Here is a 50,622-nt window from a genome sequence, read left to right as displayed (position 1 = left end):
TCCTTGGCCAGTGATTCGCGGAGCTTCTCGAGGTTCGGCGCTTCGGCATAGCTCACCTCCATCAGGGTGCCGCCGGTGAACTCGACGCTGAAATGGAGTCCCTTGGTGACCAGGAAAAACACGGCGAACAGAAAGGTGACCAACGAAATGACGTTGAACACCAGCGCGTGCTTCATGAAAGGGATGTCTTTGCGGATGCGGAAAAATTCCATGATGGCGGTTCCGTTTCTATGTGGTTGCGCGTCTTAGTTGCCCGGCTTCCACACCTGGCCGATGGCCAGCTTGTCGAGCTTGCGCTTCTTGCCGTAGATCAGGTTCACCAGGCCGCGGGATACGAGGATGGCACTGAACATGGAGGTCAGGATGCCAAGGCAGTGGACCACGGCGAAACCCCGCACCGGCCCCGAGCCGAACACCAGCAGGGCAACGCCGGCGATCAGCGTGGTGACGTTGGAGTCGAGAATGGTGTCGAATGCCCGGTCATAGCCTGCCGAGATGGCGGCCTGGGGTGTTGATCCGTTGCGCAGTTCCTCTCGAATGCGCTCGTTGATCAGCACGTTGGCGTCGATGGCCATGCCAAGGGTCAGCGCGATGGCCGCAATACCGGGCAGGGTGAGGGTGGCCTGCAGCAAGGAAAGGAGGGCGATCAGCAAAAGCAGGTTGGAGGCCAGGGCCAGCACCGAGACGAGACCGAAGAGCATGTAGTAGGCGCACATGAAGATACCGATCGCCACGAAGCCCCACAGGGTCGAATGAAAGCCCTTGCTGATGTTCTCGGCCCCAAGGCTCGGGCCGATGGTACGTTCTTCAATGATCTCCATCGGTGCTGCCAGGGAACCTGCCCGCAGCAGCAGCGCGGTGTCCGTGGCTTCCTCGGAGCTCATGCGACCGGAAATCTGGACACGACCACCACCGATCTCCCCGCGGATGACCGGGGCGGTGACCACCTCTCCCTTGCCCTTCTCGATCAGCAGGATGGCCATGCGCTTGTTGACGTTCTCGCGGGTGACGTCCTTGAAAATGCGGGCACCGGCCGAATCCAGGGTGAGGTGTACGGCAGCCTCGTGGGTCTGGCCGTCAAATCCTGGCTGGGCGTCGGTGAGGCGCTCACCGGTGAGGACCACTTGCTTCTTGACGAGCAGGGGGCGCCCTTCGCGGTCGTTGTATATCTCCGTGCCTGGCGGAATGGCGCCGTTCATGGCCGCCTCGAGGGCGCCGGGTGCATCCTCCACCATGCGGATCTCAAGGGTGGCCGTGCGGCCCAGGATGTCCTTGGCCTTGGCCACGTCCTGCACGCCGGGGAGCTGCACGACAATCCGGTCAATGCCCTGTTGCTGGATGACGGGCTCGGCGACGCCAAGCTCGTTGATCCGGTTGTGCAGGGTGGTGATGTTCTGTTTGAGTGCGAATTCCTGGATGGACTTCTGGGCCAGCGGATTGAGCGTGGCGGTGATCTTGAAGTCTGCGCCGTCCTGGCCTTCCGTCAGTTGCAGATCGTTGGTGCTGGCCATGATCACGGCACGAGCCCGTGATTGGGCTTCAGCATCGCGGAACTTGATGACGACAGTCTGGCCTTCCCGGGTGATGCCCGCGTGGCGCACGTTCTTGTCGCGCAGCAGGGTGCGCAGATCGCCGGTGGTGGAATCAAGCCGCTTGGTGACCGCGCCCTTCATGTCTACTTGCAGAAGGAAGTGCACGCCACCCCGCAGATCGAGGCCCAGGTACATGGGCAGCGCACCGATGCTGGTGAGCCATTGGGGGCTGGCGGAAAGGAGGTTGAGGGCCACCACATAGGACGGATCGGCGGCGTCCGGATTGAAGCCCTTCTCTATGGCATCCTTGGCCTTCAGCTGTGTGTCCGTGTCGCGAAAGCGCGCACGCACACTGTTGAAGTCGGAAAACAACCCATCGTGCTGGATGCCGGCGGCGGCGAGGATTTCGTCGACGCGTTTCTGGGTGGTGCCTGCGTCCAGTTTGAGCGTGGCCTTGCCGCTCGAGACCTGTACGGCGGGAACCTCACCGTAGAAGTTCGGCAGGGTGTAGATCAGGCCCCACAGCAGGACGAGCCCGATGAGGAGATTCTTCCAGAGAGGATAGCGGTTCATGGTCTGGCGGGAAGGATGGGGTACAGGCCCGGCGGCCAAAGTAAACCGGTGCGTGTGCACCGGCTGGGCGCCGCTCAGATTGACTTGAGCGTGCCCTTGGGCAGAACGGCGCCAATAGCCTGCTTCTGAACGACGATCTGGGTGTTGGTCGCGACTTCCACGGTCACATAGGCATCACTGATGGCGACAACCTTGCCGACGATGCCGCCACCGGTCAGGACTTCGTCATTCTTCTGCAGGCCTTCGAGGAGGGCCTTGTGTTCCTTGGCGCGCTTCATCTGCGGGCGGATCATCAGGAACCACAGTACCGCGAACATGAAGATCATCGGCAGAATGCCGGTCAGACCGCCCAGGGGGTCCTGTGCGGCGGCCGGTGCGGCCTGGGCAAAGGCGTTGGAAATCAGCACATTGAACTCCGGAGTGAAGATGCAAGGGGCTGGATTATAGCAGTACCCGGCGGCCTGCCTTCGAGTGCCTGTCGTTGGGGGGGGCGGTACGCAAAAAAGCGGCGTCTGTCTTGCGACAGACGCCGTCAAGTCTCCACAAGGGAGAGGAGGGAGAAAAACACGGTTGCGCCACCGCCCTGGGGCGGCGGCAGGCGCCCTTAGGCTGCCTTGTTCATCTGGTTGCAGAAGCGCTGCCAGTTGGCAGAGATCACGGAAAACATCTGTTCCGCCGCGAGCAGGGGCATCAGGCCCATGCGATGCTGGGTGCGCATGAAGGATTCGACATGGGGGGCGCAAAGCGTACTTTGCTCTTCGGCCAGCAGTTCGAGGAAGCGGGCTTCAGCCGCACCCCAGAATTCCGAGGTGCCTACCCAGCCGGTATCTGCAGTAGCTTCGCGAAGGGCCTTGCGCCACAAGGCTTCGGCGCGTTCGACGGGAACACCCGCTTTGCGGGCGTGCCAGTGAAGTAGTTTTGGTGCTTTCATTTGCTGTTACTCCTATGTTGGGGCATCAAACAAGCCGAGCTGATTTCTATGTCGGAGCCGTGTATTTTGGTGCGATGCAAAATTGCCTTTTTTGGCATATTTGCTGCTGTCCAAGGGTTCCTTCAGCTTCTGGTAAGTCTTGTTTGTTGCATTGCACAATTTCAGTTTAGGTGCTTGCGGTGCGCACTGCAAGCGCCTTTTCAATTTGTTTCAAGTAATCCGTCACGTTGGCGCGGCGTTTTCGCAACACCCGCCGGTATCCGCCAATGCAGGGCACTGGCAGTAGAATGTGGCGCTTCGCCGCATTCCGTGTCACCCCATGTCCCAGCTTCTCGAACACCTCAACGCTGAACAGCTCGCTGCGGTGACCTTGCCGCCGCGGCACGCCCTGATTCTGGCAGGTGCAGGTTCCGGCAAGACCCGCGTGCTCATCACGCGCATTGCCTGGTTGTTGCAGAACGGCTATTGCAGCCCCCAGGGCATCCTTGCCGTAACCTTCACCAACAAGGCTGCCAAGGAGATGCTGACGCGGCTCTCGGCCATGTTCCCGATCAACACCCGGGGCATGTGGATCGGGACCTTCCATGGCTTGTGCAACCGTTTCCTGCGTGCCCACCATCGGGATGCCGGCTTACCTCAGCTATTTCAGATCCTCGATACCGCAGATCAGCTCGCATCGATCAAACGCTTGCTGAAAACCCTCAATGTGGACGATGAAAAGTATCCACCACGCGACCTGCAGCACTTCATCAACGGCCAAAAGGAGGCGGGCTTGAGGCCGGCTGCGGTCGAGGCATGGGATGACTACAGCCGCCGTCGTGTGGAGCTTTACATGGAGTATGAGGCACAGTGCCAGCGCGAGGCAGTTGTGGATTTCCCCGAGTTGTTGCTGCGCAGCTACGAGTTGCTGGTGCGGAATGAGCCGATACGCCGCCATTACCAGGCGCGTTTCCGCCATATCCTGGTGGATGAGTTTCAGGACACCAATGTGCTCCAGTACCGCTGGCTGAGCTTGCTGGCCGGTAAGGGCGAGGAGGGGGGGGCCAGTTTGTTCTGTGTGGGTGACGACGATCAGTCCATCTATCGTTTCCGCGGTGCTGAAGTCGGCAACATGCGGGATTTCGAGCGGGATTTTCGCGTTGAAAACGTGATCCGCCTGGAGCAGAACTATCGCTCCCACGGCAACATCCTTGATGCGGCCAACGCGCTGATTGCCAACAACACCAGGCGTCTGGGCAAGAACCTATGGACGGATCGCGGGGCGGGGGAGCCGATCCGCGTCTATGAAGCGTTTGCCGATTCCGATGAGGCTCGCTGGATCGTCGACGAAATCCAGTCTCTGGTTCGTGACGGTGCCAGTCGTGCCGACATCGCGCTTCTTTATCGCTCGAATGCCCAGTCGCGGGTGCTGGAGCATCAGCTTTTTTCCAGCGGCATTGCCTACCGGGTATATGGGGGGCTGCGCTTCTTTGAGCGTCAGGAGGTGAAGCACGCTCTGGCCTATCTGCGCCTGATCGCCAATTCTGATGACGATACCGCGTTCACCCGGGTCGTCAATTTCCCGACCCGCGGCATTGGCGCCCGATCCCTTGAGGCCCTGCAGGATGCGGCCCGGACTTGGAATACGCCGCTCTACCAGACAGTGCCTCACCTCTCCGGCAAGCCGGGCTCATCCCTCGCGCAGTTTGTGGTGTTGATCGAGCGCCTGCGCAGTGAGACGCGGGATCTGCCGCTGCATGAGATGGTCGAGCACGTGATCGAGGTGTCTGGTCTGCGTGCTCACTACAAAGCGGAAAAGGAAGGGCAGGAGCGGCTCGAGAACCTGGATGAACTGGTCAATGCGGCTGCGAACTTCAGCGCCGAGGTGGGCGCCGGCCAGGCACCCGGGGATTCGCCGTCCGCTGCCGATTCGGTGCTTGCCGAGTTTCTTGCGCATGCGTCCCTGGAGGCGGGCGACCATCAGGCGGATGCGGGTACGGAGGCAGTGCAGTTGATGACGGTTCATGCCGCCAAGGGGCTTGAGTTCGACGTGGTCTTTCTGAGCGGCCTTGAGGAGGGGCTTTTCCCCCATGAGAACAGTGCCCAGGAGGCGGACGGTCTGGAAGAGGAGCGGCGCCTGATGTATGTGGCCGTCACCCGGGCGCGCCAGCGTCTCTATCTGAGCTTCACCCAGAGCCGGATGCTCCATGGCCAGGTGCGCTATAACCTGCGCTCCCGCTTCCTGGAAGAAATCCCGGAAGGCCTGACCAAGTGGCTGACGCCGCCCAATCCGCGCCGCAGTTTCGCGCCCGAGCCCTCCGCGCGCTATTACAACCCCGGAGCCGCCAAGCCGGCCATGGCTGCCATGCCGGCGCCTCCGCCGATGAAGTCCCGCGACCTGGGGGGGCTGCGGATCGGCCAGAGCGTGCGGCATGCGCGTTTCGGCGATGGGGTGATCGTTTCTGCCGAGGGCAGCGGCAATGACGCGAGGGTTCAGGTGAAATTCGCCGAGGCGGGCAGCAAGTGGCTGATGCTGGCGGTGGCGAAGCTCACCGCGGTTTAGGCCTGGATGACTTGTCGGCCTTGGCCGGATCCGTATGCCTGCTGCTTCATCATCAAGTGGGTCAGCAGCCAGCCGCAGGTCATGGCAACAAAGGGCATGACCGGGTAGTGAAAGCGGGATTGTCCCGAAAAAACCATTGCGATCAGCGTGGGGTAAAGGGCCAGCGTGTAGGGCAGCAGCCACCAGTCAAATCGGGGGGGCGTCAGCTTCGCCTTCCTGGAAAGCAGGAGAAACCCGGCCCATAAAAAGCCTGACATGAGACAGATATAGTAGGCCTGATTGGCATAGCGTACGGCGCGGAACCATAGTGCGTGGGCCGCGTATCTTTCTTGGTCGGCCTGGAAAGACCACTCGGACTCACCGTCTGGTCCCCAGAGGCGGAAGGCCTTGAGCGGAATGAGTTCCATAAAGCGCCCCGGGTTTTCCTGAATCCACTCTTTTGCAAGCCTGCGTGCCTCCTTGTCCACCTCCAGCTGTGCCGACACGCTTCGATTGATCCCGGTCACTAATGGATCCTTCTCGGAGTAGCCTCCTCGGGCGCTTGGGTTGTTTCCGGTCAGCAGCGTAAGCCCACCATTCGTTGATACGAACACCCATTCCCCGAACACTTGGTAGTTGCGATAGCTCCAGGGGGCTACGACCAGTAAGGCCACAAGGACGACTGTGAGAGCACGGGCAACGGAGCTTGCGACATGCTTGATCGTCATGGGTGAGCGCAGCACCGCCACGCCAAAGATCATTGGAATCACGAGCAGCGATTGCGCCTTTGTCAGTGTTGCAACTCCGAAGATGACGCCTGCGAGTACTCTGCTTGCAGGGCTCTGGCGAGCGATCAGAAGCCAGCAGCCCGCGAGAAGAAGAGTGGTGTAGAAGACCTCGGTCAGCATCAAGGGTACATATCCGATGCTGTTGGGATAGATCGCCAGGAGCAGGAGTCCAAGGCGAGCAGCGGCTTCCGAGCGGAAAAGATGACGGCCGAGATCAAGAGTGAGCCATCCCGCAAGCACCGAACAGGCCAAGTTGAAAAGCTGGGCAGCCAGGATCGAAACGCCGAAGGTCTTGAATATCAGCGCGAGCACAATTGGCCAGCCTGGGGGCCAATAGGCCGTAGCTATGCCGCCTTCCGAATAGCCCTCACCCTGCGACAGACGGGCGGCCGCACCAACATACCAGAGGGCATCCGAGATGGGGGTGATGGGAACAAGAAGCACTGCCGCCCGTGTCAGTGCGAAGATGAGGAAAATCAGGGGAAGCGTGCCTGGCTTTAAAAGCCAGGCGAACATGTTTTGCGGTTTCATCATCGTCTCGCTTGAAATCCGGCTTCTTGATGTTCCAGTCCCATGTGTATCGGCTGCGGGAGAAAGCTACAGGCTCGGAATCGGATCTGAGACCGTCAGTTCGTTGTTCGTTGTAGAAAGGCGTCCGACGCAAGTGCTCACATCATCAATGCGCGTCTTCGGTGTGCTTGAACGTCCAGTAGGAGTTCAGAAAGTAATTGACCAATGTGGCAGGGATGATGCCGGCGAACTGATGGAGCTGGGGTGGGTAATCCGGCAGAAGCATCGAGAGCCCAACGAAGGTCGAGTAGCTTACGCCCAGCGACAGCAGCGAGACGGCATTGAACTTGATTCCGCGAGTTCTCATCCGATCCTTGGTCTTCCTCCATCGGAAAGTCCATCCGTTATTCAGGAAGAAATTCGTTACGATGGATAGCTCAATGGCAATCGGTGATGCTCCGTATTTGTTGAATCCCTGGGCGAGCAAGATCGTGAAGACTCCGAGATTGACGACAACCCCCGAGGCTCCGACGATAATGAACTTCAGGAAGGTTTTTGAGCTGTCGAAGCGAATCCACCAAGCGTTGAGTATGAACTCGATGATGTCACGGATGCCCAGCTTGGACTCTCCATGCGTTCGGTCAATGAAATTCACCGGGATCTCGACAATCTTGGCTTTGCAGGTCTTTGCTGCGTGGAGAAGGGCCACCTGAAACGCGTACCCCTGGACTCGCAACTTGTCGAAGTCAATGCGCCGCAGGATGGACGTTCGAATGGCCCGAAATCCGGCTGTGCAGTCTCTGACTGAATAGATTCCGGCGAGATAGCGAGCAACGATATTCCCAAATCGCGAATTCAGACGGCGATAAAGGCCCCACTCGTCGGGGATCGTTCCCCCGCGGACATACCGACTACCAATGACGAAGTCTGCACCCGCATCAATCGCAGCAAGGAGGCGAGGCACGTCCTCGGGCTTGTGGGAGAAATCGGCATCCATCTCGAAGACGATGTCTGCAGACAGTTCCTCCATGGCGTGGCGCATCCCGCGAATATATGCAACGCCCAGACCTTGCTTCTGGCCGTTCAGGAGGTGCAGGTTGGGGTGGGATGCCTGGAGGCCTTGCACGACGTCGGCGGTTCGGTCGGGAGAGTTGTCGTCCACAACCAGTATGTGCATATCGTGGCGAATGCACTTGAACTCCTCCTGCAGGGCTTGGACCAGTGCAGCAATGTTGTCCCTTTCATTGTAGGTCGGGACAATGATGACGGTTTTCAGAGGTGTTGCATTCATGTTGCAATTTTGTAACTGGCGGAGAGACGGTGAGGTCAATATAGCCAAACACCTGAATTACACGCCTGTGCTCGGGGATTGGCTCCGGTTCCAGTGAATGGTATCGAAATTACTGCAATGCACAAGCATGGTGTGTTGTTGCCCGAGTGCACCCTGACGACTATCGCACGGACCAAGACAGAAATCGCCTGGAATGAAAACGGGGGTGCTGCAGTTGCGGTGCAGACTCATTGCCGTCGACCGTCTTTAGCACTTCGACGCAACCCGGCGTCTTGCACGTTGGTAGCCTGAGTCTGGTTGGGGAAGGTGGCTTGAAGTGTTCTTTGGGGGCAGTTCGAGGTGTCGAACGCCCGGGAGCGGGTGTTATGGGACGGGATGGGGTCGGAAGACCTCCTGATTCCGGTCTCCGTGCGCGTTGCCTGTAAGGCGATTTTTTTGACGGCGTTCCTGTTGCACGGTACCGCGACGGTTGCCCGCCGAGGCAAGGCCGTAGGTCATGGGAGTCGATGCAGGCTCTTCCCTGCCCGGCGCCCACGAGATGGGCGTCGAGGGTGTCCTTTGCGCGACGGATGTGCCGGTGGATGTGGGTTGTTCAGGCGCTGCGAAGCTCTCCATGCAGGGCAACGAACTCCTGCGCCAGCTTGTGCTTCGGGTCGAGATGGATCATGGGCTTGGCCTGTTCGTGGCTTTCACGGATCTTGATGGAGCTGGACAGATAGGTCTTGAAGATCGGAAGTCCTTCGGCAATCAGTTCCTGAACCAGCTTCTGAGGCAGGCTGGCACGGGGCTGGAACTGGTTCACCACGATACCTTCGACTTCCAGATCGCGGTTGTGATCGGCACGGATCTCCTGGACGTTTTCCATCAGTGCATAGAGGGCGCGGCGTGAAAAATCGTCGCAGTCGAAGGGGATCAGACACAAACGGGTGGCGATCAGGGCCGAGCGGGTATAGAAGTTGAGCGCCGGTGGCGTGTCTATGAACACGGCATCGTAGTCGTCGGCGAGCTCATCCAGTGCATCGCGCAGCTTGAAGATCTTGTAGCGGGATTCCAGCTTCCCCTGCAGCTCCTCCAGGCTTGGGTGGGAGGGCATGATCGACAGGTTGGGAAACGGCGTCGGGTGCACAAACTCTGCCGTCTTCTTGGGGCTGAACTTGAAGGACAGGGTCTGCTCGAAGAGCCCGGCCAGCGTGTCGTCAACGTTCTCCGCCGCATCACCCAGCAGGTAGTGGGTGGAGTTTCCCTGGGGGTCCAGGTCGACAACCAGCGTGCGTAGGCCCGTGTGGGCACTGATGGCTGCAAGATTGCAGGTGATCGTGGATTTGCCCACCCCACCCTTCTGGTTGAATACAACGCGTCGCATCGGTTCTCCCCGTTTTCTTGTGCTGTTTGGATGCGCGCGATTGTGCCATGCCTTGGACGGGGGGCTGAATTTACCGAGGGTGCCAAAATGGCGTGGGTCGGGTAAACTCGTACTCAAACAATAAGGCAAGCAGAACGTGAAGTCTTCGCGCCCTCCTCCCGGGCGCGAAACTCCGGTCGGGTGGTGGGGTAAGCACCGCTTGGCTGTCATACGAGGCACACGCTCGCCTCAGGGTACCCAGGACACATCCAGTTCCAGCCAGACCATCGGTGATTTCCCCCGCCAGTGGCACATTGTTGCCCTGACCAATGGGGGGCGGACCAATTTTTGAGAGAAGAGAGAACATGGACAAGGATTTCATTGCCGCAGCCCTCGACTACCACCGTAGCCCGACCCGCGGCAAGATTGCAGTGGTGCCGACCAAGGGCCTGACCAATCAGCGCGATCTGGCGCTGGCCTATTCGCCCGGCGTGGCCGCCGCCTGTGACGCCATCGTGGCCGATCCGGCCGATGCGCAGGAGTACACCTCCCGGGGCAATCTGGTGGCCGTGATCACCAACGGCACCGCCGTGCTCGGTCTCGGCAACATCGGCCCCCTGGCCGCCAAGCCGGTGATGGAGGGCAAAGGCTGTCTGTTCAAAAAGTTTGCCAACATCGACGTCTTCGACATCGAGCTTGCCGAGAACGACCCGGACAAGCTGATCGACATGATCGCGGCCCTTGAGCCCACCCTGGGTGGGGTCAACCTCGAAGACATCAAGGCGCCCGAGTGCTTCTACATTGAGCAGAAGCTGCGGGAGCGGATGAACATTCCGGTCTTCCATGACGACCAGCACGGCACCGCCATCATTTCGGCGGCGGCCATGCTCAATGGCCTGAAGGTGGTCGAAAAGAAGATCGACGAAGTCAAGGTGGTGGTGTCCGGCGCCGGCGCTGCGGCGATTGCCTGTCTCGAGCTTTGGTGTGGTCTCGGCATCACCCGCGAAAACATCATCGTTTGCGATTCCAAGGGCGTGATCTACGTCGGGCGCGACGAGAACATGGAGCCCACCAAGGCGCGCTTTGCCCAGCAGACCGCTTTCCGTACCCTGGCCGATGCCGTGGTTGGCGCGGACATCTTCCTCGGATTGTCCACCGCGGGCGTGCTCAAGCCCGAGATGGTCAAGACCATGGCTGACAAGCCCCTGATCTTCGCCCTTGCCAACCCGACCCCGGAGATCCTGCCCGAACTGGCCAAGGAAGTTCGCCCGGATGCCATCATTGCCACCGGTCGTTCCGACTACCCGAACCAGGTCAATAACGTCCTGTGCTTCCCCTTCATCTTCCGCGGTGCCCTGGATGCGGGCGCCACCAAGATCAACGAGGAGATGAAGCTGGCGTGTGTGAAGGCCATTGCCGAACTGGCCGAGGCCGAGCAGTCCGACGTGGTGGCGCAGGCGTACGGCGGTGCGGACCTCACCTTCGGCCCGAACTATCTGATTCCCAAGCCCTTCGATCCCCGGCTGATTGTCAAGATCGCCCCCGCCGTTGCCCGGGCCGCCATTGATTCGGGTGTGGCCACGCGCAAGATCGACATGGACGCCTATGTCCAGAGTCTCAACGAATTCGTATACCAGTCCGGCATCATCATGAAGCCGGTGTTCACCAAGGCCAAGGCCGTTGCCGCCGACAAGAAGCGCGTGCTCTATGCCGAAGGGGAGAGTGAGCGGGTTCTGCGTGCCGTGCGTGCCGTGGTGGATGAAAATCTGGCGCGTCCGATCCTGATCGGCCGGCCTGCGGTCATCGACATGCGTATCGAGAAGTTCGGCCTCAATCTCGTGGCGGGCCGGGATTTCGACGTGGTCAACGTGGAGTCGGACAGCCGCTATCGCGAGCTGTGGCAGGAATACTACCGGCTGATGGGGCGCGATGGCGTGACCCCCGACTCGGCGCGTGAGGCCATGCGTTCGGACACCACGCTGATTGGCTGCATGCTGCTGCGTCGTGGTGATGGCGACGCCCTCGTCTGCGGCACGACGGGGGGCTACGATCACCACTTCAACCATGTCCAGAACCTGATTGGCCTCAAACACGGTGCCAGCCTCTATGCAGCGATGAACATCCTGCTGCTGCCCCAGCGCATCCTTGCCATCACCGACACGTATGTGAATGAAGTGCCCAGCGCCGAGGAGGCGGCCGAGATCGCAATGATGGCGGCAGATGAACTCAAGCGCTTTGGGATCGAGCCGAAGGTGGCACTGCTGTCCCATTCCAACTTTGGCAGTGCCCGCAGCGCATCGTCCCGTCGCATGCGGGACGCCCGTGACATCCTTCGGATCAAGGCGCCTGATCTCCAGTGCGATGGTGAAATGCACGGTGACTCGGCACTTTCACCGGAGATCCGTGACCGCCTGCATCCCGACTCCACGCTGCATGGTGAAGCCAATCTGCTCGTGATGCCCAACCTGGATGCGGCCAACATCGCCTTCAACCTGCTCAAGATTGCCAACGGAGATGGGGTTTCCGTCGGCCCCATCCTGTTGGGCAGTGCCCGTGCTGTGCACATTCTGACGCCCTCCGCATCGGTGCGTCGGCTCGTCAATATCACCGCCCTGGCAGTGGTGGATGCCGCCGAGCAGCGTGAAGAATTGCCCGTCTGAGCTGTGATTGCCCCGGCCCGCTGAGCGGGTCGGGGTGCTTCAACCCGCTATTTGAAATTTCCCTCCGGTACAATCGACCCAATTGTTCCGCGAGGTGAGGCATGTCCCGTTTGATCCGCTTTGAGCGTACTGGCGGCCCCGAGGTCTTGCAGTGGGTCGAGTCCGATCTGGCGCCGCCTGCACCTGGCGAGGCACAGGTCCGGCATCATGCTGTCGGTCTGAACTATATCGACGTCTACCACCGTTCCGGCCTCTATCCAGTCCCCTTGCCTTCGGGTCTGGGTCTTGAGGCCGCTGGCGTGGTCGAGGCGGTGGGGGCAGGCGTGAGTGATTTGCGTCCTGGTGACAGGGTTGCCTATGCCGGCGGTCCCTTGGGCGCATATGCGGAGCGCCGCAACATTCCGGCCGACCGTCTGGTGCGTTTGCCGGATGCCCTCAGTTTCGAGCAGGGCGCGGCCATGATGCTGCAAGGCCTGACGGCCCAGTATCTGCTGCGCCGAACCTACCGGGTGCAGCCGGGTGACACCATTCTGATCCATGCTGCCGCGGGCGGTGTCGGCCTGATTGTCTGTCAATGGGCAAAAGCCCTGGGGGCGACGGTGATTGGCACCGTCGGTTCCGACGAGAAAGCGGACTTGGCCCGGCTGCATGGCTGTGATCATCCCATCGTCCATACCCGCGAGTGCATTTCAAGCCGGGTTCGGGAATTGACCGGTGGCGAGGGGGTACCGGTAGTCTATGACTCCATCGGCAGGGACACCTTCATGGATTCCCTGGCCTGCCTGCGGCCCATGGGTATGATGGTGAGCTTCGGCAATGCATCCGGCCCGGTGGAGACCTTCGATCCGGGCCTGCTCGGCAAGATGGGCTCCCTGTTCCTGACCCGACCGAGCCTCTTTACGTATTCAGCCCGACGGCAGGATCTGCTGGCGATGGCCGACGAGTTGTTTTCTATCGTTCTTTCGGGTCAGGTCAGGCTGTCGATCAACCAACGTTTTCCGCTGCACGATGCGGCTGTTGCCCATCAGGAGCTTGAGGCGCGACGCACGACGGGCTCGACCGTACTGGTTCCCTAGACATGAGAGATTTCTTGCCACGCAATGTTATTGCCGCACTGGCGCTCGGGTTTGCCGCCGCCCTTCCGGCCTTTTCGGCACCGCCTGTTGCGCCTCCGCCAGTGGTACTGACGCCTGTGCAGGCGGCCTTCATCCAGGCCGAGACGCGGCGCATTGAAGAGAGCTTCGTCCAGAAGGTCATGAGTATTGCGGGAGCCCGCCGCGAACAGGTGTTACGTGCCATTCCGGCCAAGGGGCGTCTGACTGATCGCCTGTCCCGCATCTATAGCTCTCTGGAGCGGGATCTGGGCGCGCCGCTCAGCGATGAGCAGCGCGCGCTCATATTTGCCGCGGATGGGGAGCGCAAGCAGGCACTGAAGGATCTTCCCGCACAAGCCGCCACCCGCTAGGGCGGCAAACGGGCGTCAGAACAGCTCGATATCGCTGTTGGGGGCTTCACGGGCCGACACCTTGCCGGAGGCAAGCAGGCGCTCGTAGCTGCTCACCTGATTGCGCCCGTTTTCCTTGGCGAAATAGAGCGCATCGTCGGCCCGGCCCACGATGTCGGGGATGGTGTCACGGGAATTGATGCCGGTGTAGCCGATGCTCACGGTTACGGTGCCGACCTGTGGAAACAGATGGCCTTCGACGCTAGCCCGCAGGCGCTCAAGGGCCACCGCAACTTCATCCTCGGATGTTGCCCGAAGGATGACCACGAACTCCTCACCGCCAAAACGAAACAGGCGATCCTGGTGGCGGAAGCTCTCCTGCATGATCCGGGCAAGGAGCAGCAGCACCTCATCCCCGTACAGATGGCCGAACTGGTCATTGACCCGCTTGAAGTGGTCCACGTCCACCACGGCCAGCCAGTGTCTGCCCTCGTCGTTCTGGCGCCGCCGAGGGGAGGCAGTGCTGTCGCCCGCGAGGTTCAACTCACCTGCCGACAAGCCCTGAAGGATTTTCCCCAGGTTGTCGTCGAAGGTCTTGCGGTTGAGCAGGCCCGTGAGGGTGTCCCGTTCGCTGTAGTCCAGCAGGCTGAGGTAATTGCGGTAGAGGCCCAGAAAGCCTTCGGCGGTGTCCAGTTCCTCGGTGGCAAGGGGCGTGCGGCAGACGACCTCAAGCACGCCCAGCACTCGCCGATCAACGTTGATCGGAAAGCAATGCACGTAAGCGTCGCGCGCGCTGTCATGCGCCCTTACGATTTGCGTCTGCTCGACACAGGCCACCATTTCCCGGCGCTGACCCAGAGGCGCGGCCATGCCTTCGTCGTCGAATTCCGACTGCACGTATCGCACGCCATCCTGGCCCACATGGGTGACCCGGGCCAGATAGTGTTCCCCACCGTGCTCGCTGACCTTGTAGAGATTGACCTCAAGCGCCTTGACCAATTCGAACAGCGCCGAGGCGACACCCAGCTCCAGCAGGGTTCTGTCCCGGTGCTGGGTGATGGATTCGACGTGCTTTAGAACGTGGATCATAGGTCGAAGGGGAATATTCAACTTTTCATTTTATCTTACTCAGTCACTTTTCCTGAGATATTGAAGAAGTTTGATCGGAGCGTGCCCCGCACTCCTTGGCCCAGCAAGGTCAGGAATCAGCCTTGCGTATAATCAACGGTGTTCACTGCCGACCGGCCCCGTCCCTTGAATTACGATACCTTCGCCAACCTGTTGTTTTCCCGTGTGCGCAGGGCCGATGTCACCCTGGCCCTGGTCATCATCAATGCAATCATTTTTGCGTTGCTCGTGGCCATGTCCCGGAACGCGATGCAGATCCCGTCCGATCTGCTCATCCGTGCCGGTGGCAATTTTGCGCCGCTGGTCCAGAAGGGTGAGCCGTGGCGCCTGTTTTCCGCACTTTTCCTGCACGGAGGCCTGCTTCATGTGGGGCTCAACATGTTTGCGCTTTACCAGGCCGGGCAGGTGGTGGAGCGTCTTTTCGGCCGCCTGGGCTTTCTGGTGATCTATGTTGGGGCAGGCCTGCTGGGCAATCTGGCAAGCCTGTGGTGGAAGCAGGGCAGTGTGAGCGTCGGCGCATCTGGGGCGATCTTTGGCGTTTATGGGGCTTTGCTTGCCTACCTGCTGCTGCAACGGGGGTCGGTGCCGGGTGAGGTGTTCAGGGAGATGCGGTCGGGCACCCTGGGCTTCATCGCATACTCGCTGTTTGCGGGTTTTTCCTTGCCAGGGATCGACAATGCCGCCCATCTGGGGGGCCTGGCGGGAGGGATTATTCTCGGCCTGGCCTTTGCCGAGCCCGTCGTCTCGTCGCGGCCTGTCCGCTGGCTAAGCCCTCGTGCGCTGGCGGGGGGCTTGGTGCTCGTCGCCCTTGGCCTGACGCTTTGGCAGCAGACACCGGAGGTGGTGCGGCGCTACCAGGCGGATTCCGCATATCAGCAGACGCTTCAGCGCTTTGTTCTGGACGAACAGGAGTTGTTGCGCGAACAGGCTGCGTTGATGGATTCGCTCCGCCAGCGCCGATTGACCGAGGCCGCTGCGCTGGAGGTTCTCGAGCATGATTTCCTGCCGCGTTGGGAGCGTCTCATCAATCAGCTCTCGGGCGCCACCGCGCCGGCCCCCAGCGAATGGCAGCGCCAGGAACTCATTGCCTACACGTCCACTCGCCGAGATGCGGTAAAAGCGCTGGCTCAGGCACTTGAAACCCGCCAGATGGTATGGGTCGAGCGCTCCCGTGCCTTGCAGGTGCAGGCCGACAACATCCTGCTTCAGATGCGCCTGCGTCACTCGGTGGAGGCCGGTCCGCGCTGATTGCCAGCGTTGCCGGAGGTGCCCATGGACTTTCTTCAGCAGATTCTTCTCATCCTGCTCTTGGTGGGTATCAGCGCCTTCTTTTCGGTGGCCGAGATTTCGGTGGCGGCATCGCGCAAGTCCCGGTTGGCGGTGTTGGCCGAAGACGGCAATGAGGGGGCTGCCCGGGTGCTCGCTCTGCAGGCGCGTCCTGGTCCTTTCTTCACGCTGGTCCAGATAGGCCTCAATGCGGTGGCGATCATGGGCGGCATTGTTGGTGAGGGGGCCTTCTCCCCGTGGCTGGCGGGCGCGCTGGTACCGCTGGTGCCGGCGGCCTACGTGGATACGCTGGCCTTTGCCCTGTCTTTCATGGTGGTCACGTCCCTGTTCATCCTGTTTGCCGACTTGATGCCCAAGCGCCTGGGGATGGCTGCACCGGAGCGCCTGGCAATGGCCGTGGCGGCGCCCATGGGTGTCCTGATCCGCTGGTTGCGCCCCTTATTGTGGCTTTACAACGAGGCTGCGGATCTGTTGTTCCGGCTGCTCGGGGTGGCAACCACCCGAAATGACACGGTGACACCGGATGAAATCATTGCGGTGGTTGAGGCCGGTGCCCAGGCGGGCGTGCTGGCCGAGCAGGAGCACGCCCTGATCGAGAATGTCTTTGGCCTTGACGCGCGCAGCGCGCCGTCGGCCATGACGACCCGCGACAGTGTGGTGTTCTTCACCCTTCAGGAGAGTGAGGAGAGCATCCGCCAGAAGATTGCCGGCCGGCCCTTCAACCGCTTTCCGGTGTGTGATGGCGGCATCGACACCGTGGTGGGCTACGTGGATGCCAAGGATCTGCTCAACCGCGTGCTGGCGGGGCAATCCCTGTCCATGAAGGCTGACGCCCCGATCAATCCGCTGCTGGCGTTGCCGGATACCCTGACCCTCTCCGAGGTGCTCGAGCGCTTTCGCGAGGCCCGCGAGGACTTTGCGGTGATCATCAACGAGTATGCCCTCGTGGTGGGCGTGATCACCCTCAACGACATTTTCAGGGCCCTGGTGGGCGATGATGTGGAGCAGGTCCAGGAAGAGCAGATCGTACGCCGGGACGATAGCTCCTGGCTGGTGGATGGCGCCACCGCTGCCGCCGACGTGATGCGCGTGCTCGACATCGACGACGGTGACGGAAGCGAGCATTACGAGACCATTGCCGGCTTCATGATGTACCACCTGCGCAAGATCCCCCGCCGCACCGACAGGGTGGATTTCGGCGGCTACCGCTTCGAGGTTATCGACGTGGACAACCACCGTATCGACCAGTTGCTGGTGAGCCGGCTGGGGCCGACTGCCGGAGAAATCTCCATCGAAGGGTGAAACCCGTGCGGGCAGGCGGGTAAAATCCCGGGATGCCCGAATCCCATTCTCCCCGCTACATCCACCTGCGTCTCCATACCGAGTACTCGATCTCCGACGGTATCGTGCAGGTGGACGCCGCCATTGCCCGCGCCGCCGCTGATGGCATGCCGGCCCTGGGTGTTTCCGATCTGGCCAACCTGTTCGGGATGGTCAAATTCTACAAGGGTGCCCGTGGCAAGGGCATCAAGCCAATCATCGGCGCCGACTGCTGGATCAGCAACGACACGGAGCGCGACAAGCCGACCCGGGTGCTCTTGATCTGCCGCAACCGCAAGGGGTATGGCCAGTTGTGCGAGCTGCTCACCCGGGCCTTCATCGAGAACAAGTACCGGGGCCGAGCGGAATTGCGCCGTGAGTGGCTAGATTCGGTCAGTGCCAGTGACCTCCTGTGCCTGTCCGGCGCCCGGGATGGCGATATCGGCCATGCCCTCGCCAATGGCAATGTTGCTTTGGCCGAGAAGCTCGCCGCCGACTGGGCGTCGCGTTTCCCTGGCGGCTTCTATGTCGAGATCCAGCGGGCCGGGCATCCGGGCACCGAGGTTTACATCCGGGATGCCCTGCAGATTGCTTCGCGCCTGGATCTGCCCGTGGTGGCAACCCACCCGATCCAGTTCACTCGACCGGAGGATTTCAAGGCCCACGAGGCCCGGGTGTGCATTGCCCAGGGCCACGTGCTTGCCGACAAGCGTCGTCCGAAGGATTTCACGCCCGAGCAGTATTTCAAGACCCAGGACGAGATGTGCGCGCTGTTTGCCGACATCCCGGAGGCCCTTGAAAACAGCGTCGAGATTGCCCGGCGTTGCTCGCTTACCGTGCAACTGGGCAAGAACTTCCTGCCCCAGTTCCCGACCCCGGAGGGCATGACCCTTGACGATTTCCTGGTGGCAGAGGCCCGTTCGGGCCTTGAAGTCCGCCTCAAGGAGCTGTTCCCCAATGAGGTTGAGCGGGAGCAGAAGCGCGAACAGTACGAGTCCCGACTCAAATTCGAGACCGATACCATCATCCAGATGGGCTTCCCCGGCTACTTCCTGATCGTGGCCGACTTCATCAACTGGGCCAAACACAACGGGGTGCCGGTGGGCCCGGGGCGGGGGTCCGGTGCCGGCTCGTTGGTGGCCTTCAGCCTGCGCATCACCGATATCGATCCGCTGGCCTACGCCCTGCTGTTCGAGCGCTTCCTCAACCCGGAGCGGGTGTCCATGCCCGACTTCGACATCGACTTCTGTCAGGACAACCGCTACAAGGTCATCGAGTATGTGCGCGCCCACTACGGCGCCGATGCAGTGAGCCAGATTGCGACCTTCGGCACCATGGCCTCCAAGGCGGTGGTCCGCGACGTGGGGCGGGTGCTCGATCTGCCCTACGGCCTGTGTGATCGCCTGTCCAAGCTGATTCCTGTGGTGCAGAACAAGCCCCTCTCCCTCGCCGAAGCCCGGGAGCAGGAGCCACAGATCAACGAGCTGATGGCCGATGGTAACGACGGCGAGTCTGTCCAGGAGCTGTGGAGCCTGGCCGAGCCCCTCGAGGGCCTGACCCGTGGTGTCGGCATGCACGCCGGGGGCGTGCTGATCGCGCCGGGCAAACTCACCGATTTCTGTCCGCTGTACATCGCCGACGGTGATGACGCCACACCGGTGTCCCAGTTCGACAAGGACGACGTGGAGGCGGTGGGGCTGGTCAAGTTCGACTTTCTGGGCCTGCGCAACCTCACCATCATCGAGCTGGCACTCGAGTACGTGAAGCGTCTCACTGGCGAGCGGCCGGACCTGATGAGCCTGGGTTTCGAAGACCAGGCGGCCTACCAGATCCTCCGTGAAGCCAACACCACGGCGATCTTCCAGGTGGAATCGGACGGCATGAAGAAGCTTCTCAAGAAGCTTGCCCCCGACCGTTTCGAAGACATCATCGCCGTGCTGGCCCTCTACCGTCCGGGGCCCCTGGGCTCGGGCATGGTGGATGATTTCATCCTGCGGAAGAAGGGTCAGCAGGCCATCGACTACTTCCACCCGGACCTCACCGCCTGCCTGTCACCCACCTATGGGGTGATCGTGTATCAGGAACAGGTGATGCAGATCTCACAGATCATCGGTGGTTATACCCTGGGTGGCGCCGACATGCTGCGCCGGGCGATGGGGAAGAAGAAGGCCGACGAGATGGCCAAGCATCGGGAGACCATCGCCGATGGTGCCCGCAAGAAGGGCTACGACCCGGCCTTGGCCGAGCAGCTCTTCGATCTGATGACCAAGTTCGCCGAGTACGGCTTCAACAAGTCGCACACGGCGGCCTATGCGGTGGTCACCTACCACACCGCCTGGCTGAAGGCCTATCACTGTTCGGCCTTCATGGCCGCCACCATGTCTTCGGACCTGGACAACACCGATACGATCAAGATCTTCTACGAAGACACGATTGCCAACCGCATTGCGGTGTTGCCGCCGGATGTGAATCAGTCCGACTACCGTTTTGTTCCCACCGACGCCAAGACAATCCGCTACGGTCTCGGTGCGGTCAAGGGCGTGGGGGAGCCGGCGGTACGGGCCATTCTGGCCGCCCGGGAGTCGGGTGGTCCGTTCAAGGATCTCTTCGATTTCTGCTGCCGTGTGGATAAGCGTCTGGCCAACCGCCGTGTGATCGAGGCTCTGGTGCGTGCAGGAGCCTTCGATGCACTCGACCCCGTGCAGCCGGCAGATCGTCACAAATTGCTGGCGAGCGTCGGCATTGCCATGGAAGCTGCAGAGCAGATTGCCGCCAACGCTCTGCAGGGGGGCTTGTTCGACATCCCCGGCGAAGTTGCCGCGCCAATGGTCGACTACGTCAAGGTGCGTCCCTGGGGCGAGCGGGAGAAGCTCAAGGAAGAGAAGCTGGCCATCGGTTTCTTCCTGTCCGGCCACCCCTTCAATGCCTTCAAGGACGAGGTGCGGCGTTTCGTGAGACGCCCGCTGGCCCAGGTTGAGCCCTCCAGGGATCTGGTCACCATGGCCGGTGTAGTCATGGAGGTCCGCGCCAAGATGACGGCGCGGGGCAAGATCGCCTTTGTGTTGCTGGATGATGGTACGACCCCGCGGGAAGTCTCCGTCTTTTCCGAGGTGTTCGACAACAATCGTCAGCGCATCGTGGTGGATGAGGTCCTGATCGTCGAAGCGAAGGTGAGCAATGACGATTTCTCCGGGGGCTATCGCATCGTTGCCGACAAGCTGATGACCCTCGGTGAGGCGCGGGGCCGCTATGCCAGAGCCTTGCAGTTGCGGCTCAATGGCGAAGTCGGTGATGCGGGGGGCGCGATCGCGGCGGCCGAACGTCTGCAGAGCGTATTGACACCCTTCCGCAACGGGGAGTGTCCTGTTCGTGTGCGCTACCGCAATGCCGACGCCGAGGGCGACCTGCCTTTCGGTGCAGGCTGGCGGGTCCGGCCCGACGACAGCCTCCTGGAGAGTCTGCGCGATTGGCTGCCTGCGGATGCGGTAGAAGTCATCTATCCCTGATTCTTCCCGTGCCCGGCCGCCAGGCACGGGGGAGGAGCTGGTGTTCAGCCGGAAATGATCAGGCTGCCCGGCAGCACGCCGACGCGGAGGATGTCGCCGAGGGCCTCCGCCGGCAGCGGAGGGCTGAACACGTAGCCCTGGGCGGCAACGCAGCCTTCGGCCCGGAGGACGTCGAGCTGCTCGTGGGTTTCCGTTCCCTCCGCGATCACATCCAGGCGCAGGCTGCGTCCGAGCTGGATCACGGCGCGCACGATGGCCGCGTCGTCCGGATCGTCGATGAGATCGTTGACGAAGCTCCGGTCGATCTTGAGGCAGTCCACGGGAAAGCGCTTAAGGTAGGCCAGGCTTGAATAGCCCGTTCCAAAGTCGTCAATGGACATGCGCACGCCGAGGGCCTTGAGCTCTGCAAGGGTGTTTTCGACCTGCGCTCCGGACTGCATCAGCAGCGATTCGGTCAGTTCCAGCTCCAGCCATTGGGGCGAGAGGCCGCTGGCCTCCAGTGCTTCCCGGACGGTGGCCACCATGTCAGCGCGTCGAAACTGCATGGCCGACAGATTGACGGCCACCGGGATGGGGGCGTAGCCCTGCGCCTGCCATGCCTTTGCCTGGCGGCAGGCCTGGTGGAGAACCCAGCGCCCGATCGGCACGATCAGCCCGCATTCCTCAGCGAGGGGGATGAAGCTGCTCGGTGGAACGCCGCCCAGCACGCCATTGAACCAGCGCAGCAGGGCTTCCACGCCGATGATGCGTCCGCTGGCCAGATTGACCTGGGGCTGGTAGTAAAGGCAGAACTCTTGGTTGTCGAGCGCCTGGCGCAGGGCGTTCTCGAGCTGAAGACGCTCCAACGCGTTGATGTTCATGACCTCGTCGAAGAATCGGTAGGTGTTACGCCCGCTCTCCTTGGCGTGGTACATGGCGGTATCGGCGTTCTTCATGAGGCTCTCTGCACACTTCCCGTCATCGGGAAAGAGGGCAATGCCGATGGAGAAGGAGGTTGCCAGCAGCTGACCATCAATGTCGAAGGGTGGCCCCAGGCGGTCGAGAATCTTCTCGGCCACCCGGGCGGCGTCGTCCGGCCCGTCCACATCGGTGAGCACGATCAGGAACTCATCGCCCCCCTGGCGGCTGATGGTGTCGGTTTCCCGCGTGCATTCAGACAGGCGCAGGGCGACACCCTGCAGAAGGCGGTCACCGGTCATGTGGCCGAGGGAGTCGTTGATGGTCTTGAAACGGTCCAGGTCGAGAAAGAGCACGGCGATCCGGCTGCCGTGGCGGACGGCATGGGCGAGGGCCTGATCGAGACGGTCCTGGAGCAGCGTGCGGTTGGGCAGCCCGGTCAGAGGGTCGTGCTGGGCGAGGTAGGCAATGCGCGCTTCGGAAGCCTTGCGCTCGGTGATGTCCGAAAAAACCGCCACATAGTGGGTGGTCCGTTCGAGCGTGTTGCGCACCGCGCTGATCGACAGGGCTGAAGGGTAAAGTGTGCCGTCCTTGCGCCGGTCGTGGATCTCGCCCTGCCAGAAGCCCAGGGTTTTGATGTCGCGCCACATGGCGTCATAAAAGCTCTTGTCGTGGTGCCCGGACCGGAGCATGCGCGGGGTGTTGCCCAGTGCTTCTTCCGGGCTGTAGCCGGTGACGTCGGTAAAGGCTCGGTTGACCGACAGGATGCGCTCATCCGCATCGGTGACGATGATTGCCTCGACGCTGTTGCGGAACACGGTGAGGGCGAGACGCAGTTGTTCCTCATCCTGACGTCGGGTCGTGACGTCGGCAATGGTCGTCACGACACCACAAGGCGTGGTCGGATCATCGTCGAAGAGAGGAACGGAATTGGTCCACAGCCAGCGCCGCGCCCCATCCCGGCGGTCGAGCCCCAGCAAGCCAGCCCGGGGCTGGCCGGTGGTGATGGCCTGCATTGCCGGGATCTGCGTCGGGTCAAGAGGTTCGCCGTCTTCGTTGAGGTAGGTGAGGAGGTTGCCATGAACATCCCACCCCGTCATTTCCGCTGCACTCAGTCCGAGGATGTGTTCGGCGCTTGCGTTGCATAACAGCAGCACGCCTTTGGCGTCGCGCATGACCACGCCCTCACCCATGGAGGCAAGCAGGGTGCTGAGGCGGTTTTCCCGCTCGCGCAGTTCGGCCTCCGTGTTGCGGCGATCCGTGATGTCGAGGCAGGAGCCGATGTAGCCGGCGAACTCGCCGGCCTTGTCGTATATGGGGCGGCCCGTGTCGATGATCCAGCGGTACTGGCCGTCGCTGCGGCGAAGGCGGTACTCCATCTCGAAGGGCGTCCTGACCGCGAAGTGCTCCAGATAGGTGCTGACGCAGCGGTCGAAATCCTCGGGGTGGATGCCACAGGTCCAGCCGTCACCGATCTCCTGCGCAAGGTTGCGGCCTGTGAATTCAAGCCAGGTCTGGTTGAAGTAGCTGCACTTGGCGTCGGTGCCCGCACGCCAGATCAGCGTGGGAAAGCGCTCGAACAGGGACATAGGAAAGTCCCAGATGTCTTGGCCATTTTCAGGAAAGGATGGAGTGGGCACGGCGGCGTGGCGGGGGCGCTTGTCGTGGGAGAAAGCCATCGGCTGATGACAGGATTCTAGACCGATCGGAGGCCGCTTGGCAGACCGGTTTTCAGGTTGCGTTGCGGGCGCTAAAGGGTTTCCAGGCGCACAAAACCCGTTTGCGCGGGGTGCTCTGCGCTCTCCCAGAAAAGCTCGGCCACACGGGCGGCAGGCGGCCCGCGTCGGGCCCAGGCGATCAGTGTTTCCAGGGCGGCCACGGGGCCGGCGACGAGGGCCTCGACGCTCCCATCGCTGCGGTTGCGGACCCATCCCGACAGCTTGAGGCGCATGGCCTCAGACTGCAGGGCATTGCGGTAGCCGACGCCCTGCACGAGACCGCGGATGCGTAGCAGACGAGCAGCCGGCTCAGAGGTTGTCTTCATCCATGAACCTCGGTAGCAGATCGCGGGATCGGGCCAGGGCGCCGTAGATGTCTCCGCAGATGTTGTTGATTCCCACCTCGTCTTCGAACCCGGAGCGGTGGATGAGGGAAGCGGGCTGCTGGTTGAGGTTGCACAGGATCAGCGCGCAACCATGCTTGTGCAGGCTCTTGCACAGGCTTTCCAGGCCCTCCAGGCCCGTGGTGTCGAGGTTCACCAGGTGATGCATGTCGAGTACCACCACTTCCGGGTGACGCTCGGCGGGGTCGAGCAGGGTTTCCAGCTTGTGGATGGCGCCGAAGAACAGGGTGCCGTAGAGGGAGTAAGCAACCACCCGGGGCGATCCGTCCGGATACAGGAAGTCCGGCATCATCGAGAGCTCGGTAAGGGGCAGGCGCTCGACGCGGGTCAGGTCGGACATTCGATAGATGAAGAACAGGCTGGCCAGCACCATGCCCAACTCGACCGCCAGGGTCAGGTCGAAAAAGACGGTGACGAAGAATGTGCTGAGAAGGGTGGTGCGGTAATTGACCGAAAAGCGCTCTAGGCCGCGGAACTCGTGCCATTCGCCCATGTTGATGGCGACCACGACGACGATGGCCGACAGGGTGGCCAGGGGAATGTGCTTGGCAAAGGGGGCGAAGACCAGCACCACGGCCAGCAGCACCAGTGCATGGACCATGCCCGCCACCGGGCTGCGGCCGCCGGTGCGCACGTTGGTGGCGGTGCGGGCGATGGCTCCGGTTGCTGCGAAACCCCCGAACAGCGGGGCGGCGAGATTGGCCAGCCCCTGGGCAATGAGTTCCTGGTTGGGGTCGTGGCGGTCCTCGATGGCCGCATCGGCGACCCGTGCCGACAGCAGGGACTCGATGGCGCCGAGCAGGGCGATGGTGAGGGCCGGCGAGATCAGCTTGCCGAGGGTCTCAAGGGAGAGCTGGGGCAACGCAAAAGCGGGCAGATCCTGGGGAATGCCGTTGAAGCGGGTGCCGATGGTCTCCACGGGCAGCTGCAGCAGGGCGTTGGCGGCGGTGGCGAGAATCAGCACGCCCAGGGGGCCGGGCAGCCGGCTCAGGGGTTTGAAGCGCTGGGCAAGCCGGTTCCACGACAGGAGCACGACGATGGACGCAATCGACAGGGCCACGGTGGGGAGGTCGATGGTGTCCAGGTGGGTGACGAGGGCCTTCACCTTGCCGAAGAACTCGCCGGGCAGGTGGTCGATCTGCAGGCCCAGGAAATCCTTGATCTGGGCGAGGAAGATAACCACCGCGATGCCGTTGGTGAAGCCGATCACCACCGTCTTGGGGATGAAGCGGATCAGGTTGCCGAGGCGAAACACGCCCATGGCGACCAGCATGGCGCCCGCCAGCATGGTGGCCACCAGCAGGTTCTGCACGCCGTATTCGACGACGATGCCGTAGATGATGGGGATGAAGGCGCCGGTGGGGCCGCCGATCTGCACCCGGGAGCCGCCGAGGGCGGAGATCAGGAAGCCGGCGACGATGGCCGTCCAGATGCCGGCGGTGGGCGACATGCCCGAGGCGATGGCAAAGGCCATGGCCAGGGGCAGGGCAAGGACGCCGACCGTCAGGCCGGCGGAGGCGTCACGGCCGAACTGCGCGCCGTTGTAGCCGGGCAGCGTGTCGAGAAGCTTGGGGTGGAAAACGATCTTCATGGAGCCTCCGCAATCGAGGGAAATTCGGGTTTGCGCCACGGGGCGCGCTTTGCGGAGGACGGGAGCCCGGCCCGGTACGATGCTGGACGATCCATCGTTTGCAGGCGGTCAGGGGCATGGTGGCCGGGCGCCGTTCAGGAGAAACGGCTGTCGTTGGCAGCCTTGTTGCCGGCGGAGGCGCTGTGCATGACCTCGACCAGCATCTTTACCGCGGCCACAAAGACGGTGGCAATGCCTCCGCCCACGCACAGCCAGGCCTGCAGGCTGCTGGCTGGAAAGCCGGGCAGCAGCGAGGCCCGGTCTTCCATGAGGTAGGCCGCCCCGAGGGCCAGAATCAGGACCCCGACAATGTCGAGGGCTGCCCAGCCCCAGAAGGCAGGCGTCAGGCGGGGTAGGGGAGAACGCGAGTTATCCATTGTAGTGACGAGCCTAAGGGCAATGGCTGACAGGGCGCTTACTTGACCCGCATCCCGGGCATGGCGCCCGCGTCCGGCGACAGGATGAACAGGCCCGGTGTCTCGCCGGAGGCGTCCGAGGCGGCCAGTACCATGCCTTCCGACATGCCGAACTTCATCTTGCGGGGCGCCAGGTTGGCCACCATCACCGTGAGGCGGCCGACCAGCGTGGTCGGGTCGTAGGCCGACTTGATGCCGGCGAAAACCTGGCGCGGCTTCTCTTCGCCGATGTCGAGGGAGAGGCGCAGCAGCTTGGCCGCGCCCTCCACGTGCTCGGCGGTGACGATCTTCGCGATACGTAGATCCACCTTGCCGAAGTCGTCGATGGAGATGAAGGGCTCGAACTCGCTGGCCTCGGCAGCCTCGGCGGTGGCAGTGTGGGCCTGGTGCTGGGCGTGGCGCTGCTCGGAGTGGGCGGCCTTGTCGTCCTTGCCCTTCACGGCCTTGGCTGGCTGAGCCTCGGTGGTGGCCGGGGCGAGGGAGTCGCGGTTGGCTTCGAGCAGGGCGTCGATCTGCTTGCGCTCGATGCGGGTCATCAGATGGCTGTAGGTGTTGATGGTGTGGCCGGCGGGGAGTGGGGCGAGGAGGTTGTTCCAGGTCAGCGGTTCAATGGCAAGGAAGGCTTCAACGCGAGCGGCGAGGTCGGGTAGAACCGGCTTAAGCAAACCAGTGAGAGTCTTGAACATATTTATGGCTGTGGTGCAAACCACGTGCAGACGTTCTTCTTGGCCTTCCTGCTTGGCAAGTTCCCAAGGCTTGTGTTCATTTACATAGATATTTGCAACATCGGTCTTCTCCATAATCATTCGGAGAGCGCGGCTGAAGTCACGCTTTTCATAGGCATTTGCAACCTCATCGTCAAACAAGCCCACCAGACCAGCGGACAGTCTTAGGTCAGTTGTGTCCATTTCGCCGAGCTTCCCCTCAAAGCGCTTGGCAATGAACCCCGCGCAGCGGCTGGCGATGTTGACGAACTTGCCCACCAGGTCGGAATTGACCTTGGCGATCATGTCATCGAGGTTCAGGTCCACGTCTTCCATGGTGCCGTTGGACTTGCCGGCGAAGTAGTAGCGCAGCCACTCGGGGTTGAGCTTCTGCTCGGTGTACGAGCGGGCGGTGATGAAGGTGCCGCGGCTCTTGCTCATCTTGGCGCCGTCCACGGTGAGGAAGCCGTTGACGCAGAGCTGGGTGGGTGCGCGGTAGCCGGCGAAGTGCAGCATGGCGGGCCAGAACAGGGCATGGAAGTAGAGGATGTCCTTGCCGATGAAGTGGATCAGCTCGGTGCCGGTGGCGGCGGCCGGGCCGGCCTCGGTGAAGGCGGCCACGTCGATGTCCGGGTTGCGGGCGGCGAGGTTCCTGAAGCTGGCGAAGTAGCCGATGGGGGCGTCAAGCCAGACGTAGAAGTACTTGCCCGGCGCATCGGGGATCTCGAAGCCGAAGTAAGGGGCGTCGCGGGAGATGTCCCAGTCGGAGAGCTTGTTCTCGCCCGTGTCGCCCAGCCATTCCTTCATCTTGTTGGCGGCCTCCTGCTGCAGGCGGCGCGAGCCATCGGGGGTGACGCCCTGGGTCCAGCCACGGAGGAATTCCACCGCCCGCGGGTCGGACAGGCGGAAGAAGTAGTGCTCGGAGGTCTTCAGTACCGGCTTGGCGCCGGACACGGCGGAATAGGGGTTCTTGAGTTCGGTGGGCGCGTAGGCAGCACCACACACTTCGCAGTTGTCGCCGTACTGGTCGGCGGCGCCGCACTTGGGGCACTCGCCCTTGATGAAGCGATCGGGCAGGAACATCTCCTTCACCGGGTCGTAGAATTGCTCGATGGCCCGGGTGTCGATGAGCCTGGCGCCGTCCCGCAGGCGGGTGTAGATGTCTTCCGCGTACCAGCGGTTTTCGTCGCTGTGGGTGGAGTGATAGTTGTCGAAGGCCACGCCGAAATCGCGGAAATCGCGGCTGTGTTCGCCATGCACCCGGTTGATGAGCTGCTCGGGCGTCAGCCCTTCCTTTTCGGCCCGCAGCATCACGGGGGTGCCGTGGGTGTCGTCCGCACACACGTAATGCACCGTGTTGCCGCGCATGCGCTGGTAGCGCACCCAGATGTCGGCCTGGATGTAGCCCACCAGATGACCGAGGTGGATGTCGCCGTTGGCGTAGGGCAGGGCATTGGTGACGAGAATGGTGCGCGGGGAAGTCATGGGCGGCATGCTGCAAGAGGATTCGGAATCCGGCATTCTAGCAAAGCGATTCCCCCATCGCGGTCAAGGTGGGAATTCGGTAAACTGGAGTAAATTACTCGGGTTTGCCCGCCGCGACCCGCGAATCCATGTTTTCATTTTTTCGCCGCACACCGGCCACCGACACCATGAGCCTGACTGAACAAAGCGTCCTCGACAGCCTCCGGCACTACGCCGACCCCAATACCGGCAAGGATTACGTTGCGTCCCGCTGGGTCAAGAACCTGCGCATCAACGGTGCTGATGTGTCCTTCGACATCGAGCTTGGCTACCCGGCCAAGAGCCAGGTGGATGGCATCCGCCAGGCGCTGATCGCCCAGGTCAGGTCGGTGCCGGGTGTCGGCAATATCAGCGCCAACGTGTTCAGCAAGATTGTCGCCCATGCGGTGAAGCAGGGCGCCAAGCTGCTGCCCGGGGTCAAGAACATCATCGCCGTGGCGTCGGGCAAGGGCGGCGTGGGCAAGAGCACCACATCGGTCAATCTTGCGCTGGCCCTTGCCGCCGAGGGTGCCCGAGTCGGCATTCTCGATGCGGACATCTACGGTCCGTCCCAGCCCCAGATGCTGGGTGTCGGCGGCCTGCAGCCCGAGTCGGCGGATGGCAAGTCCATGGAGCCCCTTGAGGCCCATGGGCTGCAGGTCATGTCCATCGGCTTTCTGGTGGATGTGGAAACGCCCATGGTGTGGCGCGGCCCGATGGCCACCCAGGCGCTCAACCAGTTGCTCAAGGAGACCAACTGGCATGATCTGGACTACCTGGTGATCGACATGCCTCCGGGCACCGGCGACATCCAGCTAACCCTTTCCCAGAGCGTCCCGGTGACCGGCGCCGTGATCGTCACCACGCCCCAGGACATCGCCCTGCTGGATGCGCGCAAGGGCCTCAAGATGTTTGAGAAGGTGGGCGTGCCCATCATCGGCATTGTCGAGAACATGAGCATCCACATCTGCTCGAAGTGCGGGCATGAAGAGCACATCTTCGGCACGGGGGGTGGTGAAACCATGTGCAAGGACTATGGCGTGCCCTTCCTGGGTGCCCTGCCCCTCGACATCCAGATCCGCCGTGAAGTGGATAGTGGCGTGCCCACCGTGGTGGCCGACCCGGACGGACGTGTCGCCGAGCTTTACAAGGGTATCGCCCGTCAGGTGGCCATTGCGATTGCCGAGAAGCAGAAGGACATGAGCCACAAGTTTCCGAGCATCGTGGTGCAGAACACCTGATGGCGGGCCGGGAGGCCGGCAGCGTCTCGCCAAGCCCGTGACCTCCCCGTTTGCGCCTCCTTGCCCTTCAACTGCCGTTCAGTTCGTCCAGTTTGATCAGCGCGGTGTTCAGCAGGCTCATGACCCAGCTGGCGCCATCGGCGCCGACATCTGCCGTATTGGTCAGGCCGAAGCTCGCGCGGCGGCCGTTGCGCTCCAGGGCTGCGATGGCCATGAAGCCATTGTGGGCGCCCGTGTGGGCGAGTACCGGTTTGCCATTCAGGCTGGTGGTCAGCCAGCCGAGGGCATAGTCCTGGTCGCCCATGCTCTTTAGCCGTTGTACGTAAGTGCCGGGAAGGGGTGTGTCCTGCCCTTGCAGGGCCAGCAGATGCCAGCGCAGCCAGGTGCAGTAGTCGTCCGGTCGGCAGGCCCAGCCACCTGCCGGCGCGATCACGGCCAGCCAGGCTTCGGTATCAGCGTCTTCGGGTGCATACGCGCGAAGGGCGCCAGTCTGGCCCGTGTGGCCATTGGGCTGCTGTGCCGATACCGCGGACGGGTGCTGCCAGGTGCCCTGAACGCCCAAGCGCTGCGTCATGTATTCCTCAAAGTGGGCTTCGAAGCTGCGCCCGGTGAGGGTTTCCAGCATGCAGGCAGCCAGAGCGTAGCCGGCGTTTGAATAGTGGAAGTCCCGTGTCGGCGTGACGTCTGCGGGCACCGCTTGACTCACCAGCCAGCGGGCAAAGAAACGCCTTCGCCCGCTAAGTGTGTCAGGCAGGGTTTCATTGCGGGCGGACAGGTCGGCCATGAGGCGTTCTTCGTCGCCTTCCATTCCGGTGAAGGCAAGCATGCCGCCCTTGTGGTCCAGCAGATGAGCCAGGGTGACGGTGGCGTACTCCCCTCGCAGTTCTCCGGCCAGATCCGGCAGAGCATCAAGGATTGTCGTATCCCACCCCACCCTGCCGTCGGCCACCAGGTGAGCAATGACGCAGGCGCTCATGGCTTTTGTGTTGGATCCAATGCACATCAGGTCTGTGCTCTGCAGGGGGGCATTCTGGCCCAGGCGGCGCAAACCGGCGACGCCGATGCGGCGGCTGGAGATGTCCTGGCTGGCGATGACGGCGCCCGCCAGGCCTTTTGATACCGCCGAGCGCGCTTGAGCGGTGACGGCCGATTCGGCCACGGGCTTGTCGCTGCTGCCACCACAGGCGGCGAGGACGCCGCTGCCAAGCAGGGCGCTCAGCAAGGTGCGGCGGCGGGGCTGGAACGGGGTGTGAGACGCGGAAAAGAGGTAAGACATGGCATGGCTCCGTTATGGCAACGGGGCCATTTTTGAATGGCTTGGCTTAAGGAAGCCTAAAGGGAAGCTTAAAGGGAAGCTTAAAGGCACTAGCAGGCCGTTGAAAAAGTCCGCGCCCCTCGCGGCTTTTTCCCTGTCCGAAAAATCAATTTCCAACAACGGCCTCACACCGGCCGCAATGCCGGCCTGAGGCGCATATTCTGCTGCCATCCACCGTCTCATGGCGCAGCTATTTCACCGCCGCCACACCTCATTTCTGCTCCACTGCCCAACGTGGAATACGTTCCCCGACTCAGTAGGACGGTGCCTGCAAATTGCCCAGCCGAACCAGGTTATAGGCGGAAAAATTCAGCAGCACCTCCCCGCGAAGTCGATCCAGCCCGCGCAGCATGACGCACCCGAGCGTGCCGATCTCCTTCACCCAGCCAAAGGCTTCTTCGATCATCTTCCTGCGACGCAGGCTGACCGCGTAGCCTTCCGTCTCTTTGATCTGCTCCGGCACGGCGCGGCCTTGGGTCTTTGCCGCCACGTGCGGGACCATCCTCATATCTTGCAAGGCCTGCATGAAATCGGCCACGTCATAGCCCCGGTCGGCCCCCACCGTGATGGCGCGATCGGCGTTACGCGGTGCCGCCCGGCGTTCCAGCATGACTTTGGCCGCTTCACGTTCGGCCGTGCCGGTGGCTTGCGTGGTGTGCACATCGACGATCAGCCCGTGACGGTTCTCGCTGAGCGTATGGGTGGTGTAACTCAGGTAGGCCACGCCCGTGTTCTTGGTGGCCAAGAGGGCATCCGGATAGGTGCGCGAGACATGGGTCTTGTTCGTGCGCTTCTTGCCGCGGAAATCCACTTCCGGGTTGCGCCCCTGATCCGGGCCCGGTGGCTCATCCGAGCCATCCCGCGCGGCCAGGCTCTTGTGCGAGGCCCACGCCCGCAAGAGCGAGCCGTCCACGCTGAAGTGTTCATCTGAGATCAGTTCGGCCCATTCGGCGATGGCAAGCACGCCACCGAAAAACTCCCGCATGACGCTTTCCTTGAGCAGCCGTTCGCGGTTGGCCGAAAAGCTCGAGTGGTCCCACACCGGCTCGTCCATTGTCAGGCCGACGAACCAGCGGAACAACATGTTGAAATCGAGATGCTCGATCAGAGCCCGCTCGGAGCGAATGGAGAACAGGCATTGCAGCAGCAGGGCGCGAAGAAGGCGTTCGGGTGCAATCGACGGGCGTCCACCTTCGGCATAAAGGGAATCGAAGGTCGGCGACATCGAATGCAAAACCATATCGACCATGACTTTGACCCTGCGCAGCGGATGGCTCGCTGCAATTCGGTCTTCGATGTGGGTGTAGCTGAAAAGGCTGCTCTGCTTATGGTCCGGGCCGCGCATGGGAATTGAAGATCGTGAATGCCTTGTGAATTATAAATTCGCTGAAACCCTTTCTGGAGCTGGGGATTGACTAAATTAACGCCCTGCTAGCTCGTGTTTTGTTTCATGGCAACACATTAGAAGTCACTTGACCGCGTTTGCCCCTGCCTGCGCCGCTTGCGAATCATTGGGGCCGTGGGCCCCGCTAACGCCGACCGCACCGACGACCTGTCCATTGATGGTGATGGGCACACCGCCCTCCAGCGGAGTCGTTCCAGGCGTGGAGAGGAAACTGGGGCGACCGCTGTTGATGAAGTCCTCGAAACTTTTGGAAGGCTGGCGTAACAGTGCCGCTGTGCGGGCCTTGCCGATGGCAACCGCCGGGCTAATTCCGATCGCGCCATCAGCCTTTTGAAAGGCTACCAATTCGCCACCCGAATCCACTACAGCTACGGCGATGACCCAGCCATTTCGTCCTGCCTCAGCGAGCGCGGCTGAAATGGCTTGTTGTGCTCCGGCTTGGGCGATGTCGGTGCGGGCCAACGTCACCGGCTTCGTGTTGGCTGCCGGCGCGGCAGACTGTGCCATGGAGGGCTGCGCAAATGCACTTGCTGCCAATGCCAGTACACAAGCAAGCACCCAGTGGATATCGGTTAGGGAAAGCGAGGCCATGGCTAACTGGGAATGAAGCGGTGAGTAATGTGATGTAGCGGTCATGAAGTCTCCTGAAAGGCTTGTTCAACAGGGGGGGCGGTTGGCAGTGCCAAACGCCGCAAGAAACGTGGTCACGGCCATGCGGACCCAGCGATCCAACTGCTCTGTCGACGGGTGCGCGTCCGGGTGCGTCAGGCACTCCAATTGCCCTTCGCCGCGCAGCACGCTGACGAATTGGGTGGCGGCACCCTCGATGCCAATTGCCTGGACGTCGATCTCGCCCGCCTGCGCGGCCACTTCGAGGCGTTCGGCAATCATGTGGTGGATGACCTTGGGGCCGGCCAAGTAGAACGTCCGTGCCAGGTCGGGGAAGCGCACGGCATCGGCCACGACTACGCGAAAGAGCGCCAGCCCTGTGGGCGAAAGCACAATTCGGAGATAGGACAACCCTAGGTCGGTCAGCGTTTTGGCAATGTCGCCCGGCGCGGTCTCGATGGCGCGAACCGTCTCGGCCATCACGGCGCACTCGCGCTCGATTACGGCGGCGAACAGTGCCTCTTTGTTGGGAAAGCAGGCATACACCGTAGCTTTGGAGACCTTGGCCTCGCGCTGGATCATGTCCGTCGTGGCGGCACTGAAGCCATGTGCCAGGAAAACGGACGCCGCAGCCTCCAGAACCGGTAGTGATTTGTCCTTGCGATCGGTAGGGCACGGTTGCTTCATCGGATAGGGCGTGTGTGGTTGACGTGCAGAAATTGTACCGATGGGTTTTTATTTCATCAACCCAAGGCGAGAAACCCCCTATTAATTGCTCTAAACATAGCTCCAATGTTGACAAATTGGTTCTCATGGTTATAGTACCGATAGGTACTTAAGATTTCAGTGATTGACCATGAGCCCCCCAAAACCCCTTTGCATCCGTCACCTCGCCGTGCGTTGCCGATCCGCTCGTCAGCGGGTTGGCGCAGCCCTGATGGGCTTTCTGCTCATGGCACCGGTCACCAACGGGCAGGCCGCATGAAGGTCGCGCCGTCTCGTCACCCGTCCCGTACGGCGCTGCCCGCTTGGGTCGCCGTCTTGTTGCTGGCGGGCTGCGCCAGTGCGCCTTCCCTGAACCTGCCGCAGGTCGCGGCATTCGATGCGGCCGCGCAGGCTCGTGAGGCCAGCGTGTCCAAGCAGGCGGCGTTGGAAGCGTCCCCGCTGCCGTCGCAATGGTGGCAACTGTTCAACGACCCCACGCTCAGCGCGCTGGAAGCCGATGCGGCAGGCAACCTGGATCTGCGCGCCGCCATGACGCGCATCGAGGAGAGCCGGGCGCAGCTCGGGTTGATTCGCACGGACCGTCGGCCGCAGTTGAATCTGGATGCGGGCTACACACGCTCGGCGATAAGCGAGAACTCGCCGCTGCACAATCTCGGCGCCCCCACCGCGGCCTACAACACCTGGTCGCTGGGTCTGCAGGCAGGCTGGGAATTAGACCTGTGGGGGCATCTGCGTCAACTGGAATCTTCCGCGCGGGCGCAACTGGACGCTGCCTGGTATGAGCAGGAAGCGGTGCGGGTCTCGGTCTCGGCCGAGCTGGCCCGCAATTACCTGCTGTTGCGCGGTGTGCAAGCGCAGATTGCCCTGCTGGAAGACAACCGGCGCATCGCCAAGGAACTGCTGCGCCTGGCGCAAAGCCGTGAACGCAATGGCGTTGCCACGCGCCAAGACGCGGCAGCGGCCAAGGCGGAGTTGGCCGGGATCGAGGCGCGGCTGCCGCAGCTGCAGCATGAACAAGACGTGCTGGGCAACGCCTTGGCGCTGCTGCTCGGCTTGCCGCCACGCGAATTGGATGCGCGCCTGAGCGACTCCGGGTTGCCTGCCATGCCGGCGCTCCTGCCGATCGGCCTCTCATCGGATTTGGCGCGCAACCGTCCCGATATCCTGCAAGCGCAGGCACGGCTGCGAGCGGCTGTCGCCGACATCGGCGCGGCGCAGGCCGATTTCTATCCGCGCATCGGGCTGGGTGCCAGCCTGGGCGTGCAGGCCTTCCAGCTCTCGGACCTCGGCAACTGGGCCTCGCGCCAGTATTCGGTGGGCCCGACGATCTACCTGCCGATCTTCCAGGGCGGCCGGCTCCAGCAAAAACTGGCCCTGAGCGAGGCTCGCCACCAGTCGGCGGCGATTGCCTACCAGCAGACCGTGCTGCGTGCCTGGCACGAAGTCGATGATGCCTTGGGCGCCTATGCCAGCGAACGTGCCCGCGAAGAGCAGTTGCAGCAGGCATTGGCGCAGAACGAGGTCGCGCTGGAGATCGCGCAGAACGCCTACCGAGAAGGCACGGCTGACTTCACATCGGTGCTGGTGGCGCAGCGCTCGCTGCTGTCCATCCGGGCCACGCTGCTCGAAAGTGCCACCGCTTCGGCGCTCTCGGTGGTCGGGATCTATCGCGCGTTGGGCGGCGGCTGGTCGGCAGAACTGCAACCGTTCGCCATGGTAGGGGCCGGCAAATGAGTGCCGCAGCGACAAACCAGGCTGGGCCGGGGGGCGTAGCAGGCGGCCCATCCGTCCCAGGTTCTGCGCCATCTTCCGGCCCGCCCACCGGGGGGGCTCCTGGTCCGGCATTTGGTGCGCGCATGGCCGTTGGCCTGCTGGGCATCCTGCTGGCGGCTATGGTTTCGGGCCTGAACAACCGCGTCGCTGGCCTGGCGCTGGCAGACGTACAGGGTGCGCTCGGCTTCGCCTCGGACGATGCGTCCTGGCTCAACACCGCCTACTACGCCGGCGAACTGGCGGCGATGCCGTTCGCCACCTGGTTCGCCATCACCTTCTCGCTGCGCCGCGCGCACAGCTGGGCACTGGCCATCGCGCTACTGATCGCCGCCTTGCTGCCGCTGGTGCAGAACCTGCAACTGCTGCTGGGTCTGCGCCTGTTGCAGGGCATCTTCGCCGGTGCGCTCATCCCGATGCTGATGATGTCGGCACTGCGCTACCTGCCGCCGCCGATCCGTCTGCATGGCCTGGCCCTGTATGCGATGACCGCCACCCTGGCGCCCAACGTGGCCCTGTGGCTGGCAGCGCTGTGCGTGGATTACCTGGACGACTGGCGCTGGGTCTACTGGCACGTCATTCCGCTGGGCTTGGCCGCGATGGCCCTGGTGTCCTGGGGCATCCCGAAGATGCCGCAGGCGCTACCGCGTCTGAAGCAAGGCAATTGGCTGGGCATGGCGCTGGGCATGCCCGGCCTGGCGCTGGTGGCGGTGGGCCTGGACCAGGGCGTGCGGCTGGACTGGTTGCATTCCCCGCTGATCGCCGCAGCACTGTTCGGCGGCATCGCCTTGACCACTCTGTTCCTGCTGAGCGAATGGTGGCACCCGGCACCGTTCATGAAGCTGCAGATGCTGGGCCGACGCAACCTGGGCCTGGGCTTCACGATCTTCTTCTGCCTGCTGATCACCATGAGCACCGGCGTCGGCCTGCCGGCCAACGTGCTAGGGCACCTGCACGGCTTTCGCATGCCTGAATTGGCGGCCATCGGCCTGACGGTGGGCCTGCCGCAGTTGATGCTCGGCTCCATGGTGGCGCTGCTGCTGTACCAGCGCTGGGTCGATGCGCGCCACCTGTTCGCGCTGGGCCTGCTGTGCATCGCCGCCGCCTGCTGGATCGGCGCGGGCATCACCTCCGAATGGATGGTGGCGCAGCTGCGCTGGGCGACGGTGCTGCAGATGCTGGGACAGCCGCTGGCGGTGGTCTCGCTGCTGTTCCTCGGCACCAGCGTGGTCGCGCCGATGGAAGGCGCTTACGTGTCCGGCATTATCAATACGCTACGCGCCCTCGGCACGGTGTTTGGCGGCGCCGTGATCGGCCAATTGATGGCCGTGCGCGGGCGTTTCCACAGCGAGATGCTGCTGGATCAGGCCGCGCTGCAACTGGGCCGCCCGGATACCTCCGGAATACCGCTCGACGGGCTAGCGCGCATCGTGGCCGAACAGTCCGGTGTGCTGGCTGCCGCCGATATCTACCGGATCTTCGCTGTACTCGCGCTGCTGCTGATCCCATTCGTGCTCGGCCTGCAATACATCCCTGCGCCGACGACGCCCCCGGCGCCGCATCCCGCCCCGGCGGGTGCGCCTGCCACTGCCACTCCTTGATGCGAACGCGAGCAAACCCATGGAATCTCTCAAGAAACCCCATGACACACTGAGGTGCATCGGCCTGAAGATCGCGCCCCCGCGCCTGCGTGTGCTCGAACGCCTCAGCCAAGGCCAGCACCTGAGCGCCGAAGACATTTACCGCGAGATGTACCAGACCGACCGGGACATCGGCATGGCCACCATTTATCGCGTGCTCAATCAGTTCGAGGCGGCTGGCCTGGCCTTGAAGCACAACTTCGACAACGGTCCCGCCGTATATGAATTGAACCGAGGCGGACACCACGACCACATGGTCGATGTGGAAACCGGGGCCATCGTCGAGTTCGAGAGCAAGGCCATCGAAGCCTTGCAACACGACATCGCCAGCCAGCTCGGCTACGTATTGGAAGACCGCCTGCTGGTGCTCTACGTGCGTCGCCCGTCGGCTTCCGCTTCCCATCCCCAGGATTCCAATAGAACTCTCCCATGAGCCAGACACTCCGTTTCCGAATCATTACCTGCACTGCCGTTGCTCTCGTCATCGCGGGCGCCTTCTTTCTCCTCAACCGCAGCGAGTCCAGCGCCTCGCGGCAAAGCACCGACGATGCCTACGTGCAGGCCGACTTCACCGTCGTCGCACCGCAGGTGGCCGGTGTCGTCACCCGCGTTCAGGTCGAGGACAACCAACCAGTCAAGGCAGGCGACCCATTGGTCAGCATCGACGAGCGCGACCTGCGCGTCGCCCTGGACGCAGCGAAGGCGCAGGTGGCCAGTGCCCGCGCGGTGACCGCCAGCCTGCATGCGCAGTTGGAGCGCCAACAGAGTGTGATCAGTCAGTCGCGCGCCGCCGTGGTGGCCGATGCCGCGCAGTTGAAGCTGGCCGAGGCCGACCGCCAGCGCTTCACCAATCTGGCCCGAGATGGTTCCGGCACCGTTCAGGCCAAGCAGCAGGCCGAGGCTCAGTGGGAAATCCAGCGTGCCGCGCACGAGCGTGATTCCGCTGCGCTGCGTTCGGCCGAACAGCAGGTGGCGATCCTGCGCGCCGATCTGGAGAAGGCCGAGGCTGCATCGCTGGCAGCCCAGGCCCAGCAAGCCGCGGCCGAGTTGAACCTGTCGTATGCCAGCGTCAAGGCGCCGGTATCCGGCGTGGTCGCGCAGCGCCGCGCCCGTGTCGGGAACTACGTGCGGCCTGGCGATCCGCTGCTGACCTTGGTGCCCCTAGATGCGCTGTATGTTGAAGCCAATTTCCGAGAGACCCAGCTGGCCCGGATGCAAGTCGGCCAGCCGGTGACACTGACGGTCGATGGCTTGCCGGGCCTACGCCTCGATGGCGTCGTCGAAAGCCTGGGGCCAGCCAGCGGCGTTAGCTTCTCGACAGTGCCGGCGCACAACGCGACCGGCAACTTTACCAAGATCGTCCAGCGCCTGCCTGTGCGCATCGCCTTGCGGCCTGGACAGGACGGCCTAGCGCGGCTACGCGTGGGCATGTCGGTGACGCCGCAGGTCGATGTTGATGCCGCTCCGAAAGCAGCCAACCGTTCAGCCTCTCCTTGACCTTCTTCATCTTGTTGGAAGCTTCATACCGGATATCGGCAGCGCCACAAGTGCCACTTGACTTGGATTGCCTTAAAAGGACGTCAAGAAAATGAGCCATTACCTCAAAGACAAAACCCTGGTCGTGATTGGCGGCAGCTCTGGCATCGGCCTGCGCGTGGCCCAACAGGCCGCCGATATCGGTGCGCAGTTGATCATCGTCGGCCGCAATGTCGAGCGGCTTGAGGCCGCCCGTGCAGAACTGGCCGCGTGCGGGGCCGCTGTGCAGATATACCAAGTAGATGCACACGACCACGCGGCGCTGCAAACCCTATTCACCGATTTGCCAAATTTTGACCACCTTGTGTCGATGGTGGGTGACGTCAACAGTGGCGGCTTCCTCGTCAACGAGATCGCCTCTATCCGTCACGTGATTGAATCAAAGTTCCTCACCAATGTGCGCATTGGTCAGTTGGCAGCCACAAAGATTCGCGAAGGCGGCAGCCTGATTTTCACCTCCGGCACAGGTGGTCGAGCGCAGGATGCCTGCGGCAGTTACGTCGGCAACTTGGGCTTGAATGCGTTAGTCGAAGGGCTGGCGGTCGAGCTGGCACCGAAGGTGCGAGTCAACGCCGTGTCCCCAACTTGGACGGTTACACCTTTCTGGCGCGATGTGCCGGCAGAACGGGTGGCGTCGATCAAGCAGCACTTCGAGCAGGTCATTCCGCTCAAACGAACCGCCTCGATCGATGAGTTGGCATCGGCCTACCTATTCCTCATCACCAACGGCTTCATCACCGGCCAGAATATCGCGGTTGATGGCGGCGTCATGCTCGGCGCGTGAGCGCTTACACCATCTCGGAGATTGCCATGCATGGCTTCCAACTCACATTCTTCACCCAACAAGACCGCCTGCACGGGAAGCAGCCCCTGGCCCAATGGTTGCTGTCCCTCGTAAAGAGCCTTGGCATCCGAGGCGGAACCCTCAGCGGTGCGCAGCAAGGCATCGGTCACGACGGCATAGCGCATGCCGTAAACCTGTTTGACTTGGGTGACCAGCCCGTGCAGGTGACGCTGGTCGCCACTCCTGAGGAGGTAGATAAGCTTCTGAAGCATTTAGCGCAAGAAAACGTGCAACTCTTCTATGTCAAAGCGGCGGTGGAATTCGGCACCACCGGCCAGGCGAGCAACGACGACTGATCCGTCGTCGCACCAATGACCGACTTATATATCCAAACTATCAAGGATTCCTCATGAAACAACATCGTTACCAGATCACTGTCCAAGAAGCTCCAAGCCCAGAAGATGGCGCAGCAATCGTCAACTGCGCGCCGATCCGCTTCGAGGCTGCGAGCCATGACGACCTACACGAAATCGTCGCCCGAGCCAAGGCATTGGGCGTCTTTGATGAAGAGGCCGCGACGGCGTTCGCCGTCGGCCTTAAGCTATTCGGCGGAGTGATGCTCGAAAACCGCGACCATCCGCTATTTGCGGATTTTGTGCCGCACTTTGCGCAGTTCATGCGCTCGGTCAAGAGCAAGAGCCGTGGCGATGGCAGCGTCATTAGTAAGAGGTGACAGGTTTGGTGGTCGTCCGTGAACCGTGTGTTACGTGAGGCGGCACTTGCCCCGTTGAAGCTGCATAACCGCAACGCCATCGCCCCCATGTTCCAACTCTCAAGCCTTGCGAGCGAGATGGACGACTGGCACCTAATGTACGTTGGTATGCTCGCGCTATTGGGTAAGCCCCCGGCGATCCCCTCTTGACCGTGCCTCAGGCTGAATCCGGCCTCCACCGATGCGGCAACAGCTCCCTGATCCGACTGTGTGGCTGAGTCGGCAGGCGGGCGAGGACGTCCTTCAGATAGGCATGGGGGTCATGCCCGTTCATGCGGGCCGACTGGAACAGGCTCATGATCGCCGCCGCCTGTTTGCCGGCGCGTAGCGACCCGGCAAACAGCCAGTTCTTGCGCCCGAGGGCAATCGGCCGGATCTGGTTCTCGATCCAGTTGTTATGTGTGCCTTGCCAAGGCACGGTTGATTCGTCGGTGCAAGTCCGACCCGGCCAACTCTCGCTCCGGCCGGAAGCACAGGGAGCGGTCCAGGAGGTAACGAATGGGCTGAAGCACTTCTTGAAACGGCCTCGAAGGAGGTCAGCGGGCCCTGCGGGCCGCAAGGTGAGTGAACACTGAGCAGGCCTCGAAACGTCAGTCGTGGAAGCCGACTCGCCATAATAACGAGGAAGGCCGATGTCGTCGGAGAAGCGAGCGTGAAGTGCATCCGACGGTTCCACCGGGGTAGTGGTGGCAGCACGCAGGGGAGAGATCGACCGTGCAACAAGGGAAGTCCATGGCGGTGCGGGGTGGGCAGCCCGGCAACGACGATTCCGCGAGGGATGGAGTCGGCCCCATGGATGGCGGATGGGGGTGTAGTAGTGACGAAGCCGGGTAACGTTGGTGGAGCGAAGGCCCCCTGTTTCAGGACGTATGACGGAAAGTGGCAAGCGCCCAAGGATTGACGTGAGTCTACCCACCTTGCTGGATTCGGTTCGGACGCTACAGACCGCATTGCAAACGAAAGCCAAGAGCGAACCGGCTGCCCGTTTCTACAGCCCGTGGGACAAGGTGTGTCGCGAGGACATTCTCCAGGAGGCCTACCGGCGCTGCCGCGCCAATCGCGGTGCGCCGGGTGTCGATGGCGAACGATTCGAGCACATTGAGGACTACGGGCGAAGCGCGTGGCTGGAAAGATTGCGGCAGGAACTCACCGGGAAGACGTACCACCCGCGGCCCCTGCTGCGCGTGTGGATGCCCAAAGCCAATAGTGGAGAACGGCCGCTCGGCATCCCGTGCATCCGGGACCGAGTGGTGCAGATGGCGGTGTTGCTGGTGGTCGGCCCGATCTTCGAAGCGGATCTGTGTGTGCCCGTAGAAACCCCAGGCCAGCCGGGGATTGGCGAGGAAGGCGGCGGGGTTGGCGATGCGGGTGAAGTCCAGCCGGGCCCGCCCGAGGGCCGGGTGGGCCGCCCACAGGCCTGTGTTGCCGCGGAAGTCGGGCAGGCCGGAATCCACGCCCATGCCGGCGCCGGCGGTGATCAGGAGCCCGTCGGCCCCCTTGAGCGCGGCGATGGCGTGGGCGAGGGGAGCGTCTGGAGTGGGTTGGTTCATGGGCATCCTCCGTGATCGGGCATTCTGGGCTTGTAGCGCGAGGCGATACGCTTCAGGTCATTCGCGCTGCTCTGTCCGCTTCAAGATGTATTGTCCGGCCGCGGTGACTTTCACAATCCCTCCAATTTTTCTGCACACTTGCCCAGCAAGATTCAGGTCTGACGATTGTCGCCCTTTCTCCTGAATAGACGAAGAATGAAACAGAAAATGAAACAACACCAATACCGCATTACCGTTGAGCATCTGGCTGACCAACATGGCAATGCCTCCACGTATTCGGCGCCCCTGCAGTTCGAAACTGGCAACCACGACGACATCTTTGCCGTCGTGTCCAGACTGCGCCAGCGGCCGGACATCGATGACCGCTCCGCCACCGCCCTGGCCGTGGGACTCAAGCTGTTTGGTGAGGTGATGCTGGAGAACCGTCAGCACCCCCTCTTCGCCGAGCTGCTGCCGCACTTTGGTGAATTCATGAAAAAGCTGAAGAAGGGTGTGGTGGCTTGACTCTACAGCGATGCCGTTCATCCTCCATGAAGAAACTGCAGCCTGCGAAGACGTGGCGTGAGCCAGAGACTGAGGCCGAGCAGTGCCGCCGCTGCCAGGCTGATTGCGGAGTGGGGGCCGATTGATCCGGCGAGCATGCCGGTCAGCAGGCTACCCAGGGCGTCGGTACCGAATCGCACTGCGGCAAAGAGGGCGATGATCCGGGTCCGGAAGGCGGCAGCGGCTGTGCCTTGCAGGATGGCATTCGTCGTGACGTTGGTGAGGGCGACGCTCGCTCCGACTGCGAACATCCCGATGAGGGCGGATTGCACGTTGCGGGATCCACCAATCAGGAAAAGGCCTGCAACCCCAAGATAGGGTGCCCATCGCAAGAGGCGGGACAGATCAGCCAGGTTGCGCTTGCCAGCCATCAGAAAGGTGGCGGAGAGTGCGCCTGCTCCTGCGGTGCCGAGTAGCCATCCGAGGCTATCGGGCTTGGCCTGAAAGGTCTGCCCCACGATCAGTGGAGCCAGAACCAATGCTGATGAAGCCATCATGTTGACTGCGCAGAGCTGGGCGAGTGGCAGATGGATGGACGGGGTTCCGATGGACAGCCGGAGTCCATCGAGTAATGCCTGAAACCATGGGGCTGGGGGGCCACCAGGAGTGGGTTGGTCACGCCCATCGATGAGTAGCAGTGCCCCGATGATGACCGTGAAAGACAGGCCGTTGATAAAGAAGCATGCGGCTGGGGGCGAGGTGGCAAGCAGGAGGCCGGCCAGCGGCGGGCCGAGGAAGCGGCCGCCAGTGAAGATCGATGCATTGAGTGCGATGGCACTCGAGAGGTCTGCCCGGTCATTCACGAGGTCGCAGAGCAGGGACTGACGTAGTGGCGTGTCAAAGCTGTTGAGAAGACCCAGAACTGCAGAAGCCAGCAGGATGGTGGGGGCGTCCGCCAGGTTCCGCCAGAACATCAGGGCGAGTGTGAAGGCGAGCGCCGCATTGGCGATCTGGACGAGCAGCAGCAAGAGCCAGCGGTTCCTGTTCTCGATCCATGCGCCTGCGGCGGGAGTGAGCAGTAATTGGGGCCCCTGAACCAGGAAGGCTGCAAGTCCGAGGAGGGTCGCCGAGTCCGTGAGGGTGTACAGCGTCCAGCTGATCGCAACTGTCTGGATCCAGCTACCCGTGACAGAGACGGCTTGCCCCGCAATGTACAGACGGAAATTCCTATGGCTTAGTGCTGGCGCTATTCTGGCCAGAATGCCGTTCCCATGAGTGTGGCCTGCCATTTCACATCGATCGATACAGGTTCGCAGATTGGAGGCGCCAGGTGGTTGGGGCTGCGACCAGGCGCCTCGGAGAGAGGATGCGTGGGGGTTATCCGACGGGCGTCACGCACCTGGGATGCAATCAGTCGGCTTGATCCCAGGTGACCGCGTTGGCCGCTTCTTTCCCGGCTACCGAATAGATGACGCGGGTGTTGCGGGTCTGCATGAAATCTTCCAGGGATTCACCGCGCATTGCTGCGTAGATGTGGAGATTGGAGGTGCCCACCACCGCGCCGAGTTTCTCCAGCATGAAGAAGATCACCCCGTAGTGAACGAGTCCCCGCCAGTCACGCCGGCGGACGAGATCTTTTTCTTCCTCCGACAATCCTGCCGCGTCAAAGGAGGCCTCCGGGTCGGCCAGAAATCGTGCCCTATGGGCCGGATCGATCATGCCATGCAGATACTTGTTGAGACGGTAGGCTTTCAAGCTTGTAGCGTGGCTGAAGGGATAGGTGCCGCTAAGCCGCTCGGCGCCCGCGAGTTGTTCGCCAATCCGGGCGCGATGACGCTCCTGGCTGAGGCCGGGTAGCTCCGCGGATTCGTTTTCGAGCACAAGGGTACCGATCCCGGTCATGGAGGGCAGGTAGAACGAGCTGTGCACCTTCCTGACCGATGCCGATAGGGCGCCGCGCATGATCAGCCACATGATGATCTCCGCACCCTCAAGGCCGCCCAGCTCGGCGTATTCCGCGTGGGTCATCTCTGCCAGTGCAGCAGGGTCACGGGTGATGATGTCGAGAAAGCGCTGATCCCATTCCGGATTGTTGAATCCGGCCCTTTCCCCATGTACCTGGTGAGACAGACCGCCCGTGGCGACCACCGCGACGCTCAGGTCTTCTGGATAGCTCTCAATGGCACGGCGCAGGGCCTGGCCGAGCTTGTAGCAGCGGCGCGCGGTGGGGATGGGAAACTGAAGCACGCCGACTTGAAGGGGGACGATGGTGGTTGGCCATTCGCCTTCCTGCCGTTCCAGCAGTACCGACATGGGGGAGAAGAAGCCATGATCGAGGGGCTTGTCCTGGAAAAAGGACATGTCGAACTCCTCGCTCACCAAGCTCACTGCGATGTGCTGCGCCAAGGCCGGATTTCCGGGCACGGCGGGTAGATCGCGAGCTCCGCCCCCTTCGTCGGCTACCGCGTATTCCTTGTCGATGCCGAGCACGAAGGCGGAATAGTGATCGAAGAAGAATGAAGTGACGTGATCATTGAAGATATAGACAAGGACATCGGGTTTGTTGGCCTTGAACCACTCGCGAACGGGCTCGAAGCTTGCGAAGATGGGAGCCCAGGCTGGATCCTGCTGTTTGTTGGTGTCGTAGGCGAAGCCGATGGTCGGTGTATGTGAGACGGCAATGCCGCCAATGATGCGTGCCATGAATATCTCCAATGGTGAAATGGGTTGCCCCGCTACTGGCCGTTGGGGCTGATTGTTCTAGTCGGCGAAAACGGTGCCGTCGAAGAGCTTTCGTGCAGTAAGTACCAGCCCTGATGCGACAACTTCGCCGTTCTGGTTGGTTTCGATGATGACCCGCGTTGCCCCACTCGGGTGCTCTATGCTCATTTCCCCGTGCTGACCTTCGGGCATCAAGGCCATGGCCGCCGCTACACTCCCGGGAACAACGGCCGCAGTGGCAACCGAGACGGCGCCGAAGACGCCGATCGATGCATGGCAGCGATGGGGAATGAAGGTCCGTGTTGCAATTGCCCCGCCGGACTGAGGCGCGCTGACCAAGGTCATTTTGGGAACGGTCTTATCCGCTACGTCACCCAGATTCATCATGGGTCCGGCAACCCTGCGGATGGCTTCGATCCGGGCTTTCAGCCTGTCGTCGGCATCCAGCTCGGCGCGGGTTTCGTCGCCGCGAATACCGAGGTCGGTGGCGCGCATCACAACCACGGGCATGCCGTTGTCGATGCACGTCACGTCCACGCCCTCCACGTGGTTCATGGCCTGCCCGGTGGGCAGGAGTGAACCGCAGCTTGAGCCAGCCGTGTCGTTGAAGAGCACCGCCAAGGGCGCAGCCGTGCCGGGTACGCCGTCGATCTTGGCGGTGCCCCGATAGGTCACCACGCCACCAGGAGTCGGTACTCGCACGGTGGCAACTTGCCCCGTATTGCGCATGTGGATGCGCACGACCGTCTCGGGAAAAGTGGCCTTTACGAGACCACGCTCAATGGCAAAGGGGCCGACGCCGGCGAGGATGTTTCCGCAGTTCTGGGCATCGCTGACCAGTGGCTGATCCACGAAGACCTGCAGGAACAGATAGTCCACGTCGGCGTCCTCGCGGCTTGCGGGACTCACTACCGCTACTTTGGAGGTCAACGGGTCTGCACCACCGATGCCGTCAATCTGTCGAGGGTCGGGTGAGCCCATCGCCCGGAGCAGGAATGTGTCTCTCTGGCCCACATCCCTCGGCAGCTCATCGGCCAGGAAGTAGGCACCTTTGGAGGTGCCTCCGCGCATCCACATGCAGCGAGTTTCATTCATAACGCAGACCTGCTTTCGCGAGGGGCTCGCGCAGGCTGTACATGTCCAGCCCCAGCTCGCCGGCGGCAAAACGGGCACGCTTGGCGGTCTCGTTGTTCTCGCGGGCCTCGGCGGCATCGGCCACCTGCTGGGCGATGGCCGCTGGTACCACCACCACGCCGTCGTTGTCGGCGATCACCACGTCACCCGGATTGACCACGGCGCCCGCGCACACCACCGGTACATTCACCGAACCCAGGGTGGCGCGGGTGCAGCCCTTGGCGTGGATGGCCCGGCTGAACACCGGGAAACCCATGGCGGCGAGATCCTTCACGTCACGCACCCCACCGTCGATGATCAGCCCCTTGGCGCCCTGGGCCTGGTAGGAGGTGGCCAGCAGGTCACCAAAGAAGCCGTCGGTGCTGTCGGTGGTGCAGGCAGCAACCACCACGTCCCCCGGCCGGATCTGCTCGGCCGCGACGTGCAGCATCCAATTATCGCCCGGCTGCATCAACACGGTGACAGCGGGGCCGCACAGATGGGCGCCGGTGTAGATCGGACGGATGTTCGGCTTCATCAGGCCGACGCGGCCCATGGCTTCATGGATGGTGGCCACGCCGAAGCGGGACAGCTTTTCCACGGCAGCCGGGTCGGCGCGTTCGATGTGGCGCTTGACGACGCCGAGGGTGTTGAGGGGGTGGGTCATCTGGAGTCTCCTGGTTTTCTGTAGAGGCGAATTCACTCGCCTGCGGAGGTGGATCGACGCGCCGAGGGCGAACGAATTCGCCCCTACACATCTACAGGCCCTTGGCCTTGAGGGCGGCGTCGAGGCGCGGGTACACGCGGCGGGCGTTGCCTTCGTACACCTTGAAGCGGTCTTCGGCGGACAGGTTCAGGGTGCCTTCGATGTAGCGCTTGGTGTCGTCGTAGTAGTAGCCAGTCTCCGGGTCGATGCCGCGCACGGCGCCGATCATTTCGGAGGCGAACAGGATGTTGTCCACCGGGATCACCTTGGTCAGCAGGTCGATGCCCGGCTGGTGATACACGCAGGTATCGAAGAAGATGTTGTTGAGGAGGTGATCCTTCAGCAGCGGCTTCTTCAGCTCTTGCGCCAGGCCACGGAAGCGCCCCCAGTGGTAGGGCACCGCGCCGCCGCCGTGGGGGATCACGAACCTGAGGGTCGGGAAGTCCTTGAACAGGTCGGAGGTGAGGCACTGCATGAAGGCGGTGGTGTCCGCGTTCAGGTAGTGGGCGCCGGTGGTGTGGAAGGCGCAGTTGCAGCTGGTGGACACGTGCACCATGGCCGGGATGTCGTACTCGACCATCTTTTCGTAGATGGGATACCAGTGCCGATCCGACAGGGGAGGGCTGGTCCAGTGGCCGCCGGAGGGGTCCGGGTTGAGGTTGATGCCGACGTTGCCGTACTGCTCGACACACTTCACCAGCTCGGGGATGCAGGTGGCCGGATCGACGCCGGGGCTTTGCGGCAGCATGGCGGCGCCGATGAAGTTGTCGGGGAAGAGCTCGGCCACGCGGAAGCACAGCTCGTTGCAGATGGCTGCCCAGGTGGCGCTGACGTTGAAGTCGCCGATGTGGTGGGCCATGAAGCTGGCGCGGGGCGAGAAGATGGTCAGATCGGAACCGCGCTGCTTCATCAGCTTGAGCTGGTTGCTCTCGATGGTCTCGCGCAGCTCGTCGTCGCTGATTTTCAGCTCGGAGACCTTCGGCACCGCCGACGGGTCCTTGATGCCGGCGATCTGGCGGTTGCGCCAGTCCTCGAGCGCCTTGGGAGCGGTGGTGTAGTGGCCGTGGATGTCGATGATCATGGTGTGTGTCCCTCAGGGCAGGGGGTCATTGGTTCGGACTGTCGGGGGTCTTGCGGTGGCTGATCAGGATTGCCCCCGCTGCGAAGGCTGCAGGAATGGCAAGCGCGGTGAAGATGCCGTCGAACCCCCAGCCCTGTGCGAGCAGCAGGCCGCCGATTGAAGAGCCGAGAATGCTGCCGAGCCGCCCGACTCCGAGCATCCAGCTGACCCCGGTGGCGCGGGCCACCGTCGGGTAGCAGCTTGGGGCGAAGGCGTTCAGACCCGTCTGGGCGCCGCTGAGAAAGAACCCGACAATGCCGACCAGAAGGGCGATCCAGGCGGAATTGACACCATTCATGCCAAGAAGAATGAGGGCCAGTCCGCCCATGAAGTAAGCTGCGCCGATGACACGGTTGGGAGACATCCGGTCCATGGCCAGACCAACCAAGATTGCGCCAATGGTTCCACCCAGTTGGAAGACTGCGGTGACCTGCGCAGCGCGTTCGATGGTGGCGCCAGCGTCCTTCATCATGGTGGGCAACCAGCTGGTCGTCAGGTAGATCACCATCAGGCCCATGAAATAGGTGATCCACAGAGAGAAGGTGCGAAGTGCGTAGCCAGACGTGAAGAGCAGCGCGATGGGTTGCTTGTTGGCGGGGGCGGCTTCCTGGGAGACGAATGCCGTGTATTGCGTGAGGTCTGCGCCGCAAACTCGCCCCAGCACTCGGCCGATGCGCTCCGCAGGCTGCCCTTTGACGGCCATGAAACGTGCAGACTCGGGCAGCAGGAAGAACAGAAAGGGAAGTAGGGCAAGCGGCAGGGCACCGCCCAATACCAGAACGGAGCGCCAGCCATGCTCCGGAATGAGATGGGCTGCGATGAAGCCGATCATTGCAGAGCCGAGATTGAAGCCGGTGAACATGGTGGCGACCAGGAATGAGCGGGAGCGTTCGGGCACATACTCGGTCAATAGTGTCGTCGTGTTCGGCATGGCGGCACCCAGGCCGAGACCGGTAAGCAGCCGCAGAAGGGCCATCTGTTCGGGTGAGTCGGCGTAGGCGGTGAGGACCGTGCAGATACCGAAGCCGGTTACTGACGCCAGAAGCACCTTGCGCCGACCGAACCAGTCGGACGAAGAGCCTGCGACCAGGGCTCCGATCGCGAGCCCGATGGGCGCCGCGCCCATTACGAAGCCAAAGGCGGGTTTGGATATGTGCCACTCCCCGATGATGGACGGGGCGACAAAGCCCATGATTGCAACATCCATCCCGTCCACCGCGACGATGAGGAAGCACAGGGCAACGAGAGTCCATTGGCGGGGCGACAGACTTCGCTCATTGATGAAGCGTCGAATGTCCAGGGTGCTTGTGTGATTCATGAACGAGTCTCCTGTAAATATTGTTATTGAGTCTTGATTGCCTGTCATGGCTTCATGAGGGGCTTTCGAGCTGTCTCTCAGCATCTCCCTCTGACTCTCGTTCGCATGAATATGGCCGTTTTCCCATTTTTTATTGGAAAAAGCCTTGCGAATGATTGCTTGAATGATAGGTTGAGGGCGCGCGGGAGCAATTCCAAAATGGCCCTAAGGTCATTCAGAATTGATATGGACTGATTGGATTCAGATCTCGCTGTGGCGTGCAGCGACTGCCCTGAGGGTCTGGATGAAGGCGCGTTGGATTTCGCTTGGGTGCCAGTTCACGCGTGTCGTGAGACCGATTTCGCGGAGACTGTCGCCCAGGTCGTAGTCCAGCGTCGTAAGCTGGCCAAGTTCAACCTCAAAGCGCACCTGTTGTCTGGATATGAGTGTCAGGTGGTCGCTGTCCATCAGAAGTCCGCGGATCAGGATCTGCGAGCTGGATTCGATCAGGCGGAGCGATGGATGGGGAGTGCCGGATGCCAGTCGTTCAAAATGTTCGCGTGTCGGAGTCCCTGGTGGAGGAAGAATCCATGGATAGGCAAGCAGTTCATCCAGAAGGATGGATTTACGGTTGGCGAGCGGGTGGTCGTTACGCGCGGCGATGCAGAGTGAGGCGGAGAAGAGAGGCTCCTGCAGGACATCGTCGACGGGGGCAGGGGTGCGGAGGGCACCGACCAGGAAGTCGATTTCGCCGTGGCGCAGGCCGTGAAGCAAGTCAGGGTAGGGGGAGTCGATGATCCGGATCGTCACTTCGCTGAAGCGCGTCGAGAAGGACACCAGGGTCTCGGGCATCACGAAGTGGCGGGCAAGGGGCATGCAGCCGATGACGATGTTGCCCTTTGCGAACCCCTGACAGCTGCTGACGTCCATAAGACCTTGCCGCAGCTCGGAAAAGGCCAGCTTGAGTTGTTGCCATAAGATCTGTCCGGCCCGTGTCAGCAGAATGCCACGCGTGGTCTTTTCGAACAGCGCCACGTTCAGGATGGCTTCGAGCTCGCGTGTCGATCGATGAATGGCTGGTTGTGAGGTCCCGATAAGCCGGGCGGCCAGGGTGAAATTGTTTGTGGTGCCGACGGCCACCAGCGCACGTAACTGGGTTGTTGTCAGGAGGGGAAGGATGTCCCGGGCCTGTCTGCCGGACTTTGTGCTGCCGATGCGGATTGTTTCGGCAATGCCCTCTTCGATCATCGAGATCGCGCGGCGTGCCCGGGTGACGTAGGCCTGGCCTGCGACCGTCGGCGAGACTCCGTTGCCGGCCCGTTCCAGAAGGGGCGTACCGAGGCTGTCTTCGAGTTTGGCAATGGCTTGCGTCGCCGCCGGCTGAGACAGGAATACCGCATCTGCAGCCCGGCTAATGCTGCGAAGACGCTCCGCTTCGCAAAACGTCCTCAGATGACGGAAGTTCGGTAGGTATTCGCCCATTGACACAGGATCCTACCATCTCCACTCCCTGGGAATGATCGGGTCCCGGGAATGCCTGGGCAGGAGTTGCGTGTCCGGAAGGGCTGCTTCTGGAGCGCCCTTTCCCTTTTCGTGTTTCACGCCCGCTTCATCAGCACCACCGGCGCGTTGAAGGCGGCGAGGCGCTCCGCCTGGAGCTGCCGGGCTTTCGCCAGGTTCTTCTCCTTCACATGCCCGTAGCCGCGGATCTCGTCAGGCCAGCAGGCCA

The 50,622-nt window shown here is 62.2% G+C and carries 40 protein-coding genes and 3 pseudogenes; 16 read left to right on the top strand and 27 right to left on the bottom strand.

What is annotated here, in order from left to right:
• From J0L98_RS08875 to J0L98_RS08860, 4 genes and pseudogenes are all read right to left on the bottom strand, one after another.
• A pseudogene (locus J0L98_RS08875) lies at nucleotides 1-212 on the bottom strand (protein translocase subunit SecF); the annotation flags it as partial.
• Nucleotides 213-245: 33 nt separating this feature from the next.
• Entirely contained in the window at nucleotides 246-2,105 is a 1,860-nt protein-coding gene (gene secD / locus J0L98_RS08870) for a protein translocase subunit SecD (RefSeq protein ID WP_296411333.1), read from the bottom strand.
• A 74-nt stretch (nucleotides 2,106-2,179) separates the two neighbouring features.
• Nucleotides 2,180-2,512 (bottom strand): preprotein translocase subunit YajC, encoded by a 333-nt coding sequence (gene yajC, locus J0L98_RS08865; RefSeq protein ID WP_296411332.1) that lies wholly within the window; start codon nucleotides 2,510-2,512, stop codon nucleotides 2,180-2,182.
• A 197-nt stretch (nucleotides 2,513-2,709) separates the two neighbouring features.
• The gene (locus J0L98_RS08860; protein WP_296405639.1) at nucleotides 2,710-3,036 is read right to left on the bottom strand and encodes a hypothetical protein; all 327 of its coding nucleotides are present in this window, start codon (nucleotides 3,034-3,036) and stop codon (nucleotides 2,710-2,712) included.
• A gap of 319 nt (nucleotides 3,037-3,355) precedes the next feature.
• Here J0L98_RS08860 and J0L98_RS08855 point away from each other — a divergent pair, with 319 nt between their 5' ends.
• Entirely contained in the window at nucleotides 3,356-5,578 is a 2,223-nt protein-coding gene (locus J0L98_RS08855; protein WP_296411330.1) for a UvrD-helicase domain-containing protein, read from the top strand.
• Here the strand turns inward: J0L98_RS08855 and J0L98_RS08850 are convergent.
• The 3 genes from J0L98_RS08850 to J0L98_RS08840 all read right to left on the bottom strand — a co-directional run bounded on the left by J0L98_RS08850 (nucleotide 5,575) and on the right by J0L98_RS08840 (nucleotide 9,509).
• A complete protein-coding gene (locus J0L98_RS08850) occupies nucleotides 5,575-6,879 on the bottom strand; it encodes a glycosyltransferase family 39 protein (protein WP_296411327.1) in 1,305 nt (434 codons plus the stop codon). The genes J0L98_RS08855 and J0L98_RS08850 overlap by 4 nt on opposite strands.
• A gap of 142 nt (nucleotides 6,880-7,021) precedes the next feature.
• A complete protein-coding gene (locus J0L98_RS08845) occupies nucleotides 7,022-8,146 on the bottom strand; it encodes a glycosyltransferase family 2 protein (RefSeq protein WP_296411326.1) in 1,125 nt (374 codons plus the stop codon).
• A gap of 592 nt (nucleotides 8,147-8,738) precedes the next feature.
• Entirely contained in the window at nucleotides 8,739-9,509 is a 771-nt protein-coding gene (locus J0L98_RS08840) for a ParA family protein (RefSeq protein ID WP_296411325.1), read from the bottom strand.
• A gap of 344 nt (nucleotides 9,510-9,853) precedes the next feature.
• On the opposite strand from J0L98_RS08840, the gene J0L98_RS08835 reads away from it, so the two are divergent.
• The 3 genes from J0L98_RS08835 to J0L98_RS08825 all read left to right on the top strand — a co-directional run bounded on the left by J0L98_RS08835 (nucleotide 9,854) and on the right by J0L98_RS08825 (nucleotide 13,613).
• Nucleotides 9,854-12,148, top strand: coding sequence for an NADP-dependent malic enzyme (locus J0L98_RS08835; RefSeq protein ID WP_296411324.1), 2,295 nt, complete (start codon nucleotides 9,854-9,856; stop codon nucleotides 12,146-12,148).
• Between the two features lie 101 nt (nucleotides 12,149-12,249).
• The gene (locus J0L98_RS08830; RefSeq protein ID WP_296411323.1) at nucleotides 12,250-13,224 is read left to right on the top strand and encodes a quinone oxidoreductase; all 975 of its coding nucleotides are present in this window, start codon (nucleotides 12,250-12,252) and stop codon (nucleotides 13,222-13,224) included.
• Nucleotides 13,225-13,238: 14 nt separating this feature from the next.
• Nucleotides 13,239-13,613, top strand: coding sequence for a hypothetical protein (locus J0L98_RS08825; RefSeq protein ID WP_296411322.1), 375 nt, complete (start codon nucleotides 13,239-13,241; stop codon nucleotides 13,611-13,613).
• 15 nt (nucleotides 13,614-13,628) lie between these two features.
• On the opposite strand, the gene J0L98_RS08820 is transcribed toward J0L98_RS08825, so the two are convergent.
• The gene (locus tag J0L98_RS08820; RefSeq protein WP_296411320.1) at nucleotides 13,629-14,681 is read right to left on the bottom strand and encodes a GGDEF domain-containing protein; all 1,053 of its coding nucleotides are present in this window, start codon (nucleotides 14,679-14,681) and stop codon (nucleotides 13,629-13,631) included.
• A 165-nt stretch (nucleotides 14,682-14,846) separates the two neighbouring features.
• On the opposite strand from J0L98_RS08820, the gene J0L98_RS08815 reads away from it, so the two are divergent.
• Genes J0L98_RS08815 through dnaE form a run of 3 tightly spaced genes read left to right on the top strand, consistent with a single transcriptional unit; the run spans nucleotide 14,847 to nucleotide 20,833 of the window.
• A complete protein-coding gene (locus J0L98_RS08815; RefSeq protein ID WP_296411319.1) occupies nucleotides 14,847-15,968 on the top strand; it encodes a rhomboid family intramembrane serine protease in 1,122 nt (373 codons plus the stop codon).
• A 24-nt stretch (nucleotides 15,969-15,992) separates the two neighbouring features.
• Entirely contained in the window at nucleotides 15,993-17,309 is a 1,317-nt protein-coding gene (locus J0L98_RS08810) for a hemolysin family protein (RefSeq protein ID WP_296411317.1), read from the top strand.
• A 32-nt stretch (nucleotides 17,310-17,341) separates the two neighbouring features.
• Entirely contained in the window at nucleotides 17,342-20,833 is a 3,492-nt protein-coding gene (gene dnaE, locus J0L98_RS08805; RefSeq protein ID WP_296411316.1) for a DNA polymerase III subunit alpha, read from the top strand.
• Nucleotides 20,834-20,877: 44 nt separating this feature from the next.
• On the opposite strand, the gene J0L98_RS08800 is transcribed toward dnaE, so the two are convergent.
• From J0L98_RS08800 to metG, 5 genes are all read right to left on the bottom strand, one after another.
• Complete coding sequence (locus J0L98_RS08800; protein WP_296411315.1) at nucleotides 20,878-23,409, bottom strand: EAL domain-containing protein; 2,532 nt, start codon at nucleotides 23,407-23,409, stop codon at nucleotides 20,878-20,880.
• Nucleotides 23,410-23,480: 71 nt separating this feature from the next.
• Entirely contained in the window at nucleotides 23,481-23,774 is a 294-nt protein-coding gene (locus tag J0L98_RS08795; RefSeq protein WP_296411314.1) for an acylphosphatase, read from the bottom strand.
• Nucleotides 23,758-25,443 (bottom strand): SulP family inorganic anion transporter, encoded by a 1,686-nt coding sequence (locus J0L98_RS08790; protein ID WP_296411312.1) that lies wholly within the window; start codon nucleotides 25,441-25,443, stop codon nucleotides 23,758-23,760. Before J0L98_RS08790 ends, J0L98_RS08795 begins: the two co-directional genes overlap by 17 nt.
• A 134-nt stretch (nucleotides 25,444-25,577) precedes the next feature.
• Nucleotides 25,578-25,859: a hypothetical protein gene (locus tag J0L98_RS08785; RefSeq protein ID WP_296411311.1), complete on the bottom strand. Its 282-nt coding sequence runs from the start codon at nucleotides 25,857-25,859 to the stop codon at nucleotides 25,578-25,580.
• Nucleotides 25,860-25,897: 38 nt separating this feature from the next.
• Nucleotides 25,898-28,087 carry a methionine--tRNA ligase gene (metG, locus tag J0L98_RS08780; RefSeq protein ID WP_296411310.1) on the bottom strand — a complete coding sequence of 730 codons (2,190 nt, stop codon included), beginning with the start codon at nucleotides 28,085-28,087 and terminating at the stop codon, nucleotides 25,898-25,900.
• Between the two features lie 167 nt (nucleotides 28,088-28,254).
• On the opposite strand from metG, the gene apbC reads away from it, so the two are divergent.
• Complete coding sequence (apbC, locus tag J0L98_RS08775) at nucleotides 28,255-29,346, top strand: iron-sulfur cluster carrier protein ApbC (protein WP_296411334.1); 1,092 nt, start codon at nucleotides 28,255-28,257, stop codon at nucleotides 29,344-29,346.
• Between the two features lie 67 nt (nucleotides 29,347-29,413).
• Here the strand turns inward: apbC and J0L98_RS08770 are convergent, their stop codons facing one another.
• The 5 genes from J0L98_RS08770 to J0L98_RS08750 form a co-directional block, all read right to left on the bottom strand.
• Complete coding sequence (locus J0L98_RS08770; protein ID WP_296411309.1) at nucleotides 29,414-30,622, bottom strand: serine hydrolase domain-containing protein; 1,209 nt, start codon at nucleotides 30,620-30,622, stop codon at nucleotides 29,414-29,416.
• A gap of 12 nt (nucleotides 30,623-30,634) precedes the next feature.
• A complete protein-coding gene (locus J0L98_RS08765) occupies nucleotides 30,635-30,832 on the bottom strand; it encodes a hypothetical protein (protein WP_296411308.1) in 198 nt (65 codons plus the stop codon).
• Nucleotides 30,833-30,914: 82 nt separating this feature from the next.
• Nucleotides 30,915-32,006, bottom strand: a complete 1,092-nt coding sequence (locus J0L98_RS08760; protein ID WP_296411307.1) for an IS5 family transposase — start codon at nucleotides 32,004-32,006, stop codon at nucleotides 30,915-30,917.
• 123 nt (nucleotides 32,007-32,129) lie between these two features.
• Nucleotides 32,130-32,702: a heme-binding protein gene (locus tag J0L98_RS08755; protein ID WP_296411306.1), complete on the bottom strand. Its 573-nt coding sequence runs from the start codon at nucleotides 32,700-32,702 to the stop codon at nucleotides 32,130-32,132.
• Between the two features lie 21 nt (nucleotides 32,703-32,723).
• The gene (locus J0L98_RS08750; protein WP_296411305.1) at nucleotides 32,724-33,362 is read right to left on the bottom strand and encodes a TetR/AcrR family transcriptional regulator; all 639 of its coding nucleotides are present in this window, start codon (nucleotides 33,360-33,362) and stop codon (nucleotides 32,724-32,726) included.
• 294 nt (nucleotides 33,363-33,656) lie between these two features.
• Here J0L98_RS08750 and J0L98_RS08745 point away from each other — a divergent pair, with 294 nt between their 5' ends.
• The 7 genes from J0L98_RS08745 to J0L98_RS08715 all read left to right on the top strand — a co-directional run bounded on the left by J0L98_RS08745 (nucleotide 33,657) and on the right by J0L98_RS08715 (nucleotide 39,864).
• Complete coding sequence (locus J0L98_RS08745; protein ID WP_296411304.1) at nucleotides 33,657-35,135, top strand: efflux transporter outer membrane subunit; 1,479 nt, start codon at nucleotides 33,657-33,659, stop codon at nucleotides 35,133-35,135.
• 122 nt (nucleotides 35,136-35,257) lie between these two features.
• Nucleotides 35,258-36,772, top strand: coding sequence for an MFS transporter (locus J0L98_RS08740; protein ID WP_296411303.1), 1,515 nt, complete (start codon nucleotides 35,258-35,260; stop codon nucleotides 36,770-36,772).
• Between the two features lie 19 nt (nucleotides 36,773-36,791).
• Entirely contained in the window at nucleotides 36,792-37,244 is a 453-nt protein-coding gene (locus tag J0L98_RS08735; protein ID WP_296411302.1) for a Fur family transcriptional regulator, read from the top strand.
• Entirely contained in the window at nucleotides 37,241-38,308 is a 1,068-nt protein-coding gene (locus J0L98_RS08730) for an HlyD family secretion protein (protein WP_296411301.1), read from the top strand. The genes J0L98_RS08735 and J0L98_RS08730 overlap by 4 nt, the downstream gene beginning before the upstream one ends.
• A 91-nt stretch (nucleotides 38,309-38,399) precedes the next feature.
• Nucleotides 38,400-39,131 (top strand): SDR family oxidoreductase, encoded by a 732-nt coding sequence (locus tag J0L98_RS08725; RefSeq protein ID WP_296411300.1) that lies wholly within the window; start codon nucleotides 38,400-38,402, stop codon nucleotides 39,129-39,131.
• Nucleotides 39,128-39,487 carry a DUF190 domain-containing protein gene (locus J0L98_RS08720; RefSeq protein ID WP_296411299.1) on the top strand — a complete coding sequence of 120 codons (360 nt, stop codon included), beginning with the start codon at nucleotides 39,128-39,130 and terminating at the stop codon, nucleotides 39,485-39,487. Before J0L98_RS08725 ends, J0L98_RS08720 begins: the two co-directional genes overlap by 4 nt.
• Before the next feature lie 53 nt (nucleotides 39,488-39,540).
• Complete coding sequence (locus J0L98_RS08715) at nucleotides 39,541-39,864, top strand: DUF3861 domain-containing protein (RefSeq protein WP_296411298.1); 324 nt, start codon at nucleotides 39,541-39,543, stop codon at nucleotides 39,862-39,864.
• 196 nt (nucleotides 39,865-40,060) lie between these two features.
• Here J0L98_RS08715 and J0L98_RS08710 read toward each other — a convergent pair.
• Nucleotides 40,061-40,300 (bottom strand): annotated as a pseudogene (locus J0L98_RS08710) (transposase domain-containing protein); the annotation flags it as partial.
• 907 nt (nucleotides 40,301-41,207) lie between these two features.
• Nucleotides 41,208-41,453: pseudogene (locus J0L98_RS21585) on the bottom strand (NAD-dependent deacetylase); the annotation flags it as partial.
• Nucleotides 41,454-41,660: 207 nt separating this feature from the next.
• On the opposite strand from J0L98_RS21585, the gene J0L98_RS08700 reads away from it, so the two are divergent.
• Nucleotides 41,661-41,957 carry a DUF3861 domain-containing protein gene (locus J0L98_RS08700; protein ID WP_296411296.1) on the top strand — a complete coding sequence of 99 codons (297 nt, stop codon included), beginning with the start codon at nucleotides 41,661-41,663 and terminating at the stop codon, nucleotides 41,955-41,957.
• Nucleotides 41,958-41,974: 17 nt separating this feature from the next.
• Here the strand turns inward: J0L98_RS08700 and J0L98_RS08695 are convergent, their stop codons facing one another.
• The 7 genes from J0L98_RS08695 to J0L98_RS08665 all read right to left on the bottom strand — a co-directional run bounded on the left by J0L98_RS08695 (nucleotide 41,975) and on the right by J0L98_RS08665 (nucleotide 50,375).
• On the bottom strand, nucleotides 41,975-43,225 hold the full coding sequence (locus J0L98_RS08695) for an MFS transporter (protein WP_296411294.1): 1,251 nt from the start codon (nucleotides 43,223-43,225) through the stop codon (nucleotides 41,975-41,977).
• A gap of 121 nt (nucleotides 43,226-43,346) precedes the next feature.
• Nucleotides 43,347-44,639, bottom strand: coding sequence for a gallate dioxygenase (locus J0L98_RS08690; RefSeq protein ID WP_296411290.1), 1,293 nt, complete (start codon nucleotides 44,637-44,639; stop codon nucleotides 43,347-43,349).
• Between the two features lie 57 nt (nucleotides 44,640-44,696).
• Nucleotides 44,697-45,734, bottom strand: coding sequence for a 4-oxalomesaconate tautomerase (locus J0L98_RS08685; protein WP_296411289.1), 1,038 nt, complete (start codon nucleotides 45,732-45,734; stop codon nucleotides 44,697-44,699).
• A gap of 10 nt (nucleotides 45,735-45,744) precedes the next feature.
• Nucleotides 45,745-46,437, bottom strand: coding sequence for a 4-carboxy-4-hydroxy-2-oxoadipate aldolase/oxaloacetate decarboxylase (ligK, locus tag J0L98_RS08680; RefSeq protein ID WP_296411288.1), 693 nt, complete (start codon nucleotides 46,435-46,437; stop codon nucleotides 45,745-45,747).
• Between the two features lie 91 nt (nucleotides 46,438-46,528).
• Entirely contained in the window at nucleotides 46,529-47,557 is a 1,029-nt protein-coding gene (locus J0L98_RS08675) for an amidohydrolase family protein (RefSeq protein ID WP_296411287.1), read from the bottom strand.
• Nucleotides 47,558-47,582: 25 nt separating this feature from the next.
• Nucleotides 47,583-48,914 carry an aromatic acid/H+ symport family MFS transporter gene (locus tag J0L98_RS08670; RefSeq protein WP_296411286.1) on the bottom strand — a complete coding sequence of 444 codons (1,332 nt, stop codon included), beginning with the start codon at nucleotides 48,912-48,914 and terminating at the stop codon, nucleotides 47,583-47,585.
• Between the two features lie 240 nt (nucleotides 48,915-49,154).
• Nucleotides 49,155-50,375 carry a LysR family transcriptional regulator gene (locus J0L98_RS08665; protein WP_296411285.1) on the bottom strand — a complete coding sequence of 407 codons (1,221 nt, stop codon included), beginning with the start codon at nucleotides 50,373-50,375 and terminating at the stop codon, nucleotides 49,155-49,157.
• Between the last annotated feature and the right edge of the window lie 247 nt (nucleotides 50,376-50,622).

This window comes from Zoogloea sp., assembly GCF_017302315.1.
In the GTDB taxonomy this organism is placed as follows: Bacteria; Pseudomonadota; Gammaproteobacteria; order Burkholderiales; family Rhodocyclaceae; genus Zoogloea.
Note: the sequence above shows the minus strand (reverse complement) of the source record. Positions and strands in the feature narration are given on the sequence as shown.

What these genes read in the sequence shown, in the direction of transcription:
- secD (WP_296411333.1), bottom strand. Translation starts at nt 2,105, where the DNA reads ATGAACCGCTATCCTCTCTGGAAGAATCTCCTCATCGGGCTCGTCCTG.
- J0L98_RS08860 (WP_296405639.1), bottom strand. Translation starts at nt 3,036, where the DNA reads ATGAAAGCACCAAAACTACTTCACTGGCACGCCCGCAAAGCGGGTGTT.
- J0L98_RS08855 (WP_296411330.1), top strand. Translation starts at nt 3,356, where the DNA reads ATGTCCCAGCTTCTCGAACACCTCAACGCTGAACAGCTCGCTGCGGTG.
- J0L98_RS08850 (WP_296411327.1), bottom strand. Translation starts at nt 6,879, where the DNA reads ATGATGAAACCGCAAAACATGTTCGCCTGGCTTTTAAAGCCAGGCACG.
- J0L98_RS08845 (WP_296411326.1), bottom strand. Translation starts at nt 8,146, where the DNA reads ATGAATGCAACACCTCTGAAAACCGTCATCATTGTCCCGACCTACAAT.
- J0L98_RS08840 (WP_296411325.1), bottom strand. Translation starts at nt 9,509, where the DNA reads ATGCGACGCGTTGTATTCAACCAGAAGGGTGGGGTGGGCAAATCCACG.
- J0L98_RS08835 (WP_296411324.1), top strand. Translation starts at nt 9,854, where the DNA reads ATGGACAAGGATTTCATTGCCGCAGCCCTCGACTACCACCGTAGCCCG.
- J0L98_RS08830 (WP_296411323.1), top strand. Translation starts at nt 12,250, where the DNA reads ATGTCCCGTTTGATCCGCTTTGAGCGTACTGGCGGCCCCGAGGTCTTG.
- J0L98_RS08820 (WP_296411320.1), bottom strand. Translation starts at nt 14,681, where the DNA reads ATGATCCACGTTCTAAAGCACGTCGAATCCATCACCCAGCACCGGGAC.
- J0L98_RS08810 (WP_296411317.1), top strand. Translation starts at nt 15,993, where the DNA reads ATGGACTTTCTTCAGCAGATTCTTCTCATCCTGCTCTTGGTGGGTATC.
- dnaE (WP_296411316.1), top strand. Translation starts at nt 17,342, where the DNA reads ATGCCCGAATCCCATTCTCCCCGCTACATCCACCTGCGTCTCCATACC.
- J0L98_RS08800 (WP_296411315.1), bottom strand. Translation starts at nt 23,409, where the DNA reads ATGGCTTTCTCCCACGACAAGCGCCCCCGCCACGCCGCCGTGCCCACT.
- J0L98_RS08795 (WP_296411314.1), bottom strand. Translation starts at nt 23,774, where the DNA reads ATGAAGACAACCTCTGAGCCGGCTGCTCGTCTGCTACGCATCCGCGGT.
- J0L98_RS08790 (WP_296411312.1), bottom strand. Translation starts at nt 25,443, where the DNA reads ATGAAGATCGTTTTCCACCCCAAGCTTCTCGACACGCTGCCCGGCTAC.
- J0L98_RS08785 (WP_296411311.1), bottom strand. Translation starts at nt 25,859, where the DNA reads ATGGATAACTCGCGTTCTCCCCTACCCCGCCTGACGCCTGCCTTCTGG.
- metG (WP_296411310.1), bottom strand. Translation starts at nt 28,087, where the DNA reads ATGACTTCCCCGCGCACCATTCTCGTCACCAATGCCCTGCCCTACGCC.
- apbC (WP_296411334.1), top strand. Translation starts at nt 28,255, where the DNA reads ATGAGCCTGACTGAACAAAGCGTCCTCGACAGCCTCCGGCACTACGCC.
- J0L98_RS08770 (WP_296411309.1), bottom strand. Translation starts at nt 30,622, where the DNA reads ATGTCTTACCTCTTTTCCGCGTCTCACACCCCGTTCCAGCCCCGCCGC.
- J0L98_RS08765 (WP_296411308.1), bottom strand. Translation starts at nt 30,832, where the DNA reads ATGGCAGCAGAATATGCGCCTCAGGCCGGCATTGCGGCCGGTGTGAGG.
- J0L98_RS08760 (WP_296411307.1), bottom strand. Translation starts at nt 32,006, where the DNA reads ATGCGCGGCCCGGACCATAAGCAGAGCAGCCTTTTCAGCTACACCCAC.
- J0L98_RS08755 (WP_296411306.1), bottom strand. Translation starts at nt 32,702, where the DNA reads ATGACCGCTACATCACATTACTCACCGCTTCATTCCCAGTTAGCCATG.
- J0L98_RS08750 (WP_296411305.1), bottom strand. Translation starts at nt 33,362, where the DNA reads ATGAAGCAACCGTGCCCTACCGATCGCAAGGACAAATCACTACCGGTT.
- J0L98_RS08745 (WP_296411304.1), top strand. Translation starts at nt 33,657, where the DNA reads ATGAAGGTCGCGCCGTCTCGTCACCCGTCCCGTACGGCGCTGCCCGCT.
- J0L98_RS08740 (WP_296411303.1), top strand. Translation starts at nt 35,258, where the DNA reads ATGGCCGTTGGCCTGCTGGGCATCCTGCTGGCGGCTATGGTTTCGGGC.
- J0L98_RS08735 (WP_296411302.1), top strand. Translation starts at nt 36,792, where the DNA reads ATGGAATCTCTCAAGAAACCCCATGACACACTGAGGTGCATCGGCCTG.
- J0L98_RS08730 (WP_296411301.1), top strand. Translation starts at nt 37,241, where the DNA reads ATGAGCCAGACACTCCGTTTCCGAATCATTACCTGCACTGCCGTTGCT.
- J0L98_RS08725 (WP_296411300.1), top strand. Translation starts at nt 38,400, where the DNA reads ATGAGCCATTACCTCAAAGACAAAACCCTGGTCGTGATTGGCGGCAGC.
- J0L98_RS08715 (WP_296411298.1), top strand. Translation starts at nt 39,541, where the DNA reads ATGAAACAACATCGTTACCAGATCACTGTCCAAGAAGCTCCAAGCCCA.
- J0L98_RS08700 (WP_296411296.1), top strand. Translation starts at nt 41,661, where the DNA reads ATGAAACAACACCAATACCGCATTACCGTTGAGCATCTGGCTGACCAA.
- J0L98_RS08695 (WP_296411294.1), bottom strand. Translation starts at nt 43,225, where the DNA reads ATGGCAGGCCACACTCATGGGAACGGCATTCTGGCCAGAATAGCGCCA.
- J0L98_RS08690 (WP_296411290.1), bottom strand. Translation starts at nt 44,639, where the DNA reads ATGGCACGCATCATTGGCGGCATTGCCGTCTCACATACACCGACCATC.
- J0L98_RS08685 (WP_296411289.1), bottom strand. Translation starts at nt 45,734, where the DNA reads ATGTGGATGCGCGGAGGCACCTCCAAAGGTGCCTACTTCCTGGCCGAT.
- ligK (WP_296411288.1), bottom strand. Translation starts at nt 46,437, where the DNA reads ATGACCCACCCCCTCAACACCCTCGGCGTCGTCAAGCGCCACATCGAA.
- J0L98_RS08675 (WP_296411287.1), bottom strand. Translation starts at nt 47,557, where the DNA reads ATGATCATCGACATCCACGGCCACTACACCACCGCTCCCAAGGCGCTC.
- J0L98_RS08670 (WP_296411286.1), bottom strand. Translation starts at nt 48,914, where the DNA reads ATGAATCACACAAGCACCCTGGACATTCGACGCTTCATCAATGAGCGA.
- J0L98_RS08665 (WP_296411285.1), bottom strand. Translation starts at nt 50,375, where the DNA reads ATGGGCGAATACCTACCGAACTTCCGTCATCTGAGGACGTTTTGCGAA.